Origin of the sequence: Methylobacter sp. Wu1 (assembly GCF_036553575.1) — a bacterium.
In the GTDB taxonomy this organism is placed as follows: domain Bacteria; phylum Pseudomonadota; class Gammaproteobacteria; order Methylococcales; family Methylomonadaceae; genus Methylobacter.
On sequence record NZ_JAZHOC010000076.1, the window covers coordinates 1 to 57,671 of the forward strand.

48 protein-coding genes (1 of these 48 running past the window's edge) are annotated in these 57,671 nt (G+C 54.2%); 30 read left to right on the top strand and 18 right to left on the bottom strand.

The features are described 5' to 3' along the window. On the top strand, window positions 1–652 hold a 652-nt coding region (locus tag V2P20_RS17595; protein ID WP_331820602.1), incomplete at its 5' end, for a hypothetical protein. 398 nt (window positions 653–1,050) lie between these two features. On the opposite strand, the gene V2P20_RS17600 is transcribed toward V2P20_RS17595, so the two are convergent. From V2P20_RS17600 to V2P20_RS17630, 7 genes are all read right to left on the bottom strand, one after another. Next, a complete protein-coding gene (locus tag V2P20_RS17600; RefSeq protein WP_331820604.1) occupies window positions 1,051–1,536 on the bottom strand; it encodes a GNAT family N-acetyltransferase in 486 nt (161 codons plus the stop codon). A gap of 280 nt (window positions 1,537–1,816) precedes the next feature. Next, the gene (locus tag V2P20_RS17605; protein WP_331820606.1) at window positions 1,817–2,644 is read right to left on the bottom strand and encodes an alpha/beta hydrolase; all 828 of its coding nucleotides are present in this window, start codon (window positions 2,642–2,644) and stop codon (window positions 1,817–1,819) included. Between the two features lie 83 nt (window positions 2,645–2,727). After that, window positions 2,728–3,138 (bottom strand): SRPBCC family protein, encoded by a 411-nt coding sequence (locus V2P20_RS17610; RefSeq protein WP_331820608.1) that lies wholly within the window; start codon window positions 3,136–3,138, stop codon window positions 2,728–2,730. A 214-nt stretch (window positions 3,139–3,352) separates the two neighbouring features. After that, a complete protein-coding gene (locus V2P20_RS17615; protein ID WP_331820610.1) occupies window positions 3,353–5,800 on the bottom strand; it encodes an arylsulfatase in 2,448 nt (815 codons plus the stop codon). A 106-nt stretch (window positions 5,801–5,906) separates the two neighbouring features. Continuing rightward, window positions 5,907–6,602, bottom strand: a complete 696-nt coding sequence (locus V2P20_RS17620; protein WP_331820612.1) for a hypothetical protein — start codon at window positions 6,600–6,602, stop codon at window positions 5,907–5,909. A gap of 257 nt (window positions 6,603–6,859) precedes the next feature. Beyond that, window positions 6,860–7,438, bottom strand: coding sequence for a hypothetical protein (locus V2P20_RS17625; RefSeq protein WP_331820614.1), 579 nt, complete (start codon window positions 7,436–7,438; stop codon window positions 6,860–6,862). Between the two features lie 39 nt (window positions 7,439–7,477). Continuing rightward, window positions 7,478–8,284 carry a class I SAM-dependent methyltransferase gene (locus tag V2P20_RS17630; protein ID WP_331820616.1) on the bottom strand — a complete coding sequence of 269 codons (807 nt, stop codon included), beginning with the start codon at window positions 8,282–8,284 and terminating at the stop codon, window positions 7,478–7,480. Between the two features lie 463 nt (window positions 8,285–8,747). Between V2P20_RS17630 and V2P20_RS17635 the strand changes: the two genes are divergently transcribed. The 13 genes from V2P20_RS17635 to V2P20_RS17695 all read left to right on the top strand — a co-directional run bounded on the left by V2P20_RS17635 (window position 8,748) and on the right by V2P20_RS17695 (window position 29,265). After that, window positions 8,748–11,114: an arylsulfatase gene (locus V2P20_RS17635; protein ID WP_331820618.1), complete on the top strand. Its 2,367-nt coding sequence runs from the start codon at window positions 8,748–8,750 to the stop codon at window positions 11,112–11,114. Then, window positions 11,111–11,539: an STAS/SEC14 domain-containing protein gene (locus V2P20_RS17640; RefSeq protein WP_331820620.1), complete on the top strand. Its 429-nt coding sequence runs from the start codon at window positions 11,111–11,113 to the stop codon at window positions 11,537–11,539. Before V2P20_RS17635 ends, V2P20_RS17640 begins: the two co-directional genes overlap by 4 nt. Before the next feature lie 123 nt (window positions 11,540–11,662). Then, the gene (locus V2P20_RS17645; protein ID WP_331820621.1) at window positions 11,663–12,439 is read left to right on the top strand and encodes a hypothetical protein; all 777 of its coding nucleotides are present in this window, start codon (window positions 11,663–11,665) and stop codon (window positions 12,437–12,439) included. A 52-nt stretch (window positions 12,440–12,491) separates the two neighbouring features. Further along, window positions 12,492–14,756: a tetratricopeptide repeat protein gene (locus tag V2P20_RS17650; RefSeq protein WP_331820623.1), complete on the top strand. Its 2,265-nt coding sequence runs from the start codon at window positions 12,492–12,494 to the stop codon at window positions 14,754–14,756. A gap of 82 nt (window positions 14,757–14,838) precedes the next feature. Continuing rightward, window positions 14,839–16,425, top strand: a complete 1,587-nt coding sequence (locus V2P20_RS17655) for an FAD-binding protein (RefSeq protein ID WP_331820624.1) — start codon at window positions 14,839–14,841, stop codon at window positions 16,423–16,425. Between the two features lie 208 nt (window positions 16,426–16,633). Further along, window positions 16,634–18,265: a cytochrome P450 gene (locus V2P20_RS17660; protein WP_331820626.1), complete on the top strand. Its 1,632-nt coding sequence runs from the start codon at window positions 16,634–16,636 to the stop codon at window positions 18,263–18,265. A gap of 20 nt (window positions 18,266–18,285) precedes the next feature. After that, on the top strand, window positions 18,286–18,888 hold the full coding sequence (locus tag V2P20_RS17665; protein ID WP_331820628.1) for a nuclear transport factor 2 family protein: 603 nt from the start codon (window positions 18,286–18,288) through the stop codon (window positions 18,886–18,888). A gap of 34 nt (window positions 18,889–18,922) precedes the next feature. Further along, window positions 18,923–21,184 carry a terpene cyclase/mutase family protein gene (locus tag V2P20_RS17670; RefSeq protein ID WP_331820630.1) on the top strand — a complete coding sequence of 754 codons (2,262 nt, stop codon included), beginning with the start codon at window positions 18,923–18,925 and terminating at the stop codon, window positions 21,182–21,184. Window positions 21,185–21,208: 24 nt separating this feature from the next. Continuing rightward, complete coding sequence (locus V2P20_RS17675) at window positions 21,209–22,603, top strand: FAD-dependent oxidoreductase (protein ID WP_331820632.1); 1,395 nt, start codon at window positions 21,209–21,211, stop codon at window positions 22,601–22,603. Window positions 22,604–22,788: 185 nt separating this feature from the next. Beyond that, window positions 22,789–25,503 (top strand): sterol transporter cytoplasmic membrane protein BstA, encoded by a 2,715-nt coding sequence (gene bstA / locus V2P20_RS17680; RefSeq protein WP_331820634.1) that lies wholly within the window; start codon window positions 22,789–22,791, stop codon window positions 25,501–25,503. Beyond that, complete coding sequence (bstB, locus tag V2P20_RS17685) at window positions 25,503–26,339, top strand: sterol transporter periplasmic substrate-binding protein BstB (protein ID WP_331820636.1); 837 nt, start codon at window positions 25,503–25,505, stop codon at window positions 26,337–26,339. Before bstA ends, bstB begins: the two co-directional genes overlap by 1 nt. Window positions 26,340–26,343: 4 nt before the next feature. Continuing rightward, entirely contained in the window at window positions 26,344–27,156 is an 813-nt protein-coding gene (gene bstC, locus V2P20_RS17690) for a sterol transporter outer membrane protein BstC (RefSeq protein ID WP_331820638.1), read from the top strand. 507 nt (window positions 27,157–27,663) lie between these two features. Continuing rightward, window positions 27,664–29,265, top strand: a complete 1,602-nt coding sequence (locus V2P20_RS17695) for a hypothetical protein (RefSeq protein ID WP_331820640.1) — start codon at window positions 27,664–27,666, stop codon at window positions 29,263–29,265. Window positions 29,266–29,699: 434 nt separating this feature from the next. On the opposite strand, the gene V2P20_RS17700 is transcribed toward V2P20_RS17695, so the two are convergent. The 4 genes from V2P20_RS17700 to V2P20_RS17715 form a co-directional block, all read right to left on the bottom strand. Beyond that, window positions 29,700–30,953: an alginate export family protein gene (locus V2P20_RS17700; RefSeq protein ID WP_331820642.1), complete on the bottom strand. Its 1,254-nt coding sequence runs from the start codon at window positions 30,951–30,953 to the stop codon at window positions 29,700–29,702. A gap of 12 nt (window positions 30,954–30,965) precedes the next feature. Then, a complete protein-coding gene (locus tag V2P20_RS17705; protein WP_331820644.1) occupies window positions 30,966–32,717 on the bottom strand; it encodes an ABC transporter ATP-binding protein in 1,752 nt (583 codons plus the stop codon). Between the two features lie 13 nt (window positions 32,718–32,730). Further along, the gene (locus tag V2P20_RS17710) at window positions 32,731–33,747 is read right to left on the bottom strand and encodes an ABC transporter permease (protein ID WP_331820646.1); all 1,017 of its coding nucleotides are present in this window, start codon (window positions 33,745–33,747) and stop codon (window positions 32,731–32,733) included. 132 nt (window positions 33,748–33,879) lie between these two features. Continuing rightward, the gene (locus V2P20_RS17715) at window positions 33,880–35,256 is read right to left on the bottom strand and encodes a CmpA/NrtA family ABC transporter substrate-binding protein (RefSeq protein ID WP_331820648.1); all 1,377 of its coding nucleotides are present in this window, start codon (window positions 35,254–35,256) and stop codon (window positions 33,880–33,882) included. A 538-nt stretch (window positions 35,257–35,794) separates the two neighbouring features. Here V2P20_RS17715 and V2P20_RS17720 point away from each other — a divergent pair. Further along, window positions 35,795–36,496, top strand: coding sequence for a TIGR02594 family protein (locus V2P20_RS17720; protein ID WP_331820650.1), 702 nt, complete (start codon window positions 35,795–35,797; stop codon window positions 36,494–36,496). A 12-nt stretch (window positions 36,497–36,508) separates the two neighbouring features. Beyond that, entirely contained in the window at window positions 36,509–36,961 is a 453-nt protein-coding gene (locus tag V2P20_RS17725; RefSeq protein ID WP_331820652.1) for a hypothetical protein, read from the top strand. A 303-nt stretch (window positions 36,962–37,264) separates the two neighbouring features. On the opposite strand, the gene V2P20_RS17730 is transcribed toward V2P20_RS17725, so the two are convergent. Continuing rightward, window positions 37,265–37,843, bottom strand: a complete 579-nt coding sequence (locus V2P20_RS17730) for an ANTAR domain-containing protein (protein ID WP_331820654.1) — start codon at window positions 37,841–37,843, stop codon at window positions 37,265–37,267. A gap of 2 nt (window positions 37,844–37,845) precedes the next feature. Next, entirely contained in the window at window positions 37,846–39,324 is a 1,479-nt protein-coding gene (locus tag V2P20_RS17735) for an MFS transporter (protein WP_331820656.1), read from the bottom strand. A 536-nt stretch (window positions 39,325–39,860) separates the two neighbouring features. Between V2P20_RS17735 and nirB the strand changes: the two genes are divergently transcribed. The 7 genes from nirB to V2P20_RS17770 all read left to right on the top strand — a co-directional run bounded on the left by nirB (window position 39,861) and on the right by V2P20_RS17770 (window position 50,228). Continuing rightward, on the top strand, window positions 39,861–42,401 hold the full coding sequence (nirB, locus tag V2P20_RS17740; RefSeq protein ID WP_331820658.1) for a nitrite reductase large subunit NirB: 2,541 nt from the start codon (window positions 39,861–39,863) through the stop codon (window positions 42,399–42,401). Further along, window positions 42,398–42,733: a nitrite reductase small subunit NirD gene (gene nirD / locus V2P20_RS17745; protein WP_331820660.1), complete on the top strand. Its 336-nt coding sequence runs from the start codon at window positions 42,398–42,400 to the stop codon at window positions 42,731–42,733. Before nirB ends, nirD begins: the two co-directional genes overlap by 4 nt. A gap of 28 nt (window positions 42,734–42,761) precedes the next feature. After that, on the top strand, window positions 42,762–43,991 hold the full coding sequence (locus tag V2P20_RS17750) for an FAD-dependent oxidoreductase (protein ID WP_331820662.1): 1,230 nt from the start codon (window positions 42,762–42,764) through the stop codon (window positions 43,989–43,991). Continuing rightward, complete coding sequence (locus tag V2P20_RS17755) at window positions 43,988–46,645, top strand: molybdopterin-dependent oxidoreductase (RefSeq protein ID WP_331820664.1); 2,658 nt, start codon at window positions 43,988–43,990, stop codon at window positions 46,643–46,645. The genes V2P20_RS17750 and V2P20_RS17755 overlap by 4 nt, the downstream gene beginning before the upstream one ends. Window positions 46,646–47,157: 512 nt before the next feature. Further along, window positions 47,158–47,796, top strand: a complete 639-nt coding sequence (locus V2P20_RS17760; protein ID WP_331820666.1) for a retropepsin-like aspartic protease — start codon at window positions 47,158–47,160, stop codon at window positions 47,794–47,796. 128 nt (window positions 47,797–47,924) lie between these two features. Next, the gene (locus V2P20_RS17765; RefSeq protein ID WP_331820668.1) at window positions 47,925–49,319 is read left to right on the top strand and encodes a diguanylate cyclase; all 1,395 of its coding nucleotides are present in this window, start codon (window positions 47,925–47,927) and stop codon (window positions 49,317–49,319) included. A gap of 345 nt (window positions 49,320–49,664) precedes the next feature. Further along, entirely contained in the window at window positions 49,665–50,228 is a 564-nt protein-coding gene (locus V2P20_RS17770; RefSeq protein ID WP_331820670.1) for a lipid-binding SYLF domain-containing protein, read from the top strand. On the opposite strand, the gene V2P20_RS17775 is transcribed toward V2P20_RS17770, so the two are convergent. Genes V2P20_RS17775 through V2P20_RS17785 form a run of 3 tightly spaced genes read right to left on the bottom strand, consistent with a single transcriptional unit; the run spans window position 50,218 to window position 51,190 of the window. Further along, on the bottom strand, window positions 50,218–50,529 hold the full coding sequence (locus V2P20_RS17775; RefSeq protein WP_331820672.1) for a hypothetical protein: 312 nt from the start codon (window positions 50,527–50,529) through the stop codon (window positions 50,218–50,220). The genes V2P20_RS17770 and V2P20_RS17775 overlap by 11 nt on opposite strands. Next, complete coding sequence (locus V2P20_RS17780; RefSeq protein WP_331820674.1) at window positions 50,498–50,785, bottom strand: glycine zipper domain-containing protein; 288 nt, start codon at window positions 50,783–50,785, stop codon at window positions 50,498–50,500. The genes V2P20_RS17775 and V2P20_RS17780 overlap by 32 nt, the downstream gene beginning before the upstream one ends. Before the next feature lie 12 nt (window positions 50,786–50,797). Then, window positions 50,798–51,190, bottom strand: a complete 393-nt coding sequence (locus V2P20_RS17785) for a Rap1a/Tai family immunity protein (protein ID WP_331820676.1) — start codon at window positions 51,188–51,190, stop codon at window positions 50,798–50,800. A 296-nt stretch (window positions 51,191–51,486) separates the two neighbouring features. Between V2P20_RS17785 and V2P20_RS17790 the strand changes: the two genes are divergently transcribed. The 7 genes from V2P20_RS17790 to V2P20_RS17820 all read left to right on the top strand — a co-directional run bounded on the left by V2P20_RS17790 (window position 51,487) and on the right by V2P20_RS17820 (window position 55,102). Next, a complete protein-coding gene (locus V2P20_RS17790) occupies window positions 51,487–51,798 on the top strand; it encodes a hypothetical protein (RefSeq protein ID WP_331820678.1) in 312 nt (103 codons plus the stop codon). A 299-nt stretch (window positions 51,799–52,097) separates the two neighbouring features. Continuing rightward, complete coding sequence (locus V2P20_RS17795) at window positions 52,098–52,529, top strand: hypothetical protein (RefSeq protein WP_331820680.1); 432 nt, start codon at window positions 52,098–52,100, stop codon at window positions 52,527–52,529. 21 nt (window positions 52,530–52,550) lie between these two features. After that, a complete protein-coding gene (locus V2P20_RS17800; protein ID WP_331820682.1) occupies window positions 52,551–52,841 on the top strand; it encodes a DUF1330 domain-containing protein in 291 nt (96 codons plus the stop codon). A 134-nt stretch (window positions 52,842–52,975) separates the two neighbouring features. Beyond that, complete coding sequence (locus V2P20_RS17805; RefSeq protein WP_331820684.1) at window positions 52,976–53,458, top strand: hypothetical protein; 483 nt, start codon at window positions 52,976–52,978, stop codon at window positions 53,456–53,458. Window positions 53,459–53,578: 120 nt separating this feature from the next. Next, window positions 53,579–53,854, top strand: a complete 276-nt coding sequence (locus V2P20_RS17810; protein ID WP_331820686.1) for a PBPRA1643 family SWIM/SEC-C metal-binding motif protein — start codon at window positions 53,579–53,581, stop codon at window positions 53,852–53,854. A gap of 386 nt (window positions 53,855–54,240) precedes the next feature. Further along, on the top strand, window positions 54,241–54,801 hold the full coding sequence (locus V2P20_RS17815) for a hypothetical protein (RefSeq protein ID WP_331820688.1): 561 nt from the start codon (window positions 54,241–54,243) through the stop codon (window positions 54,799–54,801). 148 nt (window positions 54,802–54,949) lie between these two features. Then, window positions 54,950–55,102 carry a hypothetical protein gene (locus V2P20_RS17820; protein WP_331820690.1) on the top strand — a complete coding sequence of 51 codons (153 nt, stop codon included), beginning with the start codon at window positions 54,950–54,952 and terminating at the stop codon, window positions 55,100–55,102. Window positions 55,103–56,305: 1,203 nt separating this feature from the next. On the opposite strand, the gene V2P20_RS17825 is transcribed toward V2P20_RS17820, so the two are convergent. After that, window positions 56,306–57,370, bottom strand: coding sequence for a hypothetical protein (locus V2P20_RS17825; protein ID WP_331820692.1), 1,065 nt, complete (start codon window positions 57,368–57,370; stop codon window positions 56,306–56,308). A gap of 72 nt (window positions 57,371–57,442) precedes the next feature. Continuing rightward, on the bottom strand, window positions 57,443–57,671 hold the end of the coding sequence (locus V2P20_RS17830) for a methyltransferase domain-containing protein (RefSeq protein ID WP_331820694.1). It continues 572 nt past the right edge of the window; 229 of the gene's 801 nt are visible here — the last part of the coding sequence; the start codon falls outside the window, past its right edge; the stop codon is at window positions 57,443–57,445.

The following is a 57,671-nucleotide window of genomic DNA, read 5'->3' on the forward strand; positions in this document are numbered from 1 at the left end:
GATCCCCAGCCTGACGCTCGGCAATCGCATTGCCATGAAATCGGACGACAAAACCGTGCTGCTGGGCTTTAAAAAAGAAACGCAAGCGCCACTGTTTTTAGCCGACACTAAACTTGACACTCTGCCGGATCTGGATGAGGTTCCGGACTGCACTAGGGTGCCCGGCACGGATTATTTTCTTAAGCGTAAATATCTCAATAATGGCTCGGTTAAAAACTTTCTCTCCGGGTCTTTCGCCGAGCAATCGGATTATTTCGATGAGCTAACGCAAACTGCGCAGTATCCCGAGATATTTCCTTGCAGCCTGAGCTCCGGCGCCTTATTGGAAAAGGCGCAGTTAGAAAATCATGATTTTAAGCGCAATCCTATGGTTTATACCTCTCATGAAATTTCAGTGGATCGGCGCGCTTTAAGCTTGCTTAAAAATAATGAAAAGCTGCATATTCTGGTGGATCAACGCCCGGAATCAGGCAGCAATACCTTGAACCAGACCAACATCATGCTGAGGACCTATCATTGCTACGGTTTGTTGCACAACAATGACGTGTTATTCAGAATGACGCTGAACCTTGTTTCTTTAAAATACATACTGCAAAATTTTTCTGATCGGGGAAGTAAACAGATATTTCCAGAATTTTTGGCAGCCGATTAATAGAGCATTAATCTTTTAGTCAGAAACATAGCCTGAATTAAGAAGTTCAGGCATGCGTCGGCCTGAAAACGATCCATTAATTGGCCGGCCGTGCGCCGGAGCGTTTTCAGCCAAGCTGAGATCTGCCCGATCTCAGGCCGGGACGGTAAGGCGGCCGGTGTTTGAGGGCCGCTCCCGTGTGTTGCAAGCATGGCCTGAACTTTCGCCACCTAATGCGCTGCGTTTCTGCCCAGCCGCCTCACTAGCCGGGATTCACCTCGGTCATACAGATATTGGAAGGAGAATTAACGTTGCAGATAAAAGATCGGTTGCAGAGCAAGGTAGCCGGCGCTCAAAAGACACATGTGCTATTAACTTCAGAAGGTTCTGGCTGCGGCGGATTCTCTTGACCGAGAGGATTAGGCGCTTGTATCCTCGATTGGCTTAAACATCAGGACGTTCGTCGGGCGATAACCAAGACTATCGTATAAAGCTTGGGCAGATTTGTTGTGGCCGAATACGTGCAAGGAAATACCTGATAATCCGAGAGATCCGGCAAGGTTCTCAAGGGCTGCTAAAGCGCGCTTGGCGTGACCTTTGCGCTGAAATTCGGGCTTGATAGAGATGTCGTTGACAAAAGCGACTTGTTTCCCCGCCCGTTTCTGAACTTCGATCCACAGCACGCCAACGTCGGCTTGATTCGTTTGATCATACAGCGTAAACAGATGATGGTTTACTGTCTGCAGGCCCTGGGGCAGAAGTTTTTCAAATGACTTGCGCGCAAGGTCCAGCGCCTCGGCCTGATGCCACTGGCCGGCCGCAACTTTGTCGGCCGCATACGCAGGCACAGCCTCGGCAGCGAATGCGATAAACTCTTCCTGGGACATAGGGACAAGGATTGTCATCGTTCGGCTCTCCGGTTTTCGCTTATAAATTGAGCGGCCAAGTGTATCATTTCGTACGATTTTTGATCGACTGACGGATGAGGCTTCACGGTTGCTCCGGCCGCAGCAGTTCTTCCGCAAGCCGATCAAAGTTCTGTTCGTTGCCTTCGACAGCGAATCTGCCGGCATTTGCGCAAATGTCGGCAGATTCGAAGACTATGTGAAACGATTCTAGTGCTCGGAAATTGGTCTTCGAATTCGGTAGCGCTCCGGATGGCGATGTCCGTAAGCGGCCGTCATGTTACGCCTTGCCCAGTAGATTGCATATTTCAGGCACCGCCCGGTATAGGCACGAGTAGTGTGACAGGCCGTTAAACATCTTGATCGAGGTGCAGCCTGGGATCGCTGATTTCAGGTAATCGGCCATAAGCTTCGGCGACCAGTTATCCTCCGCGCCATGCCAGATGTATGTTTTGGCGGAGACCTCAGGAAGCGTGGTTTTCCATGGGCTCGCATAAGCTCCGATATCTCTCGCATAGCCTTGCACGCGGTCAGTAAAGCACAATCTCAATACTTGGGTGATGTCGGATTGAAATGCGCGGTCGGCTGCCAGCGCTTTGTCAGCACCGGCGGCGCTGGCAAATAAAACGCGAAATAATGCATTGGGGAAAAGCAAGGCGAGCAATCTTTGCCAGTAAGACAATAAAACGAACAGGGCAGGAAATGCTTTAGCCAGCTGAAAAACCTGTCTGCCAGCCATGGCTTCAAGGTAATCTCCTGCCTCCAGCGGCGCAGCTGCAGAAACCAAATGCAGACTTTTGACGGTCCCGTCAGTCATGTAACGGCACGTCTGCAGCGCAATAAAAGCGCCGATTGAGAATCCGATGACATCTACTTGTTTCCCGGCAGCTTTCTTTGAAATTTCCTCAGCCAGAAGCTTGTAATACGTTTCCCCGTTTACCGAAGCATCGATAGAAAACCGATCAAAACAAACAAACGTCAAACCGTGGCTTTTCCCGTCAGGATCGAAAATTTTGCATTCTTCCGGCGCACCGGGCACACCATGAAAATAGATGACTATTTGTCCGTCATCGGCGCCGAACTGACTGAGTTTCAATGATTGTTTCATTATATTCCTGGCGTTTGATAGTTGGGTTCAGCGGTAGTCTGTCAACGTCGTCAGCTGGATAGAGATGTTGATTTCCAAGACCACTATATTCTCGATTCAACATATAAGGCAAACCTGTTGAGAATGCTTTGCCAACCCTGCCTCTGCAATTCAGCCGAATTCGCATCTTCGGCGTCAAATGTTTCCACAATCTTGATTTTGTTATTCACTGGTTCAAAGTTGATTGAAACAGTCCGCCCATCTTCCAGGCTATACTCGATCAGTCTGTTTGGGACCACATTTGTATAGGTTCCTTCAAAATCAAACCCCATGCCGCCGTCTTTTGCTTCCATTCTATACGAAAACCTTCCTCCAACCCGAAGGTCATTTACGCTTCTCGGGTTGTGCCAATCGTCGCTGGCTGCATGCCACTGATTTATGTCAGCCGGCGTTGTCCAGGCAGACCAAACCTTCTCAATATCCGATTTAACCGTCGCTTGTATGCTGATTTTCATGTTGTTCCATCTCCGAAGTGAAAGGCAGTTAATATTAAAGGCAAAAAAGCGCCGCCAATCAATGCTGGGTCAGGCTGAATCTGTATCGCATAGGATGTGCCGACGCAAGGACTGTCCTGAGCGCAGTCGAAGGGAGGCGCATCGCCCGCCTTCACCGGCTGATAGGCACGGCGGCTCTTCCTCCAGCATGCAATCGCTGTAAACGATTCCAGCCTTACTCCACCACAAGCCTTGATCTTACTGCCATGCTTTTGATTTTTTCCTGATCGGCCGTGTTTACGCTTGCCGGTTTGATGTCAATTTCCACTTTCTTGAGGATGCCCGTAAATCGATTGGGCGAAGCATAATCTGCACTCACGGGCGATCCCGTATCTTCGCCCACGTCGAAGGTTTCGTCAGCCGAGAAACGCCCCCAGTTGGTGACTTCAATGCGGCCTTCGCCCACCTTCTTGTCATTGACGAAGAGTGTCGTCGTGGCGCCTTTGCCGATGCCGCCGCCGTCATAGCGAAACTCCATGCGGATGGCGGCCGGCCCCGGCGACAGCACTTCGGACCCGGTCACTTTGCGGCGGGCCTGAGTGAAGTAGTTATACTCGTAGACAGGCCGTCCGTCCTTGATATAAAGGGAAAAGCCGCCGACTACGCCGCCTTCTGCAACCAGAACGCCGTCAGCACCGCCTTGGGGCACTTCGATGTGTGCCGTAATGCTATGCGATGTGTTCTTGGTTGGCGGCGCAGAGCTCTCCGGAATTCGGATGCTTCCGGGATAATAGGTGAACTGGGTGCGCCCTTCAATCAGGCTTGGACGCAAGCGAGGATCGGTGCGTTCGGCCAGGCGGTCGTCCAGCGGTAAAACCTGAAATTTTTTGGCCTGCACCCAGAACTCGTCCTGCAGCTTTTTGAGCCTGTCGGGATGTTTGGCGGCGAGATCGTCGGCTTCGCTGAAATCGTGCGTTAAATCGTAAAGTTCCCATTTGTCCTTGTCGAAATCATAGGTTCCGGTCGTCCACGGCAGCCGGCCATGGCGAGCGGCGGCAATCCAGCCGTCCTTGTACAGCGCCCGGTTGCCGAACATTTCAAAGTACTGTTCGCGCCGTGCGCTTTCGGCGCTAGGCTGATCGAAGCTGTACAGCATGCTGACGCCTTCCATGGGCTTCTGCTTGACGCCGTTCACTTCGCCGGGTATCGGGAGTTTCGCCGCTTCCAGGATAGTAGGCGCGATGTCGATCACATGGTGGAATTGGGGGCGAAGACCGCCGCGATCCTTGATGCGGTCCGGCCAAGTGATCACCATGGGATTGCGTACGCCGCCCAGGTGTGAGGCGATCTGCTTGCCCCATTGAAAGGGCGTGTTCATGGCCCAGGCCCAGCCCACCGGGTAATGATTGTAGGCATTGGGTCCGCCGATCTCGTCCAGATGCTGCAGGATAAAAGCCGGATCTTCCTGTACACCGCCTAAGGCCGCCATCTCGTTGAAAGAACCATACAATTGGCCTTCCATGGAGGCGCCGTTGTCGCCGATGATCCAGAAGACGAGGGTGTTATTCAACTGGCCGACCTGGTCCACGGCATCCAGAACGCGGCCCACTTCGTAGTCGGTCTGCGCGGTATAAGCTGCGAACGCTTCCATTAAACGCGCGGCAACCTGCTTTTGGCCCGGCGTGAGCGAATCGTAGGCCGGAATTTCCCTGGGCCTGGGCGTCAGCTTTGTATCCGGCGGGATAACCCCCAGCTTGAGCTGGCGCTGATAGGCATCTTCGCGGTACTTGTCCCAGCCCTGGTCGAATTGTCCCTTGAACTTGTCCAGCCAGTCTTTGGGTACGTGATGCGGGGCGTGGGTGGCGCCGGGCGCATAATAGATGAAGAACGGCCGGTCGGGCGTGACCGATTTCTGCTGGAAAATATATTTGATGGCTTCGTCCGCCAGCGAATCGTTGAGCGTGTAGCGGCCTTCCTTGCCTTTCGGGACCTGCATTTCCACGGGCTGGTGATCGCGATAAAGCGCCGGCGCCCACTGATTCGCTTCCCCGCCGATAAAGCCGTAGAAGTGGTCGAAGCCTTGCAGGCCGGGCCAGCGGTCGTAGGGGCCGGAGACGCTGGTCTCCCAGTCCGGGACATTGTGGTTTTTGCCGAAGAAGGCGGTGCTGTAGCCGTTCTGGCGCAGGATCTCCGAGATCATCGCCGTGCTTTTGGGAATCTGGCCGGTATAGCCGGGATAGGCGGTGCCGGTTTCCGTGATCGTGCCGGTGCCGGCCGAATGGTGGTTGCGCCCGGTCAGCAAGGCGGCCCGGGTCGGCGAGCACAGTGCCGTCGTGTGGAATTGCGTATAGCGCAGGCCGCCTTGCGCCAATTTGTCCAGGTTGGGCGTGGGAATCTGTCCGCCGAAGGTTCCCCAGGCGCCGTAACCGACATCATCGATCAGAACGACCAGGATGTTCGGCGCCCCGGCCGGCGCCTTGATGACCGGAATCTTGTCGGGTTTTGAATCCTTGTAAGTCTGCCCGATCTTGCCTTTGAATGGCGGCTCGGGGGGAGGCAGCACGGTGCCGCCCGGAGCTTTTGCCCAGGCAATGTCGAGCGAAAGCGCCAGTAAAATGAAAATCATGAACAACGGCCCGAGTAATGCGCCCAACTGCTGTTTCTGAAGGCTAGTTGTATGCATTGCAATCTCCTATCGTTGTTTGAAGTTGCTGTTTTCCCTGCGCTTGTTCCGGCGGCGATACGTACTGCTGTTGTTTGAGTATCGCTGTTACCCGAATTCGGCCAAGTTACTGGTACTTGATGGCTATGGCGATCACGACGCGGCCTTCGATCGGCTGAACGGACCGGTCCCGCCACGGCCCGGTGACCCAGGCGCCGGTGACCTCGGTACGGTCATAGACGACGACCGCCGCGTCAGCGCCCAGCTTGGCCGCCTCCTGGCGCAAAGCCTCTTCAATTTTGCTCACGTCGACGCTCTCGCTTGAGGGTTCGGCCCTGACTTCGCCCAGGCGCACGTGCGGACGCGTCGGTTCCGCGCGCAGAATCTGAACCTGCGACGGATCGGACGGCGGATACTTGGGACTGCCGACATCCTGCGTATGCCTTGTGTCTACCGTTTGGCATCCAGTGACCTGGAGAAGCGTGGCGATGACAAGCAGGCCGCTGATGAAATTGATTATCGTGGTCACGAGTCTCCTCCTGGCTGCTTCAGTTGTGAGCGATGTTTGCTTTCCAGCGGCGCAACTCAACAATCTGGCCGCATAATGGCCAGCCTTATGGCTCAGAAGACTTGGCAGTTTATCGGGCGACTCTTCGCATTTGCCATCCGGACTGTCATGGGTATCGCGGCTTGTCGGCATCTTCGATAGGAAGTGCGGGCAGGGCGGCGAGAGTCCCGGTTCCCAAGCCTGCGGCCGACGGAGCGCAACGCATGGCGGCAGTCCGTTTTGATGCGACGGCAGATTACTGACACGCTGAGCCAAACTGGATTTCCGCTACTGTAGCGGCTATCGGCCATTGTTCATGTTTTAAGCCGGTTTTCTATCCGTACTATTACTATCCGTCCAATTACTGATGGCTCTGATTCTGCAGGTAAGGATAGGCGGAACATAAGCCGGGCAGGGCGTGTGAATGCATAGCCTGCCCCGCTTAGAGCGCCTACTGTCGGCAGTCGCCCCCACAGGTTTTAAAACCGCCTATTTCGACGGTTGAACAGGCAAACTGCGTAAGCCCTGTTCAATTAATTTGAGCTGTCAGTGCTGGTGCTTGTATCGCCAGGAGTAGAGCCTGCGCTGCCGACGGCAACACGTTTCGCCTGGAAGTTATGGCTGAATTCATCGGTTGGCTGAACGCTGCCGGGATTCAGCGGATCTACGCCGGGGCCGAAAACCTGTCCTTTTACAGTGACGGTTACAGTCTGCAGTGTATTATCGAATTGCATATCGAATTGAGATTTTACGGTGCCCAAGAACGCGTCCGTTGCCGCATCATACACAATACTCAAAACGGTAGCCTCAGCCTTGTTGTCTCCACTGCTTTTCCAGGTACCATGCTGGTTACTGAAAGCATTGGGAGGCACTTCTCCTCTAAACTGAACGGACTGTATGCTCGTCAGGTTGCCGTCCGCGAAAAGGTTCAGAATTCTGGTTGACTCATCAGCGGATTGAGGCATCGCCAGGTATGTGCCGGCAATTTGTGCGCCGAAGTTGTTTGGCTGCGTCTGTTCGTCCGTACCGGAAAACGCCGGAGATGAAAATGCGAAGATGCCGAAAATCATTACGGTACGAATAACTGATATTGCTGAGATTGATGGTTTCATTTGAATCTCCACGAAAGCTGATTAAAGGGAGAGCGACTTTCAGGTATGCCCAATCTTTTGCGCGGCCCCCATTGCCTGGCGCTGAATGACAAACTGCTCATGCCCCGTCTTAATCACAATCCGGCCGGCTCGGGCATAAGGCGAGAAAAGATCCATCATAGGCTGCCGCGGGATTTCATCGAAATAGTCCCCCATCAGGAAGCGCATGATTTTCAATCGATTCTCCTCCGCATCCGGAAAAGCCAGCTCATAATGCATGGCCTGTTTGCGATAAACTTCGCCCTGCCTGTCCAGGCTGGCCTCAAAGTCTTCTGCTGTGTGGTAAGGATAAGGCATGTTGATCAGGTTAAAACAATAGGTCGCGAACTGGATCAGCCTGTTTTTCTGCCCGGCGATAGCGGCAAGGAACAGCCCTGTGGGGGTTAAAGCGCGAAGAATGCGGGCCAGCACTTCATCAAGACGCGGGACATAGTAAAAAACATGGTTGGCCAGGACCAGATCAAAGCGGGCTTCCAGGCCAGGCGGCAGCGCCGGCCAGGCTTGCGCGGGATGCGCAGAGAAGGGCTGCAGCTGCTTGAGCGCCTGTCGGAGATAGCCGGGCTCAGGCTCGACCAAAGAGAGCCGCAGCCGCTTCGGCGGCAGGCGGGCCAGGGCGAGAAACTGGCGGGAGAACCGCCCTGAGCCGCAGCCAAAGTCCAGCATATGAATCGGGCCGCTTCCAGCCGTACGTACATGCACGTGAGGCATGTAGGCGAGCAAATCTTCGGCGGCTTCCGTACTATGCTCTTCAAAAAAGAGATAATCATCGCGGATGGGCCCGAAGTCTTTACTGCAAGTTATGCCCATGGCTGAATCTCTGCGTCAGCATATTGGTCTCTCGCCGGGACATCCCATAGACGGTCGCCGACGAAGCACTGTGTAATAAGAAGTTGGTATGGATGTGATAATTGTTTATCTTGGGTCAAGTCGCATTTCCGTTACTTCAGAGGCTATTGTTCTTGTTTTTGGCTGAATTTCTATTCGTACCATTACGGTCTAGCTTGACAGTTACCGGGCTTTGACTTGAAACCAGCTGTTCAAGCGACTGAGTGCGGAGAAATACGCACTAATGTGAAGTCTGGCCAATCCCGGCTTCTTGCTGCATACGCACGCTTGGACAGATCCTCCGGGAACTGGCTCGGCAGCTGGAGTGTCAACCAATCCAGAGCTGCTCACGCTGAGATTGTTTTAAACACATGCAGCCGATCAGGCCAGACCGATCTTTATCCCAATCGATGAAACCCAGGCATTCCGGAAAAGGATAAGAAAAATGAAAAGACAATATCTGTTCGTAGCCTTATTCATTCTGTCTGTTTTCGCCGCCCTTGAGCCGGCCGGGGTAGCGGCTGCCACGCCCGGCGCAGCCAAACTCGACCGCACCATCCTGCCCATTATCGAACCCGATTACCCGCCGATTAAGGAACTCGACGCCCGCAAGGCCAAGGCTCCGCCGCGCTTCGAGGTCAAGGCGCCAAAGGGCGCGCCCAACGTAGTTATCGTGCTGATTGACGACATGGGCTTCGGCACGGCCAATGCCTTCGGCGGCCCGGTCGCGATGCCGACAATGGACCGGCTGGCGCAGGAGGGCCTGCGCTACAACAACTTCCATACCACGGCGCTATGTTCGCCGACCCGCCAAGCGCTGAAGACGGGCCGCAACCACCACACCGCCAACACCGGTTCGATCATGGAGACGGCTACGGCGTTTCCCGGCGATACCGCCGTGCTGCCGAACAGCGTGGCGCCGGTGGCCGAGATACTGCGGCTCAACGGTTACAGCACCGGCGCTTTCGGCAAATGGCATGAAACGGCGCCCTGGGAAATCAGCGTTTCGGGACCGTTTGCCCGCTGGCCGACCCTGCAGGGGTTCGATAAGTTCTACGGCTTCCTGGGCGGTGAGACCAATGAATGGTCTCCTTTGATTTACGATGGCGTGACCAAGGTCCAGCCGCCGCATGACCCGAACTACCACTTCACTACCGACATGACCAACCAGGCCATCGCCTGGGTCCGCTATCAGCAGGCGCTGACGCCGGACAAGCCGTTTTTCGTTTACTATGCGCCCGGCGCCACCCATGCGCCGCATCATGTGCCGAAAGAATGGGCCGACAGGTATAAAGGAAAGTTCGACCAGGGCTGGGACAAGCAGCGCGAGGAGACGCTCAGGCGGCAGATCGAGCTCGGCGTTGTACCCGCTGGAACTCAACTGGCGGTCAAGCCCGAGGCCATAAAGGACTGGGACAAGCTCACGCCGGACGAGAAGAAGCTGTTCACGCGCCAGGCGGAAGTCTACGCCGGCTTCGCCGAACACACGGACCACGAGATCGGCCGTCTGGTCAAGGCGATAGAGGACCTGGGCGAGCTGGACAACACCCTGTTCATCTATATAGAAGGCGACAACGGCGCCAGCGCCGAAGGCGGCATGAACGGCATGTTCAGCGAGATGACCTACTTCAACTACGTGCAGGAGACGGTGGAAGACCAGCTCAAGCACCTGGATCAATGGGGCGGGCCCGAAACCTACCCGCACATGGCGGCCGGCTGGGCGGTAGCGTTCGATGCGCCGTTCGCGTGGACCAAACAGGTGGCCTCGGACTTCGGCGGCACGCGCAACGGCATGGTCATTCACTGGCCCAAGGGCTTCAAGGCCAGAAACGAAGTCCGCAGCCAGTTCCATCACGTGATCGACATCGCGCCTACGATCCTCGAAGCGGCCCATCTCCCCGAGCCCAAAGTGGTCAACGGCACGATACAGAAACCCATCGAAGGGGTGAGCCTGGCTTACACCTTCGACGACGCCAGGGCCAAGGACCGCCATCTCACCCAGTATTTCGAGATGTTTGGCAACCGCGCCGTCTACCATGACGGCTGGTTCGCCGGCACGCTGCACCGGGCGCCCTGGGAGACCGAGAACCGCCGCCCGCTGACCGAAGACATCTGGGAACTCTACGATGTGCGCAAGGATTTCAGCCTCAGCCGCAACCTGGCGAAAGAGAACCCGCAGAAGCTCGCCGAAATGCAGAAGCTGTTCATGACCGAAGCGGTCAAGTACAACGTACTGCCGATCGACGACCGTCTGCTCGAACGCCTTACCGCCTCCGCGGTGGGCCGGCCCGACGTGATGGGCGGCCGTAAATCCCTGACCCTCGGCGAAGGCATGACAGGCATGATGGAAAACGTCTTCATCGACGTGAAAAACCGCTCCAAGACCATCACCGCCGAGCTGGAAATTCCCGAGAGCGGTGCCAACGGCGTCATCCTCGCCCAGGGCGGGCGGTTCGGCGGCTGGTGCCTGTACCTGAAGGACGGCAAGCCTGCCTACACCTATAACTGGCTGGGCCTGAACCGCTATACGGTGACTGCGCCGGAAGCCTTGCCGGCCGGCAAGTCCACGCTGGTGTTCGACTTCGCCTACGATGGCGGCGGAGTAGGCAAGGGCGGAACAGGCGCGCTGTCCGTCAACGGCAGCAAAGTCGCCGAAGGCCGCATCGATCGAACGCAGCCGAGGATATTCGCGATCGACGAAACGGCTGATGTAGGCATCGACGAGGCCACGCCGGTGGTCGACAGCCTCGGCGAGGGCGAACAAACGCGCTTCACCGGCAAGATCGAAAAAGTGACTGTCGAGGTGAAATGAATCCTGCAGAGCGCTACCCGGAGAAGCCGGCCACACTGCGGAATAATGACAAGAGAGGTCGTGCAATGGCTTACGAAATTTTGGAAATCGATAACGATATCATGCGTGTCCGCATTTCGGGCGTTATGAGGCTGGCCGATCAGAAGGCATTGCAGGAAATGGCCCGCGATCTGATCGATCGCGGCTTGAAGCCGAGGCTGTTGATACTGGCTGAGAATTTCGAGGGCTGGGAAAAGACCGAAGAATGGGAGGATGTCGGTTTCCTGACGGGCTATGGCAACTCTATTGTAAAGATGGCGATCGTGGGCGATGAAAGCTGGAGGGAGCAAATCTTCATGTTTACCGGCAAAGGGCTTCGCCCTACCGAGATTGAATTCTTTCCCGCTTCCTCATTGAAGGCAGCCGAACTTTGGGTGCGCGCGTAAATCGGCGATGCAGTTTCATGATCTGGCGCCCGGAAAGGGAAAAGGATTTGTTGTGTAACGGTTCTACAAACGACTGATGCAGCAGTGTCAGGGAATTACAATGAAGCGGGAGTAAACCAAAATATGGATCATACTAGCGTTGCGCTCTTGTCTTCAGCGGGTTTATTTCTCGGCATACTGCTTGCCTTTGAGGCTGGCAGGCTCATGGGTATTCGATGGTTGCCGAAATCGAAAAGCGGCAACACTGCCGCAGGACTGCTCGACGGTGCGGTCTATGCGCTGCTGGGCTTGCTCATCGCCTTTACCTTTTCCGGGGCCGCTTCCCGATTCGACTACCGCCGGGAATTGGTGGTCGAGGAGGCAAATGCCATTGGCACAGCCTATCTCAGGCTGGACTTGTTGCCGGTCGATGCACAGCCGGCACTACGGGCTTTATTCCGGCAATACCTGGATGCGCGTCTGGATATGACTCGGAAGCTGCCCGATATCAAAGCTTCCCGGGCCGCCCTTGCCCGGGCCAATGCACTGCAAGGCCAAATCTGGCCGATGGCCGTCAAGGCTTGTCAGGCTTCGGGATCGGTTCCCACTACGACCTTGCTGTTGGCGGCTTTGAATCAAATGTTCGATATCGCCAATCTGCGCACCACCACTTCGCTGGAGATGCATCCACCAAAGGTAGTCTTCGTCATGTTGTTCCTTCTGGCATTGATCAGCTCGGTATTGGTCGGCTATGAGGCGGATGGAGACCGGGGGCGAAACTGGGTCCATGTGCTGGTATTCGCCGTCATCATCTCAGGCACCGTCTATGTGATACTCGATGTCGAGTATCCCCGTTTAGGCCAGATTCGGATCGATTCCGTGGATCGGGTGTTCCTGGACCTGAGAAAAAGTATGGGATGAATTTGAAAATCACCGATCTTGCAAACGAGAGAGGAAGGGCGGAGATCATGAAGTGACAGTTTCTACCAAAAACAGATGGTTACTCGCTGCCGGAGCGATAGTGACGCTCTCTGTCGGCATGGGCTGGTTTTATTTCACGTTATCTGAACAAGAAGCCGTAATTGCGGCAGACATTGGGCCAGCCAAAGCAACTGCGCGGATTCAGCCTGAGTTTGTCGGCAGAGCCGCATGCGCCGGCTGTCATGCCGAACAGGATCGTCTGTGGCAGGGTTCGCACCACGACCTCGCCATGCAGGAGGCGAGCGAGAGGACTGTGCTGGGGGATTTTCGCGGCGCCGAATTCAAAAAGGACGGCGTGGTTTCCCGGTTCTTCCGTCAGAACGGGCATTACCTGGTGCGCACCGATGGCCCGGACGGCGAGCTTGCCGATTTCGAGATCAAGTACACCTTCGGCTTTACGCCGCTCCAGCAGTATCTGGTCGAGCTTCCGGGCGGACGGCTGCAGGCCCTGTCCATCGCCTGGGACAGCCGGCCTAAGGAACAGGGCGGCCAGCGCTGGTTTCATCTCTATCCGGACGAGAAAATCGATTATAAAGACGAACTGCACTGGACGAAACGCTCGCAAAACTGGAACTACATGTGCGCCGAGTGTCATTCGACCAATCTGCAAAAGAACTATGATCCGGCCAACCGCACTTACCGCACGGCCGCGTCGGAGATCGACGTAGTCTGCGAAGCCTGTCATGGGCCCGGTTCCAATCATGTGGCCTGGGCCGAACGCAAACCGGAGTTCGAGCGCATCGATGCCAGGACCAGGGGCTTGACCGTCCTGTTGAATGAACGGCAAAAAATCCAATGGACGATCGATCCGGCATCGGGTAACGCCCAGCGCAGCATCCCGCGCAGTTCCGATAGAGAAATCCAGGTCTGCGCCCGCTGTCATGCGCGGCGCGCCCAGATGGCCGGCGATTACCGCCATGGCCCGCTGATGGATACCCATCTGCCTTCGCTGCTGCAGGAAACGTTGTATCATGCCGATGGCCAGATCGAAGGCGAGGTTTACGAATACGGCTCTTTCCTGCAAAGCAGGATGCATGCGGCCGGCGTAACCTGCAGCGATTGCCATGAACCCCACAGTCTGAAGCTGCGCGCGCCCGGGAACGGGGTCTGCCTGCAATGCCACAGCCAGGACAAGTACGATACCGAAAAGCATCATTTCCACAATATCGGCTCTGGCGGCGCTCAGTGCGTCAACTGCCACATGCCGGCCAGGACCTATATGGTCGTCGAGTCGCGCCGCGATCATAGCTTCAGAGTGCCGCGCCCGGATCTTTCTGTGCGGCTCGGTACACCCAATGCCTGCGCGAACTGCCATGCGAACAAACCGACCCGCTGGGCGGCAGACAAAGTGCGGCAATGGTATGGACACGATCCCAAGGGTTATCAGGATTATGCCGAAACCTTGCACGCGGCGCGGACAGGGGCTACGGACGCCGAAGCGCGTCTGCTAGCGTTGCTGCGCGACAAGGATCAGCCGGCTGTCGCGAAGGCCACGGCGGCTGCGGAGCTGGGGCACTGGCTGAGCGAAAATTCGCTTCCGGCGCTGGCCGGGGCGCTAGGCGATGCCGATCCGCAAGTGCGCGCCGCCGCAGTCGAGGCCTTGGCGCCGCTGCCGCCGGATCAGCTTTGGCAAGTCGCCCATCCGCTGCTGCGCGATCCGGTACGGGCGGTGCGCATGCTCGCGGCGAGTGCGCTGGCCGGGATTCCCGTCGGACAGGTGCCGCCGGGCGAACGGGCCGATTTCGGGAGCGCTATCGATGAATACCTTGCCTCATTGCGCTTCAATGCCGACGAGCCGGCCGCACAGGTCAATCTGGGCAATTTCCACGCGGCGCGCGGCGAATTCGCGGAAGCTGAACAATCGTATCGCGAGGCGCTCGCCATCGATCCGGATTGGCTGCCGGCCTACGTCAATCTGGCTGATCTCTATCGCCAGACGAACCGCGACGGCGAAGGGGAGGCGCTGCTTCGGGAAGGATTGGCGCGCCAGCCGAAAGCGGCCGTTTTACATCACAGCCTCGGATTGCTGCAGGTGCGGCAGAAGCATCTGCCCGAGGCTCTGGCTTCGCTGAAGCAGGCGATGGAACTGGCTCCTGATGATGCGCGCTTCAGCTATGTTTATGCCGTAGCTTTGTACGGCGCGGGGCATACGCGGGAGGCGAAAGCCGTAGTCGAAGCTTCGCTGAAGAGGGCGCCGGGCGATCCGGCGCTGAACGAGCTGCGGTCTCAGTTGGCGGCGGAGGCACACAGGCGATGAACGCGCCGCTTGTTCCGAAACGAAAGAGCGTAGAATTAGCTTAGTTAAAGTAAACTTGACGCTTTTAAGGTCGGAAAGATTAATGAGCAATAACAATAATTACACGTTCTCAAAATTATTCGAACACATACTGACCCATTACCGGGGACTATTCGCCACCCTTTTCCTCCTGCCCGTTTCAGCGGTCTATGGCGCTTATGCCGGCGCCCGCAACTGGATTTCGTTCCATTTGAACAGTGCGCCCGCCAAACACGATGCCCGGGTTGAAGCGGTCATTCGGCAAATTGCGGACTGGAAAAATCAAGGCGCGGAGCAAAAACTTTGCACCGCCAGGTCAGGCTGGAAAACCATGAGCGAGCTGGTGCCTAAATACAAGCTTACGCACCGCAGGATCGATGTCGGCATGTATGACCTGCTTGAAATTGACGAACAGCGCAGAATCGTGCGGGTGGAGCCGCTGGCGACCATGGGCCAGATCTCCCGCAACCTCATATCGCGAGGCTGGACGTTGCCTGTGGTGCCGGAACTGGACAGCCTGACGGTGGGCGGCCTGATCATGGGCTTCGGCGTGGAAACCAGCAGCCATAAATATGGGCTGTTTCAGCACATTTGCGAATCCTTCGAGATTGTGACCGCCGAAGGGACGCTGGTTAAATGCAGTCCTTCGGAAAATCCGGAGCTTTTTTATCAGATTCCGTGGAGCCACGGCACGCTGGGTTTTCTGGTGGCTGCCGAATTGAAAATTATTCCGGTCAAAAAATATGTCAGAATTCACTACCAGCCCGTTCATACCCTTGATGACATGGTTAGCGTTTTCGAGCGAGCCAGCCGGGAGACGGAAAACAACGATTTCGTGGAAGGCCTGGTTTACGGGCGCGATCAGTCGGTCATCATGGTCGGCAGGTTTGCCGATACCGTGGGCTCGGACGGATCTTTGAACTCCGTCGGGCGATGGTACAAGCCCTGGTTTTACAAGCATGTCCAAACCTACCTTGAGCGCAGAAAAGAAGGCATCGAATACCTGCCGGTGCGGGATTATTTTCACCGGCATACCCGCAGTTATTTCTGGGCCATGGAGGAAATCATTCCGTTCGGAAACCATCCCGTTTTCAGGGCGCTGCTGGGCTGGGCCCTGCCTCCTCGAATCGAACTATTGAAATACACGGAAACGCAAACCACCCGGCGGCTTCGGGAAAAGTTTCATGTGGTTCAGGATATGCTCGTGCCGATCAGGCATCTGAAGCAGTCCATTGTCTATTTCGACGAGCATTTCCGGTTATATCCCTTATGGCTGTCGCCGATGGCGATCAAGGATAATGGCGGACAGCCCGGCTTTGTTCACCCTTTCCAGACAAAAGACGGCGCCATGGACGAAATGTATGTGGACATCGGCGCCTACGGTACGCCGGGCAGGGCGGGTTTCGATAATGCCGTCGCCCTGCCGTTGCTGGAAAAATTCGTTATCGAACACGGGGGCTACCAGGCCTTGTATGCAAGAACCTTCATGAGCAGGGAGGATTTCAGGAAGATGTTCGACCATGCGGGCTATGACGATTTGCGAGAGCGATTGCCGTATTGCCGGCAGGCTTTCGATGAGGTGTACGACAAAGTCTCCTCAAAAGGCAGGGTTTCGCCGGTCGAGATGAGGAAGCTGGAAAAGGCGAATTGAAAAGCTGCCGTTTGCAGACATTCGAACTTTTTGCCGGCAACACAGATTCTTCATGCGGCGCCTGGCATGGTAAAGGGAGACTGCCTGAATGTGGGGCAATGCCTTGCTGGTCTGACATTTACGCGATGGCTTGTAAAAGTTTTTGTACATTAGTCGGGCATCGCGCGTAAAATCACCGGTTTTCAGGCGCACCTGTCCAGATTGAGTAATGAATAAGACGAATACCGAAAAAACCGTTTCGCCCGGCAAAGCCCCGCCCAAAATGCCCGGCGCATTACCGCTTTTAGGACATATGCTCGCATTCGGCAAAAATCCCTTTGATTACATGATATCGCTTAGAAAGACGCTGGGGGAAATCGGTGAATTCCGCATGTTTCATCAAGAAATGGTGCTGATGACCGGACCGGACGCGAATGAAGCTTTTTTTCGCGCGCCCGACGCTCAATTGGATCAAAGCCAGGCGTATAAAATCATGACGCCGATTTTTGGCAAGGGTGTGGTTTTCGATGCGCCGCCGCATAAAAAAGACCAGCAGCTTAAAATGCTCATGCCGGTCTTGCGCGATAAACCGATGCGCGGCTATGCGCAAGTGATCGTCCGGGAAGTCGAGCAAATGATTGCCGACTGGGGCGATACGGGTGAAATCGATTTGCTTGAGTTCATGAAAGAACTCACCATTTATACCTCCAGCCACTGTCTGCTCGGCGATGAATTTCGTTACGAACTGAATGAAGAATTCGCCAGGATTTATCACGATCTCGAAAAAGGCGTGAATCCTCTGGCGTTTGTTTTTCCCTATTTGCCTTTGCCCGTGTTTCGCCGCCGTGATAAAGCGCGCGCCAGGCTTCAGGAATTGGTCACCGGGATTATTGCCAAAAGAGCGCAGAAACCAGAAAAAAGCGAAGATGCGTTTCAGTTGCTCATCGATGCCCGCTATGAGGATGGCAGCCGCTTATCCGCTCACGAAATAACGGGCATGCTGATCGGTACCCTGTTCGCCGGGCATCACACCACAGCGGGAACGGCCGCCTGGACCTTGCTGGAGCTGGCGCGCCGGCCTGAATATCTGGAGCGGGTCCTGAAAGAGCTGGATGCGCACTTCGGCGTTGACGGCGAAGTGACTTTTCAAGCGTTGCGCGAAATTCCGGTGCTGGAAAATGTCATTAAAGAAGTCCTGCGCCTGCATCCGCCGCTGATATTTTTAATCCGCAAGGTGATGCAGGACTTTCATTTTAAAGATTATACGATCAAGGCCGGAAAATATGTCTGCGCCTCGCCGCGCGTATCGCACCGCATCGCTGATGTTTTCCCGGACCCGGAAAAATTTGATCCCGACCGCTATTCGGAAGCACGCCAGGAAGATGCCAGGCCCTTCAGCTGGATCGCCTTCGGCGGCGGCAAACACAAGTGCAGCGGCAACGCGTTTGCCATGTTGCAACTCAAAGCCATTTTCAGCATTCTGCTGCGCCGGTACACTTTTGAACTGGTCGACGATAAAGACGCTTATCAGGATGACTTCACCCAAATGGTGGTGCAGCCGCTATCGCCTTGCCGTGTTCGTTATATAAAGCGCACGGATATTAAACGCGCCGCTGATGCGTCGCCGGAAAACATCGTTCAGGAAAGCGTACAAACTGCGCCGAGCTTTCGAATAATAATCGACAGAGAGCTTTGCCAGGGGCATGCAACCTGCATGACTGAAGCGCCAGAGCTTTTTCAGGTAGACGAGGCGGGCAACGTGACTGTTTTACAGGAAAACCCGCCGCCGGATCTGTTGGAAAAAGCCCGGCAGGCCGAAAAATATTGTCCGTCAAAAGCAATTAAAATTGAATCCAACTAAATGTACTGAAGAGATAAAGAATGGCCGCATATCCCAGAGAAGAACTTGAAGAAATGGTCGACCGTTGGCTGCAGGCGAATCGTAACGCGGAAAAAGAGGGTAACTGGCCCAAATACCTGGGCGAGATGTATACCGATACGGCCGAATATCGCTGGAATATCGGGCCCAATGAAGAATTCGTGGCGCGCAGCCGTAAAGAGATAGAAGAATGGGCTTTAGGCGTGCAAATGGAAGGTTTTGAAGAGTGGCGCTACCCGTATCACCGCATTTTAATCGATGAAAAACAGGGTGAAGTGATTGGCCTGTGGCGCCAGGTGTCGCCCGCGCTGAGAGACGACGGAAGCCATTATGAAGTGGCAGGCATAGGCGGTTCCTGGTTTCGCTATGGCGGTAATTATAAATGGGAATGGCAGCGGGATTTTTTTGATTTAGGCAATGTGAAAGCCTTGTTTTTTGAATTGGCGGCCGACGGCAAACTGGATCCGGCCGTGAAAAGAAAAATCGGCAAATTGGCCAAAGGGCAACTGCTGCCAGGCCATGAGCGCTTGCGCAAAGATCCCGGTTTATGGAAAAAACTGAAAGGTTTTATGGCAATGGTAAGCATTGCCCTGTTTAATAAGTAAAAAATACAAGCTAAAAGGAATCTCATAAATATCTATGCTGAATGTAAAACCGGGTTGGAAAAACTGGCAGTTACTCACTGAAAAAGGACGGCAGATTTGGGCATTCAAGCCCGGCTCAAATAATATCAATGAGCATTTGCAAAATGCCGACAGCATTACAGACGAAGACATAGCGCAGTTTGCCGAAGATTTTCAGTTTGATAAATCCGGCAATCCCAATTCCGGCGATAAGGTTTTTAGAAATCAAGCCGCTGAAGCGAAATTCCAGCAATTTACCGGTCAGATACCGCAGTCGAAGAATCCCGATGAGCAAAAAGTCATCGACGCGCTCATCAAGGGAATGAATTACTACGCTTGCCTGCAATGTGAAGACGGCCATTGGCCGGGCGATTACGGCGGTCCGCTGTTTCTCCTGCCCGGCTTGCTGATCGCCGCTTATATCTCGGATACGCCTTTCCCCAAAGCGCATCGGGAAATGATGAAGCTTTATTTGTTCAATCATCAAAATAAAGATGGCGGCTGGGGCATGCACATCGAAGGCGAGTCGACCATGTTCGGCACCGTCATGCAATACGTGTCATTGCGCCTGCTGGGAGTCGATAAAGATGATCAGCGGCTGACCAAGGCCAGGACGTGGATCAAAACCAATGGCGGTGCAACCGGCATCCCTTCGTGGGGGAAATTTTATCTTGCCGTACTGAATTTGTACGACTGGCAAGGCTTCAACAGCCTGTTTCCCGAAATGTGGCTGTTTCCCAAATGGCTGCCGGTTCATCCCTGGCGCTATTGGTGCCACACCCGCATGGTTTATCTGCCGATGGCCTATTGTTATGCGCAGCGAATCAAAGCCCCCGAAAATGAACTGATCCTGTCTTTGCGAGAGGAAATTTACAGCGAAGATTTCGCCTCTATCGATTGGCCGAAACAACGCAATGCGGTATGTGAAAAAGATTGTTATACCACGCCGTCTCCGGTGCTGAAGTGGATGAATTTTTTCACCAATAATTATGAAAAGTTCAGATGCGCCTGGTTAAGAAAAAAGGCCACGGACTACATTTTAAAATATCTCAATGCCGAGGATGAGCAGACCAGCTACATCAACATCGGTCCCGTCAATCAAGCCATCAATTCCATTTGCATCTGGCACGCCTACGGCAAAGATTCCACGCAGTTCAAAAAGCATGCAGCGCGCTGGTATGATTATTTATGGGTTGCCGAAGATGGCATGAAAATGAACGGCTACAACGGCTCGCAGCTTTGGGATACCGCTTTTGCAAGCCGCGCCATGCTGGAAAGCGGCCTGGGCAAACTATTCCCTGAAACGGTTGCGAAAAGCTATCGGTTCATCGAACTAGCGCAAATCAAGGCCGAACACCCGACGCATGCCGAGTTTTTCCGCCATCCGATGATTGGCAGCTGGCCTTTTTCAACCCCTGAAAATGGCTGGCCGGTTGCCGATTGCACAGCGGAAGGCTTAAGCGCCGCTTTGGCCATTCATCATTCAGGTCTGGTTGAACCGGCGATTGATGAGCAACGCATCAAACAAGCCGTTGACGTCATACTTTCTTATCAAAACACCGATGGCGGTTGGGCAACTTATGAGCTGACTCGCGCATCTAAGTGGCTGGAAAAACTCAATCCATCCGAAGTGTTCGCCGATATCATGATCGATTATTCATGGACGGAATGCACTGCGGCTTGCGTTATTTCATTGCTGGAAATTCAGGACACTTATCCGGATTATAAAAGCGGCGAAATACGCAAGGCGATCAGTGCGGGAATAAATTTTATCCTTGAACAGCAAAAGCCGGATGGATCCTGGTATGGCGGCTGGGCGGTCTGTTTTACCTACGCCACTTGGTTCGGCGTCGAAGCAATCAGCAAGGCCAAGGGCAAAGGCTATTATGACGATGCGGTTTTAATGACCAGCATCAACAAAGCCTGCGCTTTTTTAGTCGATAATCAAAAAGCGGACGGCGGCTGGGGGGAGACTTTCGAATCGTGTTCAAAACTGGTTTATACCGAGGCGGCCACGTCCCAGGTGATTAATACCGCTTGGGCTTTGCTGACACTGATGGCTGCCGATTTTGGCGATAAAAAAATTATGGAAGCAGGCATCAAGGTGTTGTTGAACAGACAAACGGACACAGGCGATTGGCCGCAGGAAAATATTTCCGGCGTTTTTAATTACAATTGCATGATTACTTATGCCAATTACAGGAATATATTCCCTATCTGGGCGTTAAGCCGGTACTGTAATCGTTATATAAAAGATAAAAAAATCAACGCGGTCTAAAGGATGTGCATGGAGTGGCCCAATATGAAATCAGAATTCGACATTTGCATTATCGGCGCAGGCATGGCGGGCGCCACTATCGCTGCCCATCTTGCCCCCAAAGGCATCAAGATCGCGTTGATCGATCATAGCTTCAAGGAGAAAAAGCGCATCGTCGGCGAATTGTTGCAGCCTGGAGCCGTGTCGTCGCTTGAGCAAATGGGGCTTGGGAGTTTACTGGATGGCTTTGAAGCGCAACCGGTTGACGGTTATGCGCTGCTGCAAAGAGATGAAAAAATAACCATTCCTTATCCCGAGCAATTTAAGGGAATGGGTCTGCATAACGGCAAATTTTTACAGCAAATCAGAGCTTCCGCGTTGCAAAATGAGTCGGTTACGCAAATTCATGGCAAGGCCTTGCAGCTCCTGGAAAATGAAAAACATGAAATTGTCGGCGTCAGTTTCCGGGAATCGCTTACGTCCCAGGTAAAGTCCATTTATGCACCTTTGACCATTACCTGCGACGGCTTCTTTTCAAATTTCAGAGAACACCTCAGCAATAATAAAAAAACCGTAACGTCTTATTTCATCGGCCTGATTTTAAAAGACTGTGAAATGCCTGTGCCGAAACATGGGCATGTGTTTTTATCCGGGCCGACGCCTTTTATTTGTTATCCGATTTCCAATAATGAAATCAGGCTATTAATCGATTTTCCAGGCGAACAGCTACCCAAAAAGTTTTTGCTCCAGGAGCATTTGGAGGCCAACGTGACGCCTTATATTCCCGAATGCATGTTTAACAGCTATGCGCAAGCCTTGCAGGAAGGGGGATTTAAGGTCATGCCCAATCATTACATGGCGGCAAGGCCCATAACGAGGAAAGGCGCAGTGATGCTGGGGGACGCGCTGAATATGCGTCATCCCTTGACGGGCGGCGGATTGACAGCGGTATTTTCGGATATCCAGATATTGAGCGCCCATTTATTGACGATGCCCGATTTTAATAATACCGATCTGATTCATGAAAAAATCGAAGCCTATTACCGTGACAGGCAGAGCGCCAATGCCAATCTCAATATTCTTGCCAACGCGCTATATGCCGTGATGTCCAATGATCTGCTTAAAACGGCCGTATTCAAATATCTGCAGCGCGGCGGCGCTAATGCGCAGGAATCGATTGCTATTTTGGCCGGCTTGAACAGGAACCATTGTTCTTTGATAAAACAATTCTGTCTTTTGACCGTGTTCGGCGCCGGCAATTTAGTGCATCAGGGCATTTCGAATATACCTAAGGCGATAAAACTTCTTTCGGATGCGTTTATCATCATTAATCCCTTGATAAAAAACGAGCTTTTGGTAGTAACATTTTTTTATCGCTATCTCTCAAAAATAAAACCCCTTGCTTATCTCGGGTATGGCACAAAAATTCAAGGGCTTTAAGTAATCATGGTATTCACGGAAAAAATTGTCGGCTAAAACCATAAACTGCTTTTAGTAAAATCCTGAGAGGTGTTGCCTGGGATTGAGATGAAAAGAGCGGGCATAACACTCGTTACAAGCACCATTGACCTTTGCGCTAACCTGACTCGCTGTTTCCGCGAATTGACTAACAGAATCATCTGCCTATGAAAATCAACCAGCGCGCCGCCAAGATCGCGGAGAGTTTTGCCAGAAATCCCAAGCGGGTCCTGGGATTGGCCTTGGTGTTATCGATTCTGGCCGGCTGGGCGGCGGCGCAGCTTCCGGTCCATACTTCACGGCAGGCATTGCTTCCGCAGGATACGGCCGTGGCTAAGCGCTTTAACGATTTTTTGAAAAATTTCGGCGCCGCCTCGGATCTGATCGTTGTCCTGGAGGGTGCTCCCCGCAGCGATCTGGAAGCTTTTGCCGACAAGCTATCCGCCAAGCTTCAGGCGGAGCCCGAGATAGACCAGGCGACATCCCGTCTCGACATGAAGTTTTTTCTGGACCCCGCCTACTTGCTGATGCCGGCCGAGGGACTGGACAAGCTTGCGGCGTTGGCAAAACAGCCCGCCTTGGGCAAAGGGGGAATGGAAGAAAACCTGCGCAAAGCGCTGAGCTGGAGCAAAGACCCTGCGGCGCTGGCAGGGACAGACATCGATCTGCAAAGCGCCGAAGCAAGCCTGAACCTGACGACGTTTTTTCTGGAAGAGTGGCGGCGCTGGCTGGACTCGGAGACAGCGCCCGCCGGTCTGGACTGGAACCGGCTGCTGGCCAAAAGCGGGGCAGGGGGCATGGCCGATGGCTATTTTGCATCGCGCGATGGGCGGATGCTGTTTTTATTCGTCCATCCGAAAAGCCATTCCGAAGATTTTAGCAGCCTCGGCCCTTTCGTCGACAAGGTCAAACAGGTTTCGGCGGACTTGACCGGGCAAGTCAAAGCCGCCGGCCGCACGCCGCCCGCCGTGGGCCTGACCGGACTGCCGGCCATCGAGTACGAGGAATACGTCAACATCCGCAAAGATATCACTTTGGTGATATTTACCTCCGCTGGCCTGATCGCCGCATTGATCTTGTGGGTAGTCCGCAGTATGCGCTGGGCCGTGCTGATTTTCATCCCTATGGGGCTCGGTGTGCTGTGGAGCTTGGGGCTGGCCCTGGTTACCGTCGGTCACCTGACCATGATTACCGCCGCCTTCATCGCCATCCTGTTCGGCCTGGGAGCTGACTACGGCATCTTCACCTCCTCGCGCATCGCCGAGGAGCGCCGCGCAGGCAAACCGCTGATTGAAGCCATCGGAGCCGGCATCGGTTCATCCTTTATAGCGGTATTGACGGCGGGCGGCGCCTCACTGCTGATTTTCAGCGCCTTGGCCACGGTTGATTTTCCCGGTTTTGCCGAACTGGGCGTGGTGGCGGCCAAAGGCGTGCTGATGATCCTGATCAGCACCTGGATGGTCCAGCCCGCGCTTTACGCCTTGTTTCCGCCCAAGCTGAGAGATATTCCCTCGTTAGACACACCGCCAGCTCCGGCAAAAAAAGGGAAACACAGCGGTGCGTTCCCTAAACCCGTTGCCGTGGTTCTCGTCCTGCTGGCCTTGGGCTTTGCTGTCATCGGCGGCGTAAAAGGGCTTGCCATCCCGTTCGACTACAACGTGCTGGCCATGCTGCCCAAAGATTCCCAGGCCGCCTATTACCAGCGCCGCATGGTGGCGGAAAGCGACTACCAGTCCGAAGTCATCATTTTCACCGCCCGAAATATGGCGGAGGCGCGACGGATCGCCGACGAGGCGGGCAGGCTCAAGACGATCGCCCAGGTACAGTCGCTGGCCGGCCTGTTTCCTGCGGATGCCGATGAACGCCTCCGCAAGGCCGTGAGTATCGGGGAATCGTTTGCCCGGAACAACTCCATCGAGCAGGTCGCCGAACTCGACCGGGAGGGCTTGTCCGCAAAATCATTCGAGTTGATGCGGGCGGTGCTGGAAAACAGCAGCGCCACCATCGACGAAGCGCAGGAGCAGGCATTCTCCGCCGGGCATGCCAACTTGGTCGAAAGCCTGGAAAACGTGCGCGAGCAGCTTGCGGCCATCTCGGCCAAACTCGCGGCGGATAGCGAACAGGGCCGAGTGCGCAGCGAGAGCTTCTTGCGCGCCTTGCTGTCCGATGCAAATTTCGGGCTCAAGGTTATCGACGGCTGGCGGCAGGCCAAGCCCCTCACGCCGGCGCAGTTGCCGCTCACTCTGCGCGAGCGCTTCTTTGGCGCTGACGGCGGCATCGCAGTCTACGCTTTTCCGGCAAAAACCGTGTATGATCCCGACAACCTCGATGCGCTGATCAAAGACGTCTACAGCGTCTCGCCGGCAGCGACCGGCTTCCCGACCACGCATCAGGCGCTTGCCAAATCGGTGGTGGAAAGTTTCACCCACGGCACGCAATTGGCCCTGGCGCTGTGCCTGCTCTGGGTCATGGCGGCGACGCGCAGCGTGCGGGGCTTCGCGCTGGCGACCTTGCCTTTGCTGATCGGCGGCGGCTGGATGCTGGGGCTGATGGCCCTGGGCGACATTCGCTACAATTACGCCAACATCGTCGCCTTGCCTCTGGTGATTGCGCTGGCGGTGGATTACGGCGTCTGGTTCAGTTACCGCTGGGGCGAATTGAAGGACTGCACGCCTTTGCAAGTCAGCCTGGCTGCCGGCAAGGTGATCGGACTGGCCGCCGGCACCGAGTTGGCCGGCCTGGGCGCCATCACTTTGGCCAGCTACCGGGGCGTGTCATCCTTAGGGCAAAGCATCACCATCGGGCTGTTGTGCTGCCTGACCGCAACCCTTATCGTGGCTCCGGCCATCGGACAATTAATCGATTCCAAGAGAAAACCATAATGCGAAAAATCTGCCTAATCATCGCCAGCCTGTTGGCGCCCATTGCCGTGGGCGCCGCACCCAATCCCGAAATGATTGTAGTGTGCTATCCCGGCGGAGCGGTCAATGCCAAAGATGCCAACGGCGCGATGAATTCCATGCTGCGTGTGGTGGAACGCGTGGGCCAGTGGCAAGCGAACAGTTTCAACAGCGTCTTCATTACCAAGCCAGACGAATGCAGAAAGCAGATGGCCGAAAAAAATCCCAAGTTCGCAATCACGTCCTTGGGCCTCTATTTGGAATTGCGCAACCCGCACAACCTGGTGCCGGTGGTCCAGCCCAGGATCAAAGGCCGCACCAGCGAGCGTTATCGGGTAATGGTCCAGAAGGACAAGTACAAGAGCCTGGATGAGCTGAAAGGCAAAACCCTGGGTGGCACGGTATTGGAAGAACCGGCTTTCATCGGCAGGATCGTTTTTGCGGGGAAATACGACCCCGCCCGTTTCTTTGTCCTGAAGCCGTCCAATCAGGCCATCCGTGCGTTGCGCGCTTTGGACAAAGGGGAGCTGGATGCCGTCATTTTGAACGAGCAGCAATTCGGTGGACTGGACTCGCTTCATCTGGAGAAACCGCTTGAAGCGGTCTTCGAATCCGGAGAAATCCCGCTGATGGGCGTAGTGGCCAACAGCGCTATCACGACTGCGGAAGAACGCGCCCGCTTCGGCAAGGCGCTGGAAGGGATGTGTACTGACGCCGAAGGTAAAAAACTATGCGAACTGTTCGGGGTGGAGTCTTTCGTCAACGTGGACCCGGCCGTGTTCGAGCCTATGGTCAAGCTGTGGACTGAGGAGAAATAAGGCTTTGCGCAAAACACGACTTTTTCCTATCGTTTCGATGCTGTCGCTCATGGTCGGCTGCGTCGGACTTCAGCGCGAACATATCCGGACAGAGCCGCTTTCCGGCTGCCCCGTCCAGAACGCTGCCGCGCTGTTAGCCGAACAAAATCAACTTGGCCCTTTGAGCGATACCCATACCTTGCTCTGTGCAGTGAATGTCCTGCGAGGCACTCAGGATCCGGCAGTGCGCCGCACCGCGCTGGGCAGCCGGCTATGTTTGCATCTGGCCGAACGCGAAGCAAACCAGGAAAAACGCGAAAAGTTCGCCGCCGAGGGCGTGGGTTTTGCCGAAACGGCCTTGGCGCAAGGGGGCGGCCAAGACGGGGCAGTGCATTACTATCTGGCGGCCAACCTTGGCCTTGCGGTGCGCGAACACATCACGCTGGCCATGGAAAATCTCGGCCGGCTGGAACGCGAGATGAAACAGGCGCTGGCCTTGAGCCCGGACATCGACGATGGCGGGCCGTTGCGGCTTTTGGGAGCGCTTTATCTCAAAGCCCCGCCCTGGCCCGGCGGGATAGGCGATCTCGACAAGGCGCTGGAACTGCTGGAAAAGGCGGTCAAGGAGCATCCGGGGCATCCGATTAATCATTTGTTTTATGCCCAGGCGCTTTGGGAAGAGGACGATGAGGCTAACCTGAGCCGGGTAAAAGCCGAATTGGCGTTGGGCGAGAAGCTGTTGGCAGAAGGCAATTGGGGCTACAACAAAGCCCCTTGGCAAAAGGAATTTGCCCTGTTTGCACAGGAGCTTGGAGAGGCTGAATTGTCGCGTCGGTGATTAGCTGTAGAAATCTGGACTTGATCCGGCAATATATAAAATTAGCCTCAACTCTATCGGACGTTGATTGTTTCAGCACGAGCCAAATCAGCCTTCCAATCAGTGGTTACGCATTAAAATCATTCCGACTATAAGCGATAACGAAGCGAGACGGGGTTTGTAACCCCGTCCCTAACGTTTCTGCAATGATTGAACTCAAAAGCTACGCTTAATCAACGCCAAATGTTACGGACGGGGCAATATGCCCCGTCCAGCCGCAGAAAAATCGCGAGAGGGTACAAGAACTCTCCTCAGCTTATTGATTCGGGTTAGTTAAAAAGTGATCCCATCTATGCTCGCGGAACGAAAGCGGAACAAATAGGTCACGTCTTGCAACAAGCCGATCATGGCAGCATAAAATTATGCTGATGCAAGACCTGATCTTGTCAAACGCTTGTTCATGTCAATAACGCAAGCGCTTCTCACCGCGCTCCATTTCACTTCAACCATCATGGTCGAGGAGGACTTATGAGATTACGCCTGCTTTGGTTTGTGCTCATTGAAATGATTGTTTCCGCACCTGCGATGAGCCACTCAAGTAACGGGTCGAATAACTCCCATCAACTCACTGAATCGCTCGGGCAGAAGGTCCAGAATCTTCAAGCCGACCTCGAGGAGAAAGGCTATAAGGTCACGCACGGGTTCTGGGACCTGTTCACGAGGAACAGAAGGAAGGGAATGGGCTCAAAATTTAAACGAGCGTTACGCTGGCTGGTGCTTGCCGCTCTTTGCAGTGCGTTTCTCACTGTAACGATCATCGCGACTACACGGCCGGCGTTGGCTTTTGGCACTGACGGCCTTTTTTCGGAGATTCACGAGCGGATCACGCGGAACGCGTTTCCATTCATGACCTCCGGTATTCTCAATGCGATCGTCGCGGGCAACCTCGACGAGGACGAGGGCGATGCGGCGGATCTTGCCGAACGTCACGCACAGAACTGCCGCTTCCGCGATAGCGCCACCTACATCAACGCAAGATACAGGCAAGTGGTAGAGGCCTTGCGCGAACCGCAGGCAGCAGATCCCAATCGAGCTGCCCGTCTGTTCGGCCATATCTTGCATGGCGTCCAGGATTTCTATTCACATTCGAACTGGATCCCCACGCCGCCTCAAGGACTGGGGATCCGTGGCCGCCTTTTCGATTCAAGCCTAGGCTTATGGGTACTGCCAGCGCCATATTCGATCCTGTTCGATGACGTTGTGGTCATCGAAGGCGATCCTCCAGCAGGTGTCAGTGTACGCCTGCCTGCCGACGCCAACGGCCGCGTCTCGTCTGCGGTGCCTATCGTCCAGGATAGGCGGATTTTTGCAGCATCGGAGGACGGTTCTATTGCCGACAGGACCGTGGTCGGCTCGTCCGGCACCATTGCCGATGGGCGGCAGTTTCGCGGCCTGATGACTTCGGCGGCGCCCCGCCATCCAGGTGATCAGCTGTGCCCGCCCGTTGGAGGCAACTGCGACATCGATAGTCCCGACAACGTCTGCCTGCGTCATGGAGATAAGCGCAGCGCGGGCACGAGCAAGCGTACTTTTGACGGAGCGGGGTACTTGAACCTTGATGGCGGCGGGGGAGGTGATTGGTTTGACGCCCGGCATCACGCCAGGCTCCAGACTCGGCATGAATGGTGCCGGCTCTTGCATCTCTCTCGAGTTATGGACCCGACCTTTGTGGCTCCTAGTCGCCTGTTGGCAACATGGGTCGGAACAGACACAGGGATAAACACGCCCCATATTCCGGGTACCCCTTGCGAACGCGGCGCGGCCCGGCGACACCTGGTTGAGATCTCGGCAACACCGGGGAGAAACGCACCATCAAACGTGCCGTTCGTGGTATTCCGCAGCGACTTTACCAGCTCCGCGCGCGCAACCGTTGCGCGTCAGGCCACGAAAACCCTGAAGATCTGCGGTAACACAAGCGAGAGCATTATCGCAGCACTGATGCCCGCGGGCATCAAGGGTGCCACTCTTCTCGTACCGGTGCCGGGAATAGCACGGTCTTGGTCGGTGCGAGACCACCGCGGCGCATTCGATGTGACGTTTGTGATCAAAGTCACGCCGAACTCCTGCTGATAGGAGGCGCTGAACTGGAGTCTTTATTTTTTAGTCAGAAACATAGCCCGAATGCTTGAAAAAGTTCAGGCATTCGTGGGGATGAAAATGATCCCTGAAGCGGGATGGTGTAGTACCCCCATCCTTAATGTTTCTGCAATGTTTGAGCTCAGAAGCTACGCTTAACCAACGCCAAACGTTATGGACGGAGCAATATGCTCCGTCCAGCCGCAGGTTGGATATCGAAAGCGGAAAAATATTAAATGCTGATTCACCCTCTGGCCATTTTTTGGACAATTTAACTAAACTCTATAATTTACAAAAGCTTATCCATCATTAGTGTGAGTTGGTGACAAGTTTATCCACAGATTTTGTGGATAACTGGCTTTTTGTATTCAGCAAGCAGCGTAGACCCTGCCTGAGCGCTTAGGCCAGGCGATCCAGTCGAACTCCAATTAAAAATTGACATTAACCTGCATCCAGATTTTCTGGGTATCGGTTGCAAACTGATCGGCATCGTAATAAGCGTATTTAGCCATTAACGCATAATGCTTGCCGAATGTCTTGACCGCCATGAAATCCCATTCCTTGCCGTAATGAACCCGACCGGTGTCGTCGTGGAAATCATGGAATACGCCGGTTAGTGTCAGACTGCCGTGGTCCAGGACGGCGCTCACGGTGGCGAACACATCGCGCACGCCGTCATTGGGCGTGACGAAGAATTGATCCGCCCAGCCCTGAAAGACATGGTTGGTGCCCAGCGGCGTAATGAAGCGTTTGTTGGCGCCATAGCCGTTCAGCTGTTCCATGGCGCCGCGAACGGTAATCAGGTTGAAGGCATTCAGGCCGCCCATCAGATTGATGCGGTCGGCCTGGTAGTCGGCCGGGCCGTGCCGATAGTCTCTTTGCAAACTCCATTCGGCCGTATAAAGCGCGGTCAGCTGGTCATTGATCTTAGACTTGCCATCGAAGCGCAGGCCATAAGTCTGGTTCGACTTGGCATAGTTCTCCGGCTCCGTGTAACCCAGCCAGTAGCCGTAACCGATCAGGTTGCCGTAATTGCCGACTTTATAGTTGATGTTCAGTATCGGGGCATTGATATTCTCGGTCGTACTCGTGGCCGTGTTGACATTACCGATATAGCCGGCGTTGACGGTCAATCCGGGCAGGGCCTGACTGTGGTGCGTGATCAATACCGAGTCATAGGTTGTTTCGAGCTGGCGCCAGCCGACGTTGCCGATAAAACGGTCATCGTCGAGCTTGATGCGCTGGCGGCCGCTCTTGATAAGCGTGCCGGGAATGCCGGCGTAACTGATCCAGAGTTGATTGAGTTCGCTGGCATCGGGATCGGCGACGGTTGTGAACTCGGGCTTGTTGCCCAGCCCGTTGTTGTAATCGCTCTGCAGCACATAGTTGCCTTCGTATTCGGCATAACCTTGCAGGCCATGGAAAACGGGCGAAAGCAAGCCCAGCCTTAAACGCACGGTATTGGCATTGGCCGTTTTCGGGTTGCCCGGTCCTTTATCCTGATTGACGTTTTCATAGCGGTAATTCAGGTCAAGCTTCAGCGCGCCGTTTTTGCCGTGACTATTGAAGCTAAGCGCCTCTTCAATCGACTCGGTCAGGCCGGCAGCCGGGGCCGGGCCGGCGGCTGCGGACAACGCCAACAAGGTGGACGAGAGGCAACCGGATGATAGTTTTCGCCGCATAAAACCTCCTTGTCAGTGCGTGTGATCGCATTCGGCCAGAAATGACAGGATGCTCTCGCGGTACTGATAGTAATCGGCATGCTCGAGCAGGGCTTTGCGGGTGCGCGGACGGGGCAGGTCGATAGCCTCAATTTTGCCGATCCGGGCCTGTGGGCCATTGGTCATCATGACCACGCGGTCCGCCAGCAGAATGGCCTCGTCGACATCATGCGTCACCATGAGCGCCGTTACCTGCGTGCGCTCCCAGACTTCCATCAGAACTTCCTGCAATTCCCAGCGCGTCAGGGAGTCCAGCATACCGAAGGGTTCATCCAGCAACAGCAGCTTGGGCGACAGGGCGAAAGCGCGCGCGATGCCCACCCGCTGGCGCATGCCGTTGGACAGATCGGCGGCTTTTTTATGAAGCGAATCGCCGAGGCCGACGCGGGTCAGATAGTATTCGACGATATCGCTACGTTCGGCTTTTGAGGCGTGCGGATAGACTTTGTCGACCCCCAGCGCGACATTTTCAAAGGCGGTCAGCCATAGGAACAGGCTGGGCGACTGGAACACCACCCCGCGGTCCGGGCCGGCGCCGTCTATTTCTTTATTGTCGAGGATGATGACGCCTTCCGAGACGTTGTTCAAACCGGCCGTCATCGACAGCACGGTCGACTTGCCGCAGCCCGAATGGCCGATGATCGAGATGAATTCGCCTTTTTTGACTTTCATATCGAAGCCGTCCACGACCTTGACGGTGCCGTTGCCGTCGGGCGTCGGGTAGGTTTTCGACAGTTGGGAAAACTCCAGATAGCGCGGCCGGCTTGAATTGCCGGGGCCGGTTTTTAAGGCCGGATTGTCCGGATGCCAGTCGTGGCGGGTATTGGGCCGCACGTCAGGCAGTCTGATGCTGTCCCGGCCTGCGTCCAGGTTTTTTTTCATACCGACAGCCATCAGGTACTGCGTGATCTCGGCGCGCAGTTTCTTGAATCGCTCATTATGGTTCAAGGCCGTCCGGTCTCTGGGGCGCTCGATGTCGATGATGAAATCCGGCCCGAACGTGGCGTCGGGGCCGGGATTAAGTGGGATGACGCGGTCGGCCATGTAAATGGCTTCGTCGACGTCATTGGTGATCAGGATCACGGTTTTCTTGTCCTGCTCCCAGATTTGCAGGATTTCGTCCTGCAGCAGTCCGCGCGTCAGCGCATCCAGGGCGCTGAGCGGCTCATCCAGCAACAGAATGTCGGGATTGGCGGCCAGAGCCCGGGCGACATTGACGCGCTGGCGCATGCCGCCCGACAGCTCAGCCGGTTTTTTATCCATGGCAGCGCCCAGATTGACCATGCGCACATATTTTTCGGTATGCGCGCGGCGCTGTGCCAAGGGCCAGTCCTTAAAAATCTGGTCGACCGCCAGAGCCACGTTTTCGAAAACCGTCAGCCACGGCATCAATGAATAATTTTGAAACACGACGCCGCGGTCCGGCCCCGGCGCCTTGATAGGCTGGCCCCGTTTCAGTACATCGCCGCTGTCGGCTTCGATCAGGCCGGCTATCGTCGATACCAGCGTAGTCTTGCCGCTGCCGGAAAAGCCGACGATGGCGATAAACTCGCCGGCCTTGATATCGAGATTGATATTCTTCAGGACCGAAACTTTATCCTTGCCTGTGCCGTAGGACTTGCAAACCTGTTTCAATTCCAGCAGCGGCGCCAGCGCGTCATTGCATGGAGCGGGCGATTGGAGGGCGGGTTCATTGGCAACAATTTTTAATTTGATCGCGGACATGTCAGCCTCCCGGTTAGCGTGTTTGGCCGAAAGAAAATACTTTCTGGAACGACTGCATGATGCGATCGAGCATGAAGCCGATAATGCCGATCGTAAAAACAGCCACCATGATCCGGCTGAGCGAGTTGGAACTGCCGTTCTGGAACTCATCCCAGACGAATTTTCCAAGCCCAGGATTTTGCGCCAGCATTTCGGCGGCAATGAGCACCATCCAGCCCACGCTCAGCGACAGCCGCATGCCGGTGAAGATGTAGGGCAGGGCGGACGGCAGAATGATTTTCCGGATCTGCGTGCGCCAGTCCAGGCGCAGGACTTTGCCGACGTTGATCAGGTCCTGGTCGACGGACGAGACGCCGACCGCCGTGTTGATCAGCGTGGGCCATAGCGAGCACAGCGTGACCGTGATCGCCGAGGTCAGGAAGGATTTTTCAAACCAGGAATCGTCCGTCGTGACATAAACGGAGCTGACGATCAGCGTCACGATAGGCAGCCAGGCCAGCGGCGATACCGGCTTGAAGATCTGGATGAGCGGGTTCAGCGCCGTGTTGAAGATCGGGCTCATGCCGCATAAAATGCCGAGCGGTATGGCCGCCAGGGTGGCGATTACAAAACCCGTGAAAACGGTGCCTAGACTGGTGAAGATCTGGTCCAGATAGGTGGGTTTGCCGGTATAAGCCCGCATCTTGACGGGCGCGTCCGGATTTTCGGCCAGCAGCTTTTCATTGCGGGCCTGCTGGCGCTGATAAAAGGCGGCTTCTTTCTGCCGTTCCGCATAATGCGCCGCCGCCAGTCCGCCTATTTCCTGCCAGACAGCGACAGGGCCCGGAATGGCGCCCAGGCTGGTGTTGACCCTGGAGGCCGAGAAACTCCAAAGGCCCAGGAACAGGATAAAGGCTATGATCGGCACGCCCGCTATCAGCCAGAGCTCGCGGACCTGGCGCGCGGGATTTTCGCCGGCCGCTATTTTGATGAACGGGATGAACCAGGTCAGGCCGGTCAGGTTGAAAAAATGGATCAGTTTATTGCTCACAGGATACCTCCCGCTGTGGGGTTTTCGCATGAAGTCTGAGCGGCTCGATGGCTCTTAAAAAAGATGCTTCCTTGCACCTTATAAACTTCCGTTGTTTAGCCAGAGGGCTCACGATCAAGCTTGTTTAAGGGGTTATTCAGTTACCTTGCCGCCGACTATTTTTTGCTTCCCTTTCAAGCCGATCGGGAATTTGGCCAGATAGTCGTTGGGCTTGCTGGCGTCGAACGCAATCTTGTCGATGAAGAAATCCTGCGCCGGCTTGAGGCCAGTATCGGCCGGGAAGTCGCCGGCCTTGGCCTTGCCTTCGGCGATCAGTTCCTTGGCCGCGGCCAGGTAAATATCGGGGCGATAGACTTTTCTGGCCGTTTCCAGATACCAGCTGTCGGGTTTGTATTCGTTGATCTGGCCCCAGCGTCGCATCTGGGTCAGATACCAGACGGCGCTGTCATAGGAGGGATAACTGGCGTTATTGCGGAAGAACGTGTTGAAATCGGGCAGGGGGCGCTTGTCGCCTTTTTCGTATTCAAAAGTGCCGGTCATGCTGTTGGCGAGCACTTCCTTGTCGGCGCCGACATAGTGTGTTTGCGACAGCATTTCGATCGCTTCCTTGCGGTTTTTATTGTTATCCTCGTCCAGCCAAATGGCGGCGCGGATCAAAGCCTTGATGACGGCCTTATGGGTATTGGGATATTTATCGGCCCATGCCTGGGTGACGCCGAACACTTTTTCGGGCGTGTTTTTCCAGAGTTCCTCGTCGGTAATGACCGGCACGCCTATGCCCTTGGATACCGCCTGCTGGTTCCAGGGCTCGCCTACGCAATACCCGTAAATGGTGCCCGCTTCGAGCGTGGCGGGCATTTGCGGGGGCGGCGTCACGGACAGCATGGCTTCGGCATCGATCTGGCCCGATATGTCCTGGGGCGGTTCGTAATAGCCCGGCTTGATGCCGCCGGCCGCCAGCCAGTAGCGCAATTTCAGGTTATGGCTGCCGACCGGAAAGGTCATGGCCATGTTGAAAGACTTGCCTTCGCTTTTGTATTTATCGACGACAGGCTTGAGGGCATCGGCTTTAATCGGGCGTAGCAGTTTGCCGTCTGTTACGGGCACGTTCGGCTTCATCTGTTTCCAGATGTCGTTCGATACGGTAATGGCGTTGCCGTTGAAGCCCATGCTGAAGGCGGTCACGATATCGGCCTTGGTGCCGAAGCCGATGCTGGCGCCCAAAGGGGCCGGCGCGAGCATGTGCGAGCCGTCCAGTTCACCGCTGATGACCCGGTCCAGAACGACTTTCCAGTTTGCCTGGGCTTCCAGTTGCACGTACAGGCCTTCGTCCTCGAAGAATCCTTTTTCATAAGCAACCGCCAAAGGGGCCATATCGGTGAGCTTGATAAAGCCGAATTTCAGGTCTTCCTTCTCCAATTTGCCAGCCGCAGCCAGATGAGTGGAAATGGTCAATACGGTTGCTGCCAACCACACTTTTTTAGCGGTAAACGTATTTATTATTTTCATAGTGAGCCCTAAACAAAAACCGCGAAAAATAAAAAAGGCGTCTTCGTGCCATTGCCGGATAGCAATGCCCGAAAGACGCCTTTGTCCCGTTTGCTCTACAGTGAGCTGTTTTCTTGACTCCGACGGTGGAGTTCTGAAGTACTTAATGCAATTCGGATGCCAAGTGGTCGATTTATACTATTCGTGTTGATAAATGCTGGCTTGGTGATCGTTGGTCGTGTTGGTTTAATGATGTGGGCTGGTTTTATTCCCGGAATTGAGAGGTTGACGGCACAGGCTTGGTGCGTTTTGCTGAGAATTGGTGCGTCAGAATAGTTATGGGTTACGTGTAGGCAGCCATATATCGTCTGCCGGGCTGGGCACCGCTGCTTTTAATCGGGGTAGGTAGCGGGTGCTGGATTGATAAACCCAGCATTCGGAACCGCCCATGCCGGGTTTCCGCTAAAGCGCTAACCCAGCTTGCCGCGCTTCATTGACTGTCATGGTCGCGCATGAGATAGTTGCGCTGGTATTCAGCAAGCCAATAAGGAGATTAATCATGCATACTACGATACGTTTTGGAAGTCGAGGGGCAGACGCACAGTATTTACAAAATCAACTAAACAAGCTCTTGACCCCACATCCTAATTTGCGTGTGGACGGTGATTTCGGCAGGCGAACTTACGAGGCTGTCCAGCGTTTTCAAACCGTGAAAAACCTCGGGGTCGATGGAGTCGTTGGGCCGAAAACCTGGAAAGCGCTGGAAGGAGGTATTGTGCCGGCACCGCCCATATCCAGCATCCCATCAGGTAACAGTTCCAACGCTCCATGGATGGCAGTTGCAGCTAACGAAAAAGGCCAAGAAGAAATCCGTGGGAGTCTTCACAATCCACGCATTGTGGAATATCACGCGTCCACCTCACTGCAAGCCACTAGCGACGAAACGCCGTGGTGCTCTGCGTTTGTTAATTGGTGCTTGAAGCAAGCCGGAATCGCTGGAACGAACTCCGCTGCAGCAGCAAGCTGGGTATCCTGGGGTCGAGCAACTTCATCGCAATACGGCGCCATTATTGTTATTTACAAAGCTGGCGCGGCGAATTCGAGCCTTACCTCATCAGGAAATCATGTCGGCTTTCTCATCGAGGAAACAACAACTCACTATAGTATACTTGGCGGCAATCAGAGAAATCGGGTAAAAATATCCTCGTATCCGAAATCCTCCTTTCAGCGAAAAGTGATGCGTTGGCCACTTGCTGGCTAAAGGAATATGGACATGGCACCAAGAGTATTTATTTGTTTTTTTTTAGTAATTTTGTTGTCTGCCTGCACGACTTCGGCCATCGCCGCTGATGAGGACTTACAACAATTCTGGAATCAATTTCGTCAGGCTGTCGAAAAAAACGACAAAACCAGAGTTGCCGAAATGACTCAGTTCCCCTTGGAAACACGAGGGCCCGCGGATTTCGATCGAGTAATTCCGGTTGGTCGAGACAAGTTTGTAAAGGAAGTCTACGACAAAGCCATGGATCAGCTTGAGGATGCGGTCGTCGTCGACGGAAAAGTTATTTATAAGAATCTGCGGGAAGCAATCCTGGAGAAAACCACGCTGGCCCCCAACGACCAACAAACCGCCGATTTTGCTTTCATTTTATCCATGCATTTCAAGCGTATCGGTGGCATCTGGAAACTTAGCCGAATATACTTTGATGAACCATTAGAGGAATGACACGGACGGAACGGCGATCATCATTACTTTGAAAACCGTCACAATTCACGCACAACAGTTAAGATCGGCTCGGGGTGACGGGATTGCGCCCGTCACCTCTGCCACACCACCGGACATGGGGTTTTCCGCATCTAGCGGTTGAATCTGGCGACTCAGGCGGTCGCTCAAGTGGGACGGAGTTTTTAACTCCGTCCCAAATATTTCTGCAATGTTTGAGTTCAGAAGCTTCGCTAAACCAACGCCAAACGTTTGGACAGGGCAACATGCCCTGTCCAGCCACATTGAATTGGCGCATCAGAATGGCTATCTGAACAGTTCGGCCATCGCGATGACGTTCTTGGCCATGTCACCCAGCGACATCTTGCGATCCATCGCCAGTTTGCGTAAAGCGCGATAAGCCTCGTCTTCACTATAGCCTTGGGACTTGATCAGAATCGCCTTGGCGCGATCGATGTGCTTGCGGTCTTCCAGTTGGGTTTTGGTTTTTTTCAATTCCTCTTTCAAGGCCTGCTGTTCCTTGAAGCGGGCGATGGCGATTTCAACGATGGACTTGATCCGTTTGGGCTCCAGTCCATCGACAATATAGGCGCTGACGCCGGCTTTGATCACTTTATTGATGGTATCGGTCTGCTGGTCCTCGGCAAACATCACGACCGGTATCGAATGGTTTTGGTTGATGTCCAGCACCATTTTCAGAACCTTGTCGCCGGGCGAATAAAGGTTCAGTACGGCCACATCGGGCTGCAGGCTGTTTATTACCTCCAACAGGTTCAGCGCCTGCAGTCTCAAGGTTGCCGCTTCATAGCCATGCTGCCGCAGGCTTTTTTCCAGCAGGCGTTCGTTGTCGAATTCCTCGATAATCAGGACTTTGGGCTTCGTCATAGCTATTCCAGCTCAATCTTGACAATAGAGCCGTCCGGCATGATCTCGGTAATGAAATTGCGCGGTTCGTCGAGATATCGCACCAGGCCCACCAGTGAAAGAGAGCAGCCGCCCAGCAGCAGGAAAAAGCCGGCGGGCGACAGGACGGTCAGCAGAATCAGAAAAATGATGGCGCCGGCATTGCCGTAGGCGCCGACGATGCCGGCCACTTCGCCGGTGATCGCCCGCCTGACCAGCGGCACGAAAGCAAAGATGGCGCCCTCGGCGGCCTGCATGAAAACCGCGCAGATCAAGGTTGCCAGCACGGCCGATGCGATCGACCATTGCGGCGTGATCAGAGCCATCAGCAAATAGCCGCCGGTCAACCCAACGCTGAATAGCGCCAGCGACAACTTGCGGCCGATCTGGTCGCTCAGCCAGCCGCCGGCCGGGCGGGCGATCACGTTGGTGATCACAAAGCTGGAAGCCAGCAAACCTGCATCCAGCATGGACAGATCCTGCGTGCCGTTGAACGTATTGAAAAAGAATATCGGCAGCATCGACAATACCGCCAGTTTGGAACCGAAGGTGATCAGGTAGGCAATGGCCAGAACGAAGACCTGCCGGTAGCGGTAATGATGGATACTCGGTATCGGCCGGCTCAGGCGCTCGGCGTTGGTTTGAACCAATTGCCAGGCGTGAACCAGAAAGACGGCCAGGATAAACAGATGCATCACTATGGCCCAGCCCGGCGACAGGATCGGGCTGGCCGGCGACGACAGCTTCCAGGTCAGCAATGATAAGGCGGCATACAAGGGCAGCAGGCTGAGAATGTACAGAAACAAATCCTCGATGCTGGTGACTTCCATAGTCGACGCGCGTTTGCTCTTCAATCCGGCCAGTTCGACGGGCAGGTTTTCGACGTTGCGGTAATAAACAATCGAATACGCCAGGGCGATCAGGCCGGTCAGCGCGATCGCGTAGCGCCAGCCTTTTTCCTCGCCAAAATAAAACGCCAGCCCAGGCAGCACGATGGCGGCGAAGGCCGAGCCGAAATTGCCCCAGCCCGCGTAAATGCCCTCGGCAGTGCCCATCTGGCTGGACGGAAACCAGTCGCCGATGATGCGCACGCCGACCACGAAACCCGCACCGATAAAGCCCAGCAAAAATCTCGCCCAGGCCAGTTCGGCGAAATTTTCCGCCAGCGCGAACATGAAGCACGGCACGCTGCACACCGCCAGCAACACACTGTAACTGATCCTGGCGCCGAAGTGGTCTACGACCATGCCGATGATGACCCGCGCGGGAATAGTCAGGGCCACGTTCAGCAATAGAATGATTTCCACCTCGCCGTCGCTGATGCCCAGTTCCCGCTGGATCAGCACCATCAGCGGCGCGTGGTTGAACCAGATGACAAAACTGATGAAAAAAGCCATCCAGCTCATATGCAGAATTTTGGTTTTGCCGCGCATGGGCAGCAGCTTGAATGATGCGATTGGCATGGTTTGGGTCCGGTTTCGTAATTGTCGGTATCTGCCCTGAGATAAAAATCGACGCGATTAAGGGCAGCTGGTTTCACGTCAAGCAGGTTACATGCCAGCTATGAATCCTCGCGGGAGCGAGGCCTGCATCGCGACTTGCGGCGGTCTTTAGTCGCGACGTAGGCTCGCTCCCACAATTTAAAACAAGCCAATTATTGATCGCCATCCCTGCCTCACGAGGCGAACCACGATGGTGCTTAATGCCGGCAAATTTGCATTATTTAGGTGCAATCAACGCCGCCGGCGTGCAGGGGGCATTCATTCAGCCGTCGAATTTACTGAAATTTGCTGTTTGGCATCGATATTGCTTCTGTCAGATTAGAAGTCTCCTTGAACGTTATTTTTGTGTTTTTGTTATGGACAAAGGCGTCCTGTTTGCATGATCCGTCATGTATAGCAGGTCGCCTTTTTTTTTTGGACCAAAAATGTTCAGGCAAGCCAGCGGGACTTGGCGCCCAAACCGGGCGGAAGACGCAACATAAGCTATAGAGGTGCACATGAACAACAAACAAACCCTGGTTGTCATCGGTAACGGCATGGTCGGGCAGTATTTCCTGGCCGAACTGGTCAGCAGCGCTGCGAAAGACCGCTACCGGATCGTGACTTTCTGCGAAGAACCCAGACCGGCTTACGATCGGGTGCATCTGTCGGACTATTTTGCCGGCAAGAGCGCCGAGGATCTGTCTTTGGTTGAGGACGGTTTCTTCCAGAATAACGCGATCACGCTTCATTTGAATGACAAAGTGGTCAGCATTGACCGGCAGCGCAAGCAGGTGCTTTCGGCCAACGGCGTGACAGTCGACTATGACAAACTGGTGCTGGCCACCGGCTCCTGTCCGTTCGTGCCGCCCGTGCCGGGGAATGGACGCGCCCAGTGCCTGGTGTATCGCACGATCGAGGACCTGGAAGCCATTACCGCCGCCGCCAAACAATCGAAAGTAGGCGCGGTGATCGGCGGCGGCCTGCTGGGGCTGGAAGCGGCGAAAGCCTTGCGGGATCTGGGGTTGGAAACCCATGTCGTCGAATTCGCGCCGCGGCTGATGGCCGTGCAGCTCGATGAAAACGGCGGGAGATTACTGAAACGCAAGATCGAGGACCTGGGCGTGACAGTCCATCTCAACAAGAATACGACGCTAATCAAGGACGGCGAGCAATGTCTGCACAAAATGCATTTCGCCGACGGCGAGAGCCTGGAAACCGACATCGTGCTGTTTTCCGCCGGCATACGGCCGCGCGACGGCATTGCCCGCGCCTGCGGCCTGGATGTGGGGGTGCGCGGCGGCATCGTCATCGATAACCATTGCCGGACGTCGGACGACGATATTTACGCGATCGGCGAGTGCGCGTCATGGAACGGCCAGATTTTCGGCCTCGTGGCGCCGGGCTACAGCATGGCGCGCAGCGTGGCCGCGCATTTGTCCGGCCGGGAACAGCCCTTCACCGGCGCAGACATGAGCACCAAACTGAAACTGATGGGCGTCGATGTCGCCAGCATCGGCGATGCGCATGCCCAGACTCCCGGCGCCTTGGTTTACACGTATCAGGACGGCCGCGCCGATATCTACAAGCGGCTGGTGGTCAGCGCCGACAGCAAACACTTGCTGGGCGCGGTGCTGGTCGGCGACGCCGACGGTTACAGCACCTTGCTGCAGTATTGCCTGAACGGCATCGAACTGCCGGAAAACCCGGACGCCTTGATTTTGCCGTCGCGCTCCGGGCAACCGGCGGGGCTGGGGCCGGATGCCTTGCCCGAGTCGGCGCAAATCTGCTCCTGCTATGCCGTTTCCAAAGGCGATGTCTGCAACGCCATTGCCGGCGGCTGCGCTACGGTGCCGGCCCTGAAGGCCGAAACCAAAGCCGGCACCGGCTGCGGCGGCTGCGGCGCGTTGTTGAAATCGGTGCTGGACTGCGAGCTGAAAAAGGCCGGTGTCGAAATCAATACCGACATCTGCGAGCACTTCCCGTACACCCGCCAGGACTTGTACAACCTGATCCGGGTCGGCCGGATCAAAACCTTCGCCGAGCTGCTGGACCAGCACGGCCGCGGCCTGGGCTGCGAAGTCTGCAAGCAGGCGGTCGGCTCGATTCTGGCTTCCTACTGGAATGAATATGTTCTGGAAAAGCCGCATATCGGTCTGCAGGATACCAATGACGCTTTTCTGGCCAATATACAGAAAGACGGCACTTACTCGATCGTGCCGCGCATCCCCGGCGGGGAGATCACGCCGGATGGCCTGATCATACTGGGGAAGGTGGCAAAGAAATACGGTTTGTACACCAAAATCACCGGCGGTCAGCGCGTCGATCTGTTCGGCGCCCGTGTCGAGCAACTGCCGGTGATCTGGAAAGAGCTGATCGATGCCGGCTTCGAGTCCGGCCATGCTTACGGCAAATCCCTGCGCACGGTTAAATCCTGCGTCGGCAGTACCTGGTGCCGTTACGGTGTCAATGACAGTGTCGGGCTGGCGATAGCCCTGGAAAACCGCTACAAGGGCCTGCGCGCACCGCACAAGATCAAGTTCGCGGTTTCCGGCTGCACCCGCGAGTGCGCCGAAGCCCAGAGCAAGGACATCGGCGTTATCGCCACCGAAGGCGGCTGGAGTCTGTATGTCTGCGGCAACGGCGGCATGAAGCCGCGCCATGCCGATCTGTTCGCCACTAATCTGAGTAAGGAAGATCTGATCAGGCTCATCGACCGTGTGCTGATTTTTTACGTGCGCACGGCCGATCGCCTGCAGCGCACGTCCGTGTGGCTGGAAAACCTGGAAGGCGGCCTGGATTACCTGAAATCTGTGGTCATCGACGACAAGCTGGGGCTGTGCGACGAACTGGAGCGGCAGATGCAGCACATTATCGGCAGCTATCAATGCGAATGGAAAACCACGCTGCAAGACGAAAACAGCCTGAAGCGCTTTCAGCACTTCATCAACAGCGATGAGGCCGATGACCATATCGTGCATGTCGAAGAGCGCGGCCAGAAGCGTCCGGCCCAACCGCATGAACGTCGTCATTTTCAACTGATCGAGGAGGTCGCATGAGCAATTGGATCGATGTGTGTACATTGGATGATCTGCAGCCGGACTCCGGCATCTGTGCGCTGGTGGCAGGCAGACAGGTCGCCTTGTTTTATCTGGCCAGAATTCAGGAAATCTATGCAGTCGCCAATTTTGATCCGATCGGCAAAGCCAACGTCCTGTCGCGCGGCATGATCGGCGATCTGGGCGGCGAGCCGATGCTGGCATCGCCGCTGTACAAACAGCACTACAGCCTGAAAACCGGCGCCTGTTTCGAAAATGACGCGATCAGAATCGCTACTTATCCGGTGCGGGTCATCGAAGACCGCGTGGCGGTAAAAATGGCGGACGAGTGAGTTATTAAACACAGATTGGGGACTCGACATGAAAAAACAACGCTTAGTGGTAATCGGCAACGGCATGGCCGGGATACGCACGGTGGAGGAATTGCTGTTGGCGGCGCCGGATCAGTACGACATTACTGTTTTCGGCGCCGAACCCTACGGCAATTACAACCGCGTCATGTTGTCGTCCGTGTTGAGCGGCGAGAAAACCCTGGAGGAGATCGTCACGCATGACCGCCAATGGTATGCCGACCGTGGCATCCGCCTGCATGCCGGCCCCGATAAGGCCGTGGTGCGGATCGAGCGCGGCCTGCGCAAAGTGTTGGCCCGGGACGGCACTGTGGCCGAGTATGACCGTCTGTTGATCGCCACCGGCTCGAAGCCGGTGGTGCCCGATATCCCCGGCGCCGACCTGAGCGGCGTGATCACTTTCAGGGATATCTTCGATGTCAACACCATGCTGGCATACAGCAAAAAGCATAAAAAGGCCGCGGTACTGGGCGGCGGGTTGCTGGGCCTGGAGGCTGCCAATGGGCTTGCGGTACAGGGCATGCAGGTGACGGTGATCCATAACAACGACGTGCTGCTCAACCGGCAAATGGATAGGCAGGCAGGCGATATGCTGCAAACGGCGCTGGAACGGCGGGGGCTGCAATTCAAAATGGCCGCCCAGGTCAGCGAGCTGGCCGGCGACGATACGGGCCATATTCAAGCCGTGCGTTTTACGGACGGCAGCGAACTGGCGTGCGATCTGTTCGTTCTGGCCATCGGCGTGCAGCCCAATATCGCTTTGGCCAGGCAGGCCGGGCTTTATTGCGAGCGCGGCATCGTTGTCAACGACACGCTGCAAACCTACGATCCCTGCATTTATGCGGTAGGCGAATGTATCCAGCACCGAGGCGACACATTCGGCTTGGTGGCGCCGCTGTTTGAGCAGGCCAAAGTCTGCGCCAACCATCTCAGCAGGCACGGCATGGCCGGATACGTCAATCTGCCGACCGCTACCCGGCTCAAGGTGACCGGCATCAACCTGTTCTCCGTAGGCGATATTCAGGGTGACGGGCAACAGTGCGAAACCATCCGTTTCAGCGATCCGTCTTCAGGCATTTACAAGAAACTGGTGATCCGGGACAACAAATTGCGCGGCGCAGTGCTGTATGAGGATACAATTGACGGCAGCTGGTACCAGGAACTGCTGGAGCAGGAGGCAGATATTTCAGGTATCAGAGAACAACTGATTTTTGGCAAAGGGCTTATGGCAACCTTATGACTGAATACGTGAAGACAACGTGCCCTTACTGCGGCGTCGGTTGCGGCATCGAGGCCGGCGTAGACGAGATCAAGCATCTGCTGAACATCCGGGGCGACAAAACGCATCCGGCCAATTTCGGCCGCCTGTGCTCGAAGGGGTCGGCCCTGGGCGATACGGTCGGGCTGAAAGGCCGTCTGCTGCATCCCGAAGTCTACGGCCAGCGCAGCAGTTGGCCGGATGCGCTGGATCGGGTCGCCGGATCGTTCCGCGACACCATCGCCCGATACGGCGCCGATGCCGTAGCCATCTACGCCTCGGGACAGCTATTGACCGAAGACTATTATGTCGCCAACAAACTGATGAAAGGCTTTATCGGCAGCGCCAATATCGACACCAACAGCCGCCTGTGTATGTCCTCGTCGGTGTCCGGGCATAAACGCGCGTTCGGCACCGATACCGTCCCCGGATGTTATGAGGATTTCGAGCTGGCCGAGATGATCGTGCTGGTCGGCTCCAATGCCGCTTGGTGCCATCCGGTGATTTTCCAGCGCATCCGGGCCGCCAAAACGGCCAATCCGCAGCTGAAGATCGTCGTCATCGATCCGCGCCGAACCGGCAGCTGCGATATTGCCGACCTGCATTTGCCGATCGCCGGCGGCAGCGATGCCATACTGTTCAATGGCTTGCTGCAGTATTTGCAGCAACGGCACGCCATTGATCGGCGCTATATCGAAGCGCATACCGAAGGTTTCGCGGCTGCCCTGAATGCGGCGGCGGCCAGCAGTCAATCGATAGAGCAGGTGGCCGAAGCCTGCCGTCTGCCTGCGGCAGACGTGCGGACTTTCTACCGCTGGTTTGCCGGGCATGACAAAGTGATGAGCCTCTACAGCCAGGGCGTCAATCAATCTTCATCCGGTACCGACAAGGTCAACAGCATCATCAACTGCCATCTGGCGACCGGCCGGATCGGCAAGCCAGGCATGGGCCCGTTTTCGCTGACCGGCCAGCCCAATGCCATGGGCGGGCGCGAAGTCGGCGGTTTGGCGAATCAGCTGGCTGCCCACATGGATTTTTCCAATCCGGCCGATATCGACAGGGTGGCACGGTTCTGGGGAAGCCCGACGATTGCCGGCAAGCCCGGCTTATCGGCAGTTGAACTATTCGATGCGATTTACGACGGCAAGGTCAAGGCCGTCTGGATCATGGGCACCAATCCTGTGGTCAGCCTGCCCAATGCCGACAAGGTCAGACAGGCGTTGCGGCAATGTCCGTTTGTGGTGGTTTCCGACTGCATTGCCGATACCGACACCGCCAAGCTGGCGCACGTTCTGCTGCCGGCGCAAGGCTGGAGCGAAAAAGACGGCACGGTCACCAATTCCGAGCGGCGCATTTCCCGGCAGCGGACCCTGTTTGCGCCGGCAGGCGATGCCCAGCCCGACTGGTGGATCATTACCCAGGTAGCGCGGCGCTTGGGTTTCGGGCAAGCCTTTCCCTATCAAAGTCCGGTCGAGATTTTCCGCGAGCATGCGGCATTGTCAGGCTTCGAAAACGACAGTCGGCACGGACTGCGCGATTTCGATATTTCCGCTTTAGCCGATATCAGCGCGGGCGAGTACGACAATCTGCAACCGACACAATGGCCGGTGAACCAGGCTAATCCTTACGGCCGGGCGAGAATGTTTGATGACAGCCGCTTTTTTAATGCAGCGGGCAAGGCGCAGTTTGTCGCCATCACACCCAGGCCGCCGGCCAATTCACCGAATAAAGATTACCCTTTAGTATTGAACACCGGCCGTCTGCGCGATCAATGGCATACCATGACCCGCACCGGGCTGGCCGCCAGACTGAATCAGCACAAACCGGAAGTCTTTGTCGACGTGCATCCGCTGGATGCCGCGCGTCATGGCCTGTTGCAGGACAGTCTGGCCTTGCTTGAGAGCGCCTGGGGTTCGATGATAGCCCGTGTCCAGGTTACATCCGATCAGCAGCCGGGCAGCCTGTTCGTGCCGATGCACTGGTCGGAACAGTTTGCCAGCCGCGGCCGCGTGGGGGCGCTGGTCAACCCGGCGATCGATCCTGTTTCCAGGCAACCGGAAAGCAAGCACACGCCGGTGCGTATTTCATCGTATCGGGCCGCCTGGCATGGCTTTATCCTGTCGCGGCGCGAACTGGCTTTCAACGATGTCGAGTACTGGGCGAAAAGCAAGGGCGAATCATTCTATCGTTACGAACTGGCCGGAAACACGCTGCCGCCAAGCTGGCCGGACTGGGCGAGAGCCAGGCTAGGGGGCAGCGGGCAAATTCCCGATTGGCAGGAATACCACGATTCCGGCCTGGGGCATTACCGGGCGGCGCGGATCATCGATGACAGCCTGGAAAGCGTGCTCGTCATCTCGCCCCATCACCATCTCCCCGAGCGCAACTGGCTGGCCAGCCTGTTCGATAAGGATTTTCTGGAACAATCGGACAGGAAAGCGCTGTTGACCGGCATGCCGCCCCAAGGCGTACCGGATTGCGGCAACATCGTTTGTGTCTGCTTCAATGTCGGCGAAAAAACCATCCGGTCTGCCATTCAAGAGCAGGGCCTGAAGACGGTCCGGGATATCGGCAACTGCTTGAAAGCGGGCACCAACTGCGGATCTTGTCTGCCCGAGATTAAAGCGCTCTTGTAGAAATCTCCCGTTTTTTGCCTGCTAGGGCCAAAATAAAATGGGGTTGAAGGCCAAAACGCGAAGAGCCAATAACTGTATAAGTATTTGCACGTATTCACAATTATTGGCTTGACGCTTATTCTTTTTTTGATCCGGATAAAGAAAAAGTAATAAGAAAGCGTTGCTTTTTTAACCGTCGATACAAAACGCGTGTAGGAGGAGGCGCCAGAGGAGAGAGGAACTCTGGCGGTTATGGTCTCGGCAGTTTTAATGTCGGTTTGAATTCTGCATGCTTATCCGGATCCTTATTTCTACAGTTCGTTGGATCATCTCTTTTATAACTGTATCTTGGGGGAAAAGACCTCTTTTCCCCCATTTTTCAGTATCGAAATTAGTGGGATTCACCTGTGTACTTAAGCTCTTTGACACTAAGGTTCCATGACGATATTTACCGAATCATCCGCTGCCTTCTTTCTGCCGGAATGCGCCTGCGCTTCATAAGCCTTTTTTTTCTGATCACGACCGCTTTCTGCATGCAAGCGAAGGCTGTCGAAGAGGGTGACGACTTATATAGTCAAATTCAATCACTGCAAGAACGCCTGAATATTCAAGTAACCGGATTGGAAAAAGTAGGCAACGAGCTGAAAGTCAGGGTGAGCGGCAGTTTGGAGCAGCAGCTCCAGCAGGCCCTGGCGGCCTACAATCATGTCATCAGCCGAAATGCCAAAGGCCAGATCGAGCAGGTCGTCATTATCAATAAAAAGCAGAAAACCGGCGCCGACCGCATCGTTTTGCCGACACGTTATCAAGACGGGCATTTTCTGGTATCCGTATCCATCTCGGGCAACGGCTCAGTATGGCAGACGCTAGACATGATGATCGATACCGGCGCCGATTTGATGGTATTGCCGCAGTCCATGATCAATGCGCTGGGCATGACTGACGAAAAATTAACCCGTCATGAAATGCAAACGGCGAACGGCAAAGTGAATGCCCAGGTGGGTACATTGCAGGAAGTCAGAATAGCGGGAGAAACCCTGGAAAATGTCGATGCGGCTTTTATCGACGACTCTCTTTTAGGGAATACTCGTTTGTTAGGAATGAGCGTTTTAGGGCGGTATAAGCTGGTCATTGATGATCAAACCAAATTGATTACCCTGTTTAAAAAATGAGGTGGTCAATTGTGTAACGGCATAGAATATTGGCGAGCCGACAGTTTCTAAACTGATCAGTAATAATTTATACGGCATTGTTTTTGCTTGTGGTTAATTATTTAGCGGGTAAAAGCCAGGAGCTGGAAGTGAAAAAAATAGTAGATGTGGTTCACGCGCAATTACCCCCTTCCTTGAATCAGGGAATTTTTATGCGCATAACCAATGAGTCTGAATTTGATGGCCAGGAAGCTGATGAATTGAAACAAAGCTTAGAAAGTTTGACTCGGGTGCTGGAGGGAAGCCAATTGGGTTTTTGGGATTGGAATATCGCCACTAACGAAGTCAAGCGCAATGCTATCTGGGCTGAAATGCTCGGATTCGAGTTTGATGATATAGAGTTTACTACGCAACAGTGGACGGACTTTGTTCATCCGGATGACAGGGGCCGGGCCTGGGCATCGATTAATGCTGTCCTTGAAGGGCGTGCGGCGGAGCACGAACTCATGTATCGCATGAAAACCAAGGCGGGAAGTTATAAATGGATTCTTGATCGCGCGCGCATTGTCCAGCGCGATGGAGACGGCAAACCATTGCGCATGAGCGGAACCCACACTGACGTAGACAAGCTCAAAAAAACTGAAGATGCGCTGCATGCAAGCGAGAGACGATTCCGGGGCATATTTGAAAATGCGGGCGTCGGCATCGCGCAGGTATCCCTGGATGGGACGTTCCAGTTTGTCAATGATACGTATTGCCGTATTACTGGCTATAGCCGGGAAGAATTATTAAACGTCAAAAAAAGCTTCCAGCAAATCACAGTTTCAGACGATTTGGAAACCGATTTGCTGTTGATGGATAGGCTGGTTAACGGTTTGGACAGCAGTTACAACCTTGAAAAACGTTATATCCGTAAAGACGGATCAATTGCCTGGGTGCACTTATCCGTATCCCTGTTAAAAGATGCTGATGAGCGGCCAATGGGCCTGATCAGCGCGGTACAGGACATTACAAGATTGAAAAAGCTTCAGGAAGAGCTCGAGCTCCAAGCGCGAATTGATTATTTAACAGGGGTTCCCAATCGCCGGTATTTCATGGAACTTGCTGAGCTTGAAATGGCAAGGATGCAGCGCTATGCCAATACGCTGGCGGTCATCATGGTTGACATTGATTTCTTCAAGAACGTCAATGACAAATATGGGCATAAAGCGGGCGATATTGTCTTGCAAGGAATAGCGCGCATCATGAAAGGAGAGCTTCGGGAAGTGGATGTGCTGGGCCGGATCGGCGGGGAAGAGTTTGCTATCTTGCTTACCCAGACAGACAGACAACGCGCAATCGAAGTCGCTGACCGTCTGCAAAAAAACGTCGCCCGCTCCGATATCGTTCTGGAGGACGGCTTGGTATTGCATACTACTATCTCAATCGGCATTGCTGTTTTCAGTAGAGAGCAGGATAGTATAGAGGCGCTGCTTAATAGAGCCGATAGAGGTCTTTATCTGGCAAAAGCGATGGGTCGCAATACATTCAAGATCTGTGATTGACAAACAGGGAAATAAATATTTCTGCTGATTTTTTCCATAGCTGGACGGGACAGGCTGTCCCGTTCGGAATGTTTGGCGATGATTAACTGCAGCCGCTTAGCGAGTCTCATAGAAACGTTGGGGCGGGGCTACAAGCGTCGCCCCGCTGCGCTGTTTTAGTATGACGTGTAGGGGCGAATTCACTTGTGCCCCTGGCGGGTATTCGCACTGCCAGCGCTGTCAATTAATGACAGGCATCGCGCAGCCCTTTCACTGAACGAACTGCTGTCTCAGTTGACAAAGAAGTTGTAAGTGGCGAATGCATCACCATCCGATGCAATCTTCTGAAACGAAAGGAGTACGCACATGAAACCGACACTAATGCTCAACTTGTTGCTGATTTTCGTTTTGACTCTGGCCGGCTGTGAATCCACCGGCGATAAGAAAACCGATATAACGGATGCGGTTCAGATCGACCGCGATGTGGATGCCGCCCTGGCAAGGCTCTACGAAACCACGCCTTCTGCCAAACTGCTGGCGTCCAAGGCGAAGGGAATCCTGGTGTTTCCTAATATCGTCAAGGCCGGCTTCATCGGCGGCGCTCAGTACGGGAAAGGCGCTTTGCGCAAGAGAGGCCGGACGGCGGGTTATTACAATATCGTGGCCGGCTCATTCGGCCTTCAGGCCGGGGTGCAGTCGTTCGACTATGCTTTGTTCTTCATGAACGATGAAGCGCTTGCCTATCTCGACCGTAGCGAGGGATTTGAACTCGGCATAGGTCCGACAGTGGCTGTCCTGGACGCAGGCGCGGCGGGAAATCTGAGCACCACGACTCTCAAGGATGATGTCTATGCATTCATATTCGGGCAGAGAGGGTTGATGGCAGGCATTAATCTGGAAGGGTCAAAGATCACCAGGGTCAATCCGTAACCGGTGATGACAGATGATAACGCGATAGGATGCGATTCCTGTTGTAACGGCATCCTGCCGCGCCGGTTTTATAGACTTGATTTGCACATCCTGCTTTTCTTTCATCGATAGAAGCTGGGAACGAGGCAATCTGAAGCAAAAGAGAAGAAACTGTATTAAAACCTGTGGGGGCGACTTCAGTCGCCCATTCAGATAAAAGGCGACTACCAACAGTAGGCGCTTTAGGCGAAGCCGCCCCCACAGGCATGTTTGCGCAAGTCCTGATAGATTTAATAATGCGGCGGTTGTTGTTGTAGGGCATCCCTTTGTCCTTGTTGATAGGCCCTTTGTTCTGATTCTTTGTGTTTGCCATACAAATAACCGCCCGCGGTGCCGGCAGCAGCGCCAATGGCAGCGCCCAGGCCGGCATTGCCTGCCATCGCACCGATGGCGGCGCCGGCGGCAGAACCGCCTAATCCGCCGGTTAAAGAGCGTTGCTGAGTATCCGACATGCCGGTGCAACTTGCCAAGTTGATAGCGGCTAATATCGCTATGACTAAAATTAACAATCTTTTCATGTCGTATCCCCTTTAGTAAGCTTTTTTACATGGCCATTTTTCGGTTAGAAATCTGAATTCCGTTTCGACCGGCATTTCGCTCATGTATTCGGGGTGCTGCTGAGCCCATGAGACAAACATGTCGATTACCTCATTGCGCGAGGGCTTAGGCTCCGGCGCACAGAGCATCTTCAGTTCCCGTTTATCTGCCGTTGAGGCCTGATAATAATGAAAAGCGCCGACCAGATAACCGTGGCAAAAATGGATGGCGTCCCGATAATGGGGGTCTTGCGGCGAAGCCGTACAGAGATTGATCAAATTTTGTGTCTTCTTGGCTACGAAATCATCCTCGGTAACGCCGGCATTTGCCGCGCCAATGGTAAATACAGCAAGCAACAAGAGGGGAATTGGATGTTTGAGTTGCATATGTCATTCCTCGTTTTTTATTCTGTTAGCGGGAAATAAATTCTCTACAACAGGGAGAAGCGCCTTATGAATAGGGTGCCATATTGATATGGAGAAGCGTCTCGTTCCTTTTCGTAACGTATGTTTACGCCATTTCTCTCCCCTCTCATACTGTCCATAGCAAACGTCTGTCTTATGCAATATATTGGATAAGATTGTGAATATATTGTTCCAAGGGCACTGGATCTGACATGGAATTCGCAGGAACCGGTTCACTTGGATCGCGCAGAGTCCGGGGGTGGGCAGCACCGTTGCAAATGTTGGGATCTTGTATGGCGCAGTGGGAATGGGCCGTTACCGAATCCCGCTTGGACAGTCAATCGACGATACCATCGGCACGGCGCTCGGTTACCAGAGGTTTCTCGGGCATCGACAGTCAGCTTATCTTTGAAGTCGGCGCCCACACGAGCGCCAAAAGCGAGAAAGAGAAAGGCGCGGTAGGTATTGGCACACGCTATCAGCGCACTATCGGCAGGCACCATGTACTGTGTCTGGATTCCTTTGTGGCCGGGCGGGAAAGGGAGGCGGTTTTTTATGGCTTGCGTACAGAGCAGATGGTTAAATTCTGAGGAGATTGATGATGAGAGAATTTGCAAAAGTGTGAATTTGCAAAAGTTTGGACTTGATCAGATAACTTGCAAAGTTAGTCCTTGATTAAATTAGAAATTGAATGGTGAAAATCGACCCGTTGTGGTCTATCGCTCCATATGATTCAATGGCAGCAATTTGATCATTACCGGTCATTATTACTTATCATCAATGATATATGGAAAGGAAAAATCATATGCTGATCAAGAAATTATCGTGTAGAAGAGCATTTTCCGATAGATGTACGGTTAACTATTTAATACCTTATTAGGCAACAAATATGAACATTTACGCGTTTGCGGTCGGTGTCGTCATAGCAGTTTTTGTTGTGTTACGGTTTAGAGCAAGAAGATTGGAAAATACGAGTTGGGCGTATCCTATTTTTCTCGCCACCTTCCCAGTTTATTACTGGGTCTTTGCCGTGTATGCTTCCGATTACACGGCATTACTCAATGAGCTTTTGGTAGGTGTGGCCTTTATAGCCATTGCCTATGTTGCCTACAAATTCAAGTCATTTATCGCTTTGCAGCTGCTGGCCATCGGCTATGTCGCACATGCCGCTTATGATTTCTATCACAATGCGTTCTTTTTCAACGCCGGTGTTCCCACGTGGTGGCCAGAATTTTGTGGGTCAGTTGATGTTCTTATTGGGGGCTATGTTGCATATTTGTCATTTTCATTGCGCAGGCAGCAGCTATTGCCTAACAAATAAGCAGACTACATTAGGAGCATTATGAAAGGGTATCTGATACTGGATTTATCAATTACAGATTTTGACGGGTTCAAAGAATATATTGAAAAAATTCCAGGTTTTATTGAGAAGCATGGCGGTCGTTATGTTGTGCAGGGAGTTGTACCAGAAGTAATGGAAGGTGATTGGAAACCTGAGAGGATGGTGGTTCTTGAGTTCCCTACGCCGATAAAAGCCAAGGAATTTCTTCAGGACCCAGAGGCGCGGTTGCTGTTTGCAATTCGCCATAAAACAACAAACAGTAAGCTCATTTTAGTTGAAGGTTGCGCTTAATCGTGTCGACCATAATGCATAACCATGCGCTGCACCGGACAAGCCGGTGAGCGCGACGTTATGCTTCATAAACAAAAAAACAGGAGAACCACAGTGTCTTGGGCAACTCACATTAGCATGAACTCCCGATTCCAATGAACGCTCAGCAACGAGTAAAAAGCTGGCTTTTGCCGATAGGAGTGCAGCGTTTTGTTACCACCTGCTTATTAAACCTTGCTTCTATGGAAGGATTGCAATTTATTTCAGAAATGGTGGAACGTTTTGAGGCAGTCGATTCAGATCTGGAAAATGATGCTTGCCCTTTTAATCCTTACCAAAAAGTGCTAATAAATCCCGAACAGCTTGATCAATTAATTAAGGATATTGATCGGTTGTTTTTATGGTGTAACGATAATATCTCTGAAACTACCCAGGTTTTTAGAGATGAAGGTTATGCCGAAGAGCTAATAAGGAAAGATATGGCGCAAGCCGCTGATTTCACTAATTATCACTACGAGAGCGATGCATCATGCGGACCTGATTTCCTGTTTAGCGCACTTAAAGCAATGCAAGATATCTTCAGATTCGCCAAAGACAATAACATGCCTGTTACCTATGAGAACTTGGCGGAATGTTAAATGTCGTAGAGTTGCCCTTTCGCATAACCCGGCGCTCAAGCCGACCCGCTTCCGCTACGCTCCATCGGTCGGCTTAGCTTTTCGTTAGCACTAAAGATCAACCAAGCACATAGAATTAAAATGGCAAAACTAGGAACAGAGAAACGACCAATAATCGTTCGTGTACATTCTGAAGAAAAAGCAAGATATGTTGCTGAAACATGTGCGGAACATGGGTGGCACTATATCATTGGGTTTGAATCAGATAAACCTGAAGACATATCGGATTTGGAGAAAAAGTTGAATCCTACTTCGCCTTCAGTATCCGAAAAGGTTGGAAGAAATGAGTCTTGTCCCTGTGGTAGTGGAAAGAAATATAAGAAATGCTGTGGTGGTTCCGGTGCGTTGTTGGCCTGAGTTTTGTGCTAACCAGCGGGTCAACTTGACCGGCAAAAGCTACGCTCCTATCGTCGCTACGCTTTCGCCGTCAAGTTACCCTTATCGTTAGGCTGCATTGCTGATAGGTTGCGGCAATGAAAAGCAGCTAAATGCAACAACCTAATTACTGAAAGAGGGGTTACACAATGAAGTCTACTATCTGTACTACGCTCGTCAGTGTATGTTTTCTACTTCGGAGAGTCGGGGGTGAGTTGTGGCCGGAATGTTTTCCGGAAACAGACCCGAGCAAAACCTACACGGGTCCCGATTTCAAAAGCATGTCGTCGCCGCGACCGCTATTTTGCGACCGCGCGTGGCAGAACTCCACGCATCGCTCATCCCCTCAGCAAAAGGGAGTATGCGCGATGCGCCTCAAGACCATATTCGCACTCACGGCTGTGCTTGCCCTGCCGACCACTTTGTCGGCGGCCGGACTCGACAATTTCTATGGCGTGAACATGGCGGCCTGCGTTCCGACGGGCCAGACGTCCGCCCGCTCGGTCCTGTTCAATTCGGCCGGCGACGCGTCGTTCCGCGACGGGGGGTTCGGCGAGATCATCCTGACCTGCGCCATCCCGAACACGCTCAGCCGGATCACCAAGATGACGGTCAGGTACAAGGATGACGGGGTCCCCGGTGCGGGTTCGCAAGTCGTGACCGCGCTGAGGCAAAAGAGATATGTTTTCAACGGGATTAGTGAGGGCGTGGACTCCGCTCCCTCGACGATTGCCGAGGCAGATAGCAATGCTTTCGTCCCTCCAGTCATCTCTCCGCAGGGGTACAGGGACCACCAAAAGAATGTTCTCCCGACCAACGGGACGCTGACCTTCGATCACCGCCGGTTCTTCTATTACCTACAGGTCAACATGCGCCGGCCGGCCGGCACCACCGGCCCAGTCACCGTGGCGTACGTCACGCTGTTCTAGACGCGGTTGCCGACGCGGAGTGAATGAGCAGCCGCACCTGCATGCCCAGGCATGCAGGTGCGGCTGCTCCCGCTCGGTAGCGCTGTCCAATTGACTTCTGGCCTCCGCTGCCGCCTTCTTGCCTGCCAAAGGCGAAAGGGGACAACTCATGCCGCAATTCATCGTCAACCCGAACCGCTTCGATCCCTACAAGAACTTCAAGTTCTGGGTGAAATGGGATGGCCACGAAGTCGCCGGCGTGTCGATGGTCAGCGCATTGAAACGCACCAACGAGGTGGTCGAACACCGCGAGAGGAATTAAAGGGGCCAGGGTCGAATTAAATGCAAATTAGGTGATCCAGATGACCGTCAATGGTTTTATATTGGACGTATACTACAAGGATGCGTCAGGAAATGACCATACCTTTTTGCTCGATGTGAATTGTAAGTCGATGATGTGGACTCTTTTCGACGTTAGGTTGAACCTCGAACTTGGGGGAAACACGGTCCTCCAGGGATTAACGTTCCCTCGTCACTTGGGGCGATCACCGGAACGGCTTTCTGGCTCAACGGGCAGAACACAATCTGCTTCGCCTTAAGGGATTTTTTGAGTATACCTTTCTATTCGTCCAAGTACCAACAAGGCCACAGCGGAACAGGCATTTTCGTGAATGCACCTCCGGCATACACGCTCAGCAGTAATAATCTGCTATGGGTAGTCGGTACAGCCTAGTTCTATGGGTTGAAACACCTCAAACTCGCGTGGAACAAGAGAAGATAGTCGGGCTTCCGGCCCGCGCCCGGTTAGCGTTGACGTTGAATGGCTGCTTTCTGGCTTTTGCCTACCATTCCCTTGAAATTTTTGATCGTCTCTTTTTGGCACATTAGAGTCAATCACGATTACCAAAACCAACCCATTCATACCTTTTACTTCTGCCTCGCTTTCGTATATAGAAAAAACCAGGCTACAACGAATGCGATAATTATCAATACAATTAAAACAGGATCTACGATATAGGTTAGTAGATAAAAGGCAACAATTAACAGAAGAACATATCCTAAAATTTGGCCCATTTGAACCTCAAAAGTTGGATAGAAATCACTAATCTAACCTTGGTTACGGTTCAAAAATACAACATTTCAACTGAGATACAATTCGACTAAATACTTATAGACTCTGTTGCCTTAAATTCATTTTTTAACTGGGCTTTTCTATACATACCATTACTGAAAACCCAGAGCCTGAGCGGTTAATGGTAAATCCAACGCCAAACTACGCTGTATTTTTATCAGGCATGCAATTGTGAAAAACCGAGCTTGCAGTCCGCTTCTGGCTGAACTACATCAGTCAATCGATAGACAAAAACCGATCCTCTACTGCCATCGCGTTACCCTGGTTGAATCGCGGCAGTTAAACCAGGACAGCCCCGCACGTTCCGGCTTGTTTCAGGCCGGAACGTTCAGTTGCCAAAGAGTTTATCGATAGGCAAAAAATTAAGCGGGCCCTTGTAGCTGAACGGTGCAGCTAGTTGGAGCCGTCGATTTTTGTCTTATTTTTGGCAAGCAGGTTGGGCGGCGGTCCGATGGGATCGAAATTCTTGAGTAAAGGCACATCGTCTTTGTTGACCCACATGACATCCATATCATAAGAACCCTGCGGCCCCCAGCCGCCGAAAAATTTCTTGCCATCGGGCGTGAAGGACCAGCACATGTCTTCGCCAGCCGTATTGATGGTGTCGCCCAGGTTCAAAGGCTCCTGCCACTCGCCCTTGGGATTCTGATAGGAAATCCATTCATCATGTCCGCCCCGCGAGCCGTGATCCGGGCGCATGCTGGTAATGATGATGCTCTTGCCGTCCTTCGACAGTCCCGTCCAGTGCAGATGATCCCGGTAAGGGGAGTTGATTCTGGGCCCCAGGCTCTGAGGTTTCTGCCAAACGCCATTTTTCTTTTCGACTTTCCAGATGTCGCTGTCCTGGGTGACGCCCGGTTGCTGGTAGCTGAAGTAAATCAGGCTGTCCGAAGCGATGATCGGACAATGTTCCTCGCCAGTCGGCGTATTGAGGTGCGGCAGTTCCGGCACGTCGTTCCAGTTTCGGGCCGGCTGCCAGACACCGTCAACTTTTTGCGTCACGTAAAGTTCGCCGGTAGACAGATTACCCGGTTCGTAGCGCGTAAAATAAATGGCGTTACCGTCATCCGAGAGGCTCGGTTCAAGCTCCCAGGCAGCTGTATTGATGTTCGGCCCCACCGTTGGGTCAATGCCGGGCCCCAGATGAATGGGGGTTTGCCAGACGCCATTTACGTTGTGCGACATCCAGATGTCGAAACTGTAGGGATTCCCTTTTGACTCGATGACGCCTGGTCGGGTTGAGACGAAAATGACCGTTTTGCCGTCGGCGCTATAGGTCAGCTCAAATTCCGAGGCCGATGAGTTTATCGGCTCACCCAGGCTTTTCGCTAGAGACGGCGCTTTCGCGTTTTCACTGGCCGGCATATCCATGCCCGGCATCGCGTACGGCGCGTTCTGGGCCAAAAGGAGTGTCAACGCCCCTAAACAGTAATTAGGGCTAAAGGATTTTGTTTTCATACACTGCACGTAGTTATTAGGGTTGGATCAATCGAATCAGAATGTTTTTTCGATCGGCTAACATCGATATATTCAGGCCTTGCGCTTTTCTGTCTCAAACAGTATCGCCTGCATCGGGTAGCGCATCGGGCTTGAGCCGAACTCTTTTTTAAAGGCGTCAGCCATCTCCTTCACAATCTCCTCAGGGTCGACGCCGCCACGGTCCCTGATTTCAAAGATCACCGGCGTGTATACCAGGGCCCGCGCGAAAGCCGTCACATCGAGAATATCGTATTCGTGGCGTTGAACGGAAATGACTACA

What these genes read in the sequence shown, in the direction of transcription:
- V2P20_RS17790 (WP_331820678.1), top strand. Translation starts at nt 51,487, where the DNA reads ATGTTGGGATCTTGTATGGCGCAGTGGGAATGGGCCGTTACCGAATCC.
- V2P20_RS17820 (WP_331820690.1), top strand. Translation starts at nt 54,950, where the DNA reads ATGCCGCAATTCATCGTCAACCCGAACCGCTTCGATCCCTACAAGAAC.
- V2P20_RS17810 (WP_331820686.1), top strand. Translation starts at nt 53,579, where the DNA reads ATGGCAAAACTAGGAACAGAGAAACGACCAATAATCGTTCGTGTACAT.
- V2P20_RS17625 (WP_331820614.1), bottom strand. Translation starts at nt 7,438, where the DNA reads ATGAAACCATCAATCTCAGCAATATCAGTTATTCGTACCGTAATGATT.
- V2P20_RS17655 (WP_331820624.1), top strand. Translation starts at nt 14,839, where the DNA reads ATGAGCAATAACAATAATTACACGTTCTCAAAATTATTCGAACACATA.
- V2P20_RS17635 (WP_331820618.1), top strand. Translation starts at nt 8,748, where the DNA reads ATGAAAAGACAATATCTGTTCGTAGCCTTATTCATTCTGTCTGTTTTC.
- V2P20_RS17630 (WP_331820616.1), bottom strand. Translation starts at nt 8,284, where the DNA reads ATGGGCATAACTTGCAGTAAAGACTTCGGGCCCATCCGCGATGATTAT.
- V2P20_RS17750 (WP_331820662.1), top strand. Translation starts at nt 42,762, where the DNA reads ATGAAAAAACAACGCTTAGTGGTAATCGGCAACGGCATGGCCGGGATA.
- V2P20_RS17700 (WP_331820642.1), bottom strand. Translation starts at nt 30,953, where the DNA reads ATGCGGCGAAAACTATCATCCGGTTGCCTCTCGTCCACCTTGTTGGCG.
- V2P20_RS17705 (WP_331820644.1), bottom strand. Translation starts at nt 32,717, where the DNA reads ATGTCCGCGATCAAATTAAAAATTGTTGCCAATGAACCCGCCCTCCAA.
- V2P20_RS17815 (WP_331820688.1), top strand. Translation starts at nt 54,241, where the DNA reads ATGCGCCTCAAGACCATATTCGCACTCACGGCTGTGCTTGCCCTGCCG.
- V2P20_RS17825 (WP_331820692.1), bottom strand. Translation starts at nt 57,370, where the DNA reads ATGAAAACAAAATCCTTTAGCCCTAATTACTGTTTAGGGGCGTTGACA.
- bstA (WP_331820634.1), top strand. Translation starts at nt 22,789, where the DNA reads ATGAAAATCAACCAGCGCGCCGCCAAGATCGCGGAGAGTTTTGCCAGA.
- V2P20_RS17695 (WP_331820640.1), top strand. Translation starts at nt 27,664, where the DNA reads ATGAGATTACGCCTGCTTTGGTTTGTGCTCATTGAAATGATTGTTTCC.
- nirB (WP_331820658.1), top strand. Translation starts at nt 39,861, where the DNA reads ATGAACAACAAACAAACCCTGGTTGTCATCGGTAACGGCATGGTCGGG.
- V2P20_RS17720 (WP_331820650.1), top strand. Translation starts at nt 35,795, where the DNA reads ATGCATACTACGATACGTTTTGGAAGTCGAGGGGCAGACGCACAGTAT.
- V2P20_RS17605 (WP_331820606.1), bottom strand. Translation starts at nt 2,644, where the DNA reads ATGAAACAATCATTGAAACTCAGTCAGTTCGGCGCCGATGACGGACAA.
- V2P20_RS17805 (WP_331820684.1), top strand. Translation starts at nt 52,976, where the DNA reads ATGAACGCTCAGCAACGAGTAAAAAGCTGGCTTTTGCCGATAGGAGTG.
- V2P20_RS17785 (WP_331820676.1), bottom strand. Translation starts at nt 51,190, where the DNA reads ATGCAACTCAAACATCCAATTCCCCTCTTGTTGCTTGCTGTATTTACC.
- V2P20_RS17795 (WP_331820680.1), top strand. Translation starts at nt 52,098, where the DNA reads ATGAACATTTACGCGTTTGCGGTCGGTGTCGTCATAGCAGTTTTTGTT.
- V2P20_RS17645 (WP_331820621.1), top strand. Translation starts at nt 11,663, where the DNA reads ATGGATCATACTAGCGTTGCGCTCTTGTCTTCAGCGGGTTTATTTCTC.
- V2P20_RS17670 (WP_331820630.1), top strand. Translation starts at nt 18,923, where the DNA reads ATGCTGAATGTAAAACCGGGTTGGAAAAACTGGCAGTTACTCACTGAA.
- bstB (WP_331820636.1), top strand. Translation starts at nt 25,503, where the DNA reads ATGCGAAAAATCTGCCTAATCATCGCCAGCCTGTTGGCGCCCATTGCC.
- V2P20_RS17665 (WP_331820628.1), top strand. Translation starts at nt 18,286, where the DNA reads ATGGCCGCATATCCCAGAGAAGAACTTGAAGAAATGGTCGACCGTTGG.
- V2P20_RS17735 (WP_331820656.1), bottom strand. Translation starts at nt 39,324, where the DNA reads ATGCCAATCGCATCATTCAAGCTGCTGCCCATGCGCGGCAAAACCAAA.
- V2P20_RS17610 (WP_331820608.1), bottom strand. Translation starts at nt 3,138, where the DNA reads ATGAAAATCAGCATACAAGCGACGGTTAAATCGGATATTGAGAAGGTT.
- V2P20_RS17725 (WP_331820652.1), top strand. Translation starts at nt 36,509, where the DNA reads ATGGCACCAAGAGTATTTATTTGTTTTTTTTTAGTAATTTTGTTGTCT.
- nirD (WP_331820660.1), top strand. Translation starts at nt 42,398, where the DNA reads ATGAGCAATTGGATCGATGTGTGTACATTGGATGATCTGCAGCCGGAC.
- V2P20_RS17660 (WP_331820626.1), top strand. Translation starts at nt 16,634, where the DNA reads ATGAATAAGACGAATACCGAAAAAACCGTTTCGCCCGGCAAAGCCCCG.
- V2P20_RS17640 (WP_331820620.1), top strand. Translation starts at nt 11,111, where the DNA reads ATGAATCCTGCAGAGCGCTACCCGGAGAAGCCGGCCACACTGCGGAAT.
- V2P20_RS17755 (WP_331820664.1), top strand. Translation starts at nt 43,988, where the DNA reads ATGACTGAATACGTGAAGACAACGTGCCCTTACTGCGGCGTCGGTTGC.
- V2P20_RS17770 (WP_331820670.1), top strand. Translation starts at nt 49,665, where the DNA reads ATGAAACCGACACTAATGCTCAACTTGTTGCTGATTTTCGTTTTGACT.
- V2P20_RS17800 (WP_331820682.1), top strand. Translation starts at nt 52,551, where the DNA reads ATGAAAGGGTATCTGATACTGGATTTATCAATTACAGATTTTGACGGG.
- V2P20_RS17615 (WP_331820610.1), bottom strand. Translation starts at nt 5,800, where the DNA reads ATGCATACAACTAGCCTTCAGAAACAGCAGTTGGGCGCATTACTCGGG.
- V2P20_RS17600 (WP_331820604.1), bottom strand. Translation starts at nt 1,536, where the DNA reads ATGACAATCCTTGTCCCTATGTCCCAGGAAGAGTTTATCGCATTCGCT.
- V2P20_RS17715 (WP_331820648.1), bottom strand. Translation starts at nt 35,256, where the DNA reads ATGAAAATAATAAATACGTTTACCGCTAAAAAAGTGTGGTTGGCAGCA.
- V2P20_RS17730 (WP_331820654.1), bottom strand. Translation starts at nt 37,843, where the DNA reads ATGACGAAGCCCAAAGTCCTGATTATCGAGGAATTCGACAACGAACGC.
- V2P20_RS17780 (WP_331820674.1), bottom strand. Translation starts at nt 50,785, where the DNA reads ATGAAAAGATTGTTAATTTTAGTCATAGCGATATTAGCCGCTATCAAC.
- V2P20_RS17675 (WP_331820632.1), top strand. Translation starts at nt 21,209, where the DNA reads ATGAAATCAGAATTCGACATTTGCATTATCGGCGCAGGCATGGCGGGC.
- V2P20_RS17760 (WP_331820666.1), top strand. Translation starts at nt 47,158, where the DNA reads ATGCAAGCGAAGGCTGTCGAAGAGGGTGACGACTTATATAGTCAAATT.
- V2P20_RS17775 (WP_331820672.1), bottom strand. Translation starts at nt 50,529, where the DNA reads ATGCCCTACAACAACAACCGCCGCATTATTAAATCTATCAGGACTTGC.